Below are 46,622 nucleotides of genomic sequence, written 5' to 3'. Positions count from 1 at the left end.
TGATTCTGTTGATTCTTTTGTTATTGCTCAAATTCTTAGGTTCGGTGAGTTTTCTGTTTCTCATTTTTCTGATGAGGATACTTTTGCTTTAAGAAATCTTTCTAGGTTCAGGTTTGCTCTTGTTGATGAAGCTTCTGATTGGAAGAGAAAGCTTGTTTGTATTTTAGATCAGGTTTTCCCTGAGTATTCTTCGCTTTTTTCTAATATTTATGGTGTGGCTTCTAAGGAGCTTTTGAGTAAGTATCCTTTGCCTGAGGATATGATTTCTATTCCTGCTGATGAGCTTGCTAAGATGTTGTCTAAGTGTAGTAAGGGTCGCTTTGGTATTGATAAGGCTAAAGAAATTCAAGAGAAGGCTTCTAATTCTTTTGGTGTTAAGTTTGCTTTAAAGTCTTTTTCTTTTCAAATTAAACAGATTATTGCTCAAATTTCTTTTCTTGAAGATCAGATAGCTGATATTGAAGATGAAATTTCTTCTATGATTAATTCTTTATGCCCTGTTATTACTTCTATCACTGGTATTGGTGATGTCTTAGCGCTGCTATTTTCTCAGAAATCGGTGATGTTTCACGATTTGAGAGAGCTAATCAGTTAGTTGCTTATGCTGGTTTAGATGTTGCTGTTAAGCAATCTGGAAATTTTAATGCTACCGATACTAAGATTTCTAAACGTGGTTCTCCTTATCTTAGACGTGCTATTTGGCTTGCTGCTAGTGTTGCTGCCTTTAAAGATCCTGCTCTGTCTGTGTATTATCAAAAACTTAGACAAAGGGGTAAAGCTCATGGTACAGCTATTGGTGCAGTTGCTAGAAAACTTACTAACATTATTTTTGCTGTTTTGAGGGATAACAAAGCTTACATACCTAATATTTAATTGTTATTTAGTTTTCTAAGCCTAATTTTTAGGCTTGTTTGACGTGCCATAAATTACAAGATTAATTATTTTCTATTTTCTCTTGACATTTGATAGCTGGTCTGATTAGGTTAGATAAAAACTAATCAGGAGGAATTTTTATAACTTATATTTTTAAAATAGATTATTATTTTTTACTTATTTATAAAATTTTAATATAAAATTCAAAACGAAGTCAAACCCATCTCGAGCAGATAAACAACCGTCGGTTTCGGTTGTTTATCCCGATTTATCGTATGAAATGAGTCGAGAGATCTCTTCATTAATTTTGGATTTTGATTTATTCTTACATTGAGATTTCTATGATTGAAATTTATGTTAAGCTTAAATAATCTATGAGATCTCTCGACTCGGCTCGAGATGGGTTAATAAGATATTAAAATAATATCTAAAGAATTTATTTTATTTAATTTTTCACTATAAATTAGATCACTTAAAAAATTTTTACGCCCAATTTCCATCAACAAATACGTCAAATTCTTCCCCGTCTTTGTAGGCTTTTATTGATAAATCTTTTGCTCCTACCATAAAATCTTCGTGGATTAGGGAATCATTTAAGCCGATTTTGTGAAGGTCTTTATCTTCAACTTCTGTTCCACCTTTTACTGTTGTTGGGTAGGCCTTTCCAAGGGCGAAATGGCAGGATGCGTTTTCGTCAAATAGTGTGTTAAAAAACAAAATATTTGATTTTGAAATTGGAGATTCGTAAGGAACTAGGGCGATTTCTCCTAAATATTTTGCATTTTCATCTGATTCTAGCATTTCTTTTAGGGTATCATAGCCTTCTTCTGCTTTAAAATCTACAACTTTTCCATTTTCAAATGTAAATTCGAAATTGTTTATTATTACGCCATTATAAACAAGAGGTTTTACAGCAACTAGTCTTCCGTCAACTCCGTCAAATTGAGGTGAAGTAAAAACTTCTTCTGTTGGGATATTTGGCAAAAATAAATCGCCTTTTTCATTTTTTGATGAAGCTGACATCCAAATGTGATTTTTTGGCAATTTAACCCTCAAATCTGTTCCATTTTTTGATTTGTAATGAACCTCGTCAAATTGGTGAGAATTTAAAAATTCTGCCTTTTCATTTAATAAGTTTATATGGTCATTCCAATTTTTTTTGGTTTTTTCCCAATCTTCATCAACACGGCTCACGTCAAAAATTACTTCCCATAATTTATCTACTGCCTTTTCTTCATCAAGGTCTGGGAAAATTTTCTTTGCCCATTTTTTTGTTGGGTAGGCAATCACAAGCCATGAAACCATATCGTTCATGGTATATTTTACAAAATCTTTTAATTTCAAAGAATTTTCCCTAACAGCTTCTGCTATCTTTTTTTGGTCCAAATCTTTTAATAAGTCTGGGTCATCGCCAATTATTGAAATCCTATTTGATCTATGTTTTTCTAGTTGGTAGATATTTTTTTCAATAATATAATCAGGAACTTCGTTTAAAGTTTCTTGGTCCTCGTAGGTATATTTTAATTTTGTAAGCTCTTCATCTTTCCAATTAATACTTACAAGTCTTGCACCCTTCTCATAGGAATATTTTGCAATTAGTCTTGCAAGAGCTGGATCATCCAAGGATGAATTTATCAAAACATCTTCATTTTTTTGTACATTTACACCAAATTCAACTGCAAGTTTGGCATAATTTTCTAATTTATTTTTGTTTACTGTCATATTTCCCTCCGTTTTTTTCATTATACTATATTGTGATGGTATAATAAAATGTAGAAATGGAGGGAAAATATGGTAAAAAGAAACGAAGTTGATATAAAAGAAACATGGAGATTGGAAGATTTATTTGAAAGTGATGAGAAATTTTATGAAGAACTTGATAAAACAATAAAGGCAAGTGAAAATTTCAAAAAAACTTACAGTAAAATAGATTCTTCTGATAAATTATATAAGGCCTTAAAAGATTTGTCAGAAATTTATGGGGCCATGCATAGGCTTGGATCCTTTGCGGGAATTTCTACAGAAGTTGATGCCAACGATCCACACCCACAAAAAAGATATGCAAATTTTGGGTCAAAGGCAAGCGGTATCTATGCAAATTTAACTTTTTTTGATGGACTTTTGACAAAAATTGATGAAAAAATCATAAATGAAGTGAGAAAAAATCACAAAGATTATGATTATTTTCTAAAAAGAGCCTTGGAGAAAAAAGACCATATTTTGGACGATGCAGCAGAAGAAGTTATCTCAAAATTAGGACCAACTTTTGATGCACCTTACGGCGAATATGCGTCCTTACGTTATGGAGATATAAAAGTTGATGATATTAAAATTGATGGAAAGGAAATTCCTTTAAATCACAATACTTTTGAAGAATATTACGAAAGTGATAAAGATACAAAAATTAGAAGAGAAGCTTTCAAAAATTATCATAAGGCACTTGCTCGCTACGAATCAGGAAATGGGGCAATTTATAATACCCACATAAATAATGAAAAAATTCTCGCAAATTTAAGGGGATATGACTCAGTAATTGATATGCTTTTATCCTACCAAGATATTACAAGAGAAATTTACGATAATCATATCAATACAATCATGGAAAAACTTCCAAAACATATGAGAAAATATGCAAATATTTTGAAAAAAGTATATAAACTTGACCAAATGACCTATGCTGATTTAAAACTTTCAATTGATTCAGGTTTTTCAAAAGAAATTGAAATCGATCAGGCAAGAGATTATATAGTTGATGGCCTAAAAGTTTTGGGAGATGATTATGTAGAAATGCTCAAAAAAGCCTTCAGCGATAGGTGGATTGATTATGCGCAAAACGAGGGGAAAAGAACCGGAGCATTTTGCGATACACCTTACGGCTGCCATTCCTATATAATGACAACTTATAACAAGGACATGAGCCAAGTAATGACCCTTGCTCACGAATTGGGCCACGCTGGACATTTTGAAAATACAAATAAAAATCAAGATGCACTAAACACAGACGTTTCCATGTATTTTGTAGAAAGTCCATCAACAGCAAACGAAATAACTATGGAAAGATATTTACTAAAAAATGCCAAGGATGATAGGGAAAAATTGTGGGTACTTGATACAATGATTTCAAAAACCTACTACCACAATTTTGTAACCCATTTTCTAGAAGCAGCTTTCCAAAGAGAAGTTTATGAGAGAATAGACAAGGGAGAAAGCCTCACAGCAGGAGATTTCAAAGAAATTTTTAATAAAAAATTAAAAGAGTTTTGGGGAGATGATGTAAAACTTGTAGAAGGATCCGATTTGACTTGGATGCGCCAACCACATTATTACATGGGACTTTACCCATACACTTATTCAGCAGGACTTACGATAGGAACAAAAGTTTCTGAAAAAATAATAAATGGAGATGAAAAAGACATCAAAAATTGGAGAGAAGTTTTAACCCTAGGCTCAACTCTAAGCCCAATGGACCTTGCCAAAAAAGCTGGAGTAGATATGACAAATACAAAAGCCTTAGAAGAAACTATTGAATTTATAGGTCAAATAATTGACCAAATAGATGAGCTTTGTGAAAAGCTTGGGCTTTATGAATAAAAAATAGTAAAAACAAAAAAGTATCAAAAAACCAAAAGGAAGGAGCCAATCCTTCCTTTTTTTGTTGATTTTTGGGGTAGGAATAGAGTAAGAAAAAATGGAGGGATATTATGGGAAATAAAGACATAAATGATATTTTAAATGATAGTTTAACAAATTTTTCAGAGACTAAGCTTGATAAGAGAAATCCTTATAAAAAAATAAATTTAGAAGAAGTTTTCGATGAATTTTTTGAAAGCTTAGAAAAAAATGATTCTAATTTTTCTTGGGTAGACAAGCTAAATAGAATAGATAAAAATAAAAATGCAGAAGATAAGGATAAGGTTGCTAATATTCATTATGGCTTACCTTCTCATGTTCATGGAAATTACAAAGATGGCTCTATATATTTATGTTTATTTAATCCAAATGTTATAGGTATAACGGATAATAATTTGATTTATAAAAGTGAATCTTCAAAAAAGGAAAGTGCTAAAATATGCAGCTTAGAAGATTACTATACAAAACCACCACTATTAGAAGAAAAAAAAGATCCTATATATGATGAATTTTGGAGAATTATCAATTCTTATAAAGAATGGAAAAATGATGATAAAAAAAGAAAAATTAATATAGAAAAACTTAAAAATTTAATAATAAGTGATGAATCTACCTTAACAAAAGAATTGAAAAATCCTGAATTAGGTACATATTATATTGATAATTATTTTGATAAATTAATTAATAAATGTGCAAATAAATTAGAAGATACGGATAAAATTGTAAATATGGAATTGTGTCCATTTAGATCTAAAAACGCTAGCACAATAAGTAATGATATTCTAAAGTCAGAAGTAGGCTTATTTGCTTGTTATATCATATGGTATCGAATAGGAAAATATAAAAATAATAAGAATTCCAATAAACCTATCTTTATATTTAGAAGCTATAGCAATTGGGAAAAAAGATTAATCTATTCTTTATATGAATTAAACAATAAGAAGATAACACAGGAAGCCATTGGAGAATATATGACAACAATTAGAAATGAGTTTTTCTATCATTTTCCAAATCAAAGTGGAATGATAAGTTCAAAAAATTTAAGAAAATTTGTGAGTGAAGAAGAATTTGATCATTTAAAGAAAAATATAAAAAAGTCTGAAAATAAGTAAAATTTAAGGATTTAGCAATTAAATAAGATAAAAACAACCCCATCTCGAGTGGATAAACAACCGTTGATTCGGTTGTTTATCCCGATTTATCGTATGAAACGAGTCGAGAGATCTCATAAATTTAGCAAATCTAGAGAATATGCAATAATTTCTAATAAACTTCAATGGAGAAGTAAATTACTAGCGAAAATAATAAAGAGATCTCTCGACTGGGCTCGAGATGGGTTAATTTTTTGACTTAATTGTTTACTTCGAATGATTTTTAAAAATCTACAAGAAATTACTAAAAAAATATTAATTTTATGTTAGTTAAACATTATTAAATCATATAATAAAAAAAGAATTTACAATTTCTAAAAATTAAAATTTAACTTTAGCAGCTAAATAATAGCAGCATAAACCCATCTCGAGCGAAGTCGAGAGATCTCATTTATTATCTTAATCTTTAAATATAGCATATATTTAAAAAAAATCTTATCTTTTGGGTAAAAATATAAAAATGTTAAATTCGAAAGGAGTTTTATGAAGTATTTATCTAAAAGATTTACAGGAAAATATGGATTTTTTAAATTTATATTTTTACTTTTATTAATGTTTTTGGGACCTGTTCCTGCAAGTTATAGTATTTTAATTAGGGGAGTGGATAAGTCTGTTTTGTATATAATGACAGGGGCTTACCTTCTTGTAGCTTTTTTGTTTTTCCTAATTTTTTATAGGAGATTTAAATTTTCAGGTGGGTTTTTCCAAAATTTAATGATTCTTGTAGTCTCTATTCTTGCAATTTATGGACTTTCATTTTTGCTTGATTTAATTTTTGGATCAAATTTAACAAATCCTCAAAATCAAGAAACTATAGAGTCAATGTTGAGATTAAATTTTTCACCTGCCCTTATAGCTTATATAGTTTTTTTGGGACCCTTAGTTGAAGAGTACACTTTTAGGGAATATTTGCCTGGAGTTTTTAGGAAAATTTTTAAAAGACGTGACCAGGATGTGAAGGATATAATTACCCTTATTATGGCAAATATTTTGTTTTCTCTTGCTCACATGCCTACTGATATTTATAGCTTTTTGGTTTATTTTTCAATAGGTTTTGTCCTTGTATTGGTGAGATTTTTTACTAATAATTTAAAATTATCAGGCCTTGTTCATATTTTTTGGAATCTTTTATCAACTTTAATTTTATATTTTGCCCTATAAAAAAATCCCAAGTTTTAAACTTGGGATCTCTTTTATTCTTTTTTACTATCTACCTTATTAAATCCGTCATATTTTATCTTGTTTATAGCATCAGCCTCGTCAAGGTCTGAATAAGGGGAATGGATATTGTAATTTACAGCCCCATTATTTTCACTAATATCATCTACTTGATAAACTATAACAGTTTCTTTAGGCTCTAATTTTTCAACTTCATTATCATCATCGTCATAAGATTTGGATACTTTGTCATAAGTTACCTTATAAATATAGGCAAGTTGAAATTTATGACTTTTACCATTTTTGTCAACTCCATTATTAGAAATGGCATCTTTTGGTACCTTGTTTTCAAAAATTCCCACAAGTTCCATTTTAAGATTTTTTGTTTTGGTTGAAAATCCACTTCCATCAGAAATATATTGGTCAGAAATTTTCTTTTGAATAGCTCCTTCAAATTTATCTTTTGTATCTTGGCTAAGGTCCTTGTAAGAGTTTAAAAATTTATCCAAACCCTTAACCTTAAATTTCTTTTCGATTTTGTCATCGCTAAAGGAAACTTTGTATGGAGGAAGAGCAGTGTATTCAACAGTTGCAGTAACCACATCACCGTTTTTGATATTTTTTTCTTTGTCCAAAGTAATTTTTTGTGTGTAAGCTTCTTCTATATCTTTTTGTAAATATTTATTCTTAAATTGACTTAAGACTGGAGCGGCAGTAGTTGAGGCAGATGCCTTGGCATAGCCACTATATCCTTCAACATTAAATTTAAGATCAACAGCTGAAGTATCAAATTCAGCATCAGGTTTCAAAGCAAAAAATATTGATTTTGCAGCAAAAAACAAAATTATAGCTGCCAAAACTCCAAGACCAATAAAGACGTATTTCTTTTGATCTTTAGAAAGACTTATGCTAGATTCCCCATTTGGATTAGTAGACTTTTTAAAGTCATCAGACTTGTTTATTTTTTCGGTCTTCTTAAAATTATTATCTACATTTTCATTATCATCATGGGATAAATCTTCATTTTGAGAGTCAAAATTTATTTTTTCATGATCAAAATCTTTTTTTTCATCTTGAATATTTTTATCCCCATCATGCTCATCAGAATAATTTTTCTTAAAACCAGAAGAAAAATCATAGGCCCCGTGCCTAATTTCTCCACTATTAGAAGGTTTTTTCTCTTTTTTATCAAAAGATTCATTTAAAATATCATCCCTATTTAAAACACGAGTTTTATCAAAATCTTGGTCAGGATTTACCTTATTTTCAGAAAAATCTTCCTTCTTATCCTTAACTTCATTATCGGAATCTTCTTCTCTTAATTTCTTACTCAAGCCTTCACTAGCATTTGCCAAAGTTCTCTTTGCTTCTTTGTAAGAACCTTTAAAAGATTCTTTAACAGCTTCCAAATCCACATCATCTACATTTTCATATTTTTTCTTAGTAAGAGCCATTACTAAAAAATAAATAGAAGCTATGAAAGAAATTATAGCTAAAACAAGAAGAACACCAGCAAATTTTGCCCTTCCAGGACTAAAAGTAAAAATCAAATTTTGTATTTGCAAGCCAAGATTTTCAAACTTTTCTTCAATTCCACTCAAGGCATCAAAATTAGGATTCATAAAATTGATTCCCTTGAGAGTAGATTTAGCTAAATTTAAAAAGCTAACTAAAGGATGAATCAAAATATATGAAATAAGCATTAATCCACAAGATGCAGCAGAAAAAACATATTCATAAAGATTAGCCTTAAAAATAAAAATAGCCACAAGTAGCAAAATAAGATTTATAAAAAATAAAAATTTAATAAAGCCCAAATAGGAAATCATATCTTTAAAATTATTAATATATTTAAAGAAACCAAATCCCAAACTTTCTATAAATCCTTCAATATTATCGCCTGCAAGCTGTAAAGATTGGTATAAATCCGATAAAGATTTAACTTTAGCTAAAAACAAAGCAATTAAAATAACCAAAATACCTTGAATAGCAATTTGACCAATATAAAGAGCAAGCTTTCCCTGTTTCTTAGTCATAATTTTCTCCTTTTAAAAAATATTTTTTTAAAAATTATTCACATAATTTATACATAATATTATATCATAATCTGATAAAAATTTCTGGTATTTTTGTAGGAAAATATTTTAACAAAGTAAATGGAAAAATTAAAAATACAGGTCTTATTGTAAAATAATTTTATAAAATCTAAAAATAAAAAGTTATTTTTATCATTGGTAAATCAATAAAATATTTGAATAAAATTTCTTGCTATTGAATAGGTTTTTCTATATAATAGAAATGAGTGAGTTTATCACAACTTAAGGTGATAATATTTAAAAGTAAGGAGAAGTTATGAAAATAGCATCTATGGAATATAAAAATGGAATCTCTAACTTGCTCAACTCTAAATTTGATGAAAACGAAGTTGTTGTCAAAAAATATGAAAATTTTGAGGATATAATCCTAGAAGATGACCTGTCGGAATTTGATTTGATTTTGGTGGATATGACCCATACAAGGTGCATTGAACTTATCCAATACATAAAACAAACAACAAATATTCCAGTAATCTATCTTACAGATAGGTACAAAAAAAGTCCTTACGAGGCAAAAATTGACGATAAAGATTTTGTAATTCATTCTTATTCAAGGGATGAATTTGTTAAATTTACCCTAAAAAAAGTCGAAGAGATTAACAATTCCAAAATTATTTCCTTTGGATTTTGCTCAATTGAAGTAGACAATGGTATTTTTAGGATAGGAAATGACATATTAAACCTTACAAAATCAGAGATAAGTCTTTGCACTATCCTTATCAAAAAAATGAACAGGCCTGTTTCAAAAGAAATTATTGTAAAAGAAATGGCAAAAATGGGAATTGAAACAACAGATAGATCAGTTAGAGAACATGTTAGAAAAATCCGAAAAGAATTTAAAAAAGTAAAATTAGAACCAATAAAAACCATAAGGGGCCAAGGCTATTCTTGGGTTATGGAATCTTGTGATGTTGGGAAATAAAGTCAGCCTAGGCTGGCTTTTCTTGTTGAAAAAATATTTTTATGCTATTATATAAATATCTTCAGGGTGAGGTTAGATTCCTAACCGGCGGTAAAGTCCGCGAGTTTTTACTGAATGGGTGTAATTCCCATACCGACAGTTATAGTCTGGATGAGAGAAGATATTCTTTTTATGAGAAATTATTTAATCCCTGAAAGGGCATTTTTTTATGCCAAAATTTAGGAGGATATTATGAGTCATGATCAAAAAAAATTAAGAAATTTAGTAAAAGTTGGAATACTTTCAGCAATGAGTTTTATTTTAATGTTTGTACAATTTCCAATACCAGTTGCCCCACCCTTTATGAAAGTTGACCTTGCTGATGTACCAGCCCTTATCGGTGGATTTTCAATGGGACCTGTTTATGGAGTTTTGATCCAATTAATTAAAAATGTATTAAACCTAACAAAAACTTCAACAGGAGGAGTTGGAGAAATTTCTAACTTTATAGTTGGGGGATTATTCGTATTTATTTCAGCAAGCATTTATAAAAAAAATAAAACAAAGAAAAATGCAACCATAGCCATGGTTTGTGGTGTACTTGTTATGACACTTGCTGCAACATTTTCAAATGCCTTTGTAATTTTCCCCTTATACGGAAAGGCAATGGGAGTAGATATGAGTGCCTTTGTAGCAATGGCACATAAAACAAATGCATTGGTAAATTCATACTTTACCATGATGTTATTTGCAATAGTTCCATTTAATTTAATAAAGGGATTTCTTGAAGTTTTGGTAACAAAATTATTATACAAACACGTTTCTTCAATCTTACATGATAGAAGATAAAATTTTAAATTAAAACAGACTTTATGGTCTGTTTTTTTGATGTAATTTAAAATAAAGACAAATTATAAGCAGAATATAATAAGGAGATCTCTCCATGCGCTCCACTTCGTTGCGTTTAGTCGAGATGGGTAATTTTCTTATATGTGTAATAGCTAAAGTAGAATTTTTTAATAGATTTATTAAATATATTTAGAATAAATTGATATAGTATAAGTAAAATCAAAGAAATAGATTTTAAGAATAGGGATTAAGATAAAGAAAATTCTTTAGTAGTAAAATAAGAAAAACATAAACCCATCTCGAGCCTAGTCGAGAGATCTCATGCATTAAGTAAATCTATAAAAAAAGTATATATTAAAATAAAAACTTAGAAATTACAAGGAAAAAGTAAATTATAAGCAGAATATAATAAGAGATCTATCCATGCATTCCACTTCGTTAACACTAAAACATGTTTGCGTAGCAAATGAGTTTTAGTGTCGAGAGATCTCTGTATTAAATTTATCTCAAAATAAAATTTAAGCTTTAGCCAAAACAATAAAAGAGTTTTATTTATATAAACCACTTTCTTATCTCCAATCGATACAGGCAATTTTATTTAACAAATTTAATTGGAATTTTTTTATTTTAGCTTATAATATATTTTACAAAATGCCTTAAAATTAAACTTTTGTAGTATAATATATGATAAGGAGTTTTTATGATAATTAATTCTTTAAAAGAAATGGAAGATTTCGCTTTTGATTTTTCTAAAAAATTGAAAAAAGGCCAAGTCATAAATCTTATTGGTGATATGGGTAGTGGAAAGACAACATTTGTTTCATATATTTGTAAATATTTTGGAATTTCTAATACTTCATCGCCTACTTTTGCTATTGTAAATATTTATGATGGTAAAAAGCAAGGGGAAGATTTCCCAATATATCATCTAGACCTCTACAGGTTCGAAGATCCTGATGAGATTTTGGATATAGATTTTGAAACATATTTTTACCCGGAAAATGCCATCACATTTTTGGAATGGGCTGATAAGGTCGAGGATTATCTTCCGGATGATATGATTGAAGTAAATATAGAAAAGATAGACGAGAACACTAGGGATATTAGTGTTAAATTTTAGTTAGGAGATTTTAATGAGAGTTTTAGCTATTGATACATCTACCATGATTTCTACTGTAAGTATTTGCGAAGATGAAAAAATCATTGGGGATTTTAATGTAAATCAAGAAAAAACTCATTCTGAATCGCTTGTTCCAATGGTTGAATCTTTGTTAAAACTTTTGGGATTAAAGCTTTCTGATATTGATATTTTTGCAATTAGCCAAGGGCCAGGATCTTTTACAGGTCTTAGGATTGGAATGACAATTGCAAAGACCTTTGCCCAAGTTGATAATAAAAAACTTATTCCAGTTTCAACTTTAAAGGCTCTTGCCTTAAATTCTTCATCAAATACAGCAAAAGCTGCTATGCTTGATGCTAGGGGAAAAAGAGTCTATGGGGTAATGTATGATGAAAATATGAATGAAATTGTAAAGGAAGATTTATATAATATTGATGAATTTTCAAAACTTTGCAATGAAAAAAATATAGATTTTGATTTGGTTTCAGAAGTTAGTGAAAAATATGAGGATAAATTTGATAGGGCAAGAATTTTAGATTTTTCTTACAGGTCATGTATAGGTAAAAATTTATGCAAACTTGCACTTGAAAAAAAGGATGAAGATTTTGATCTTTACAAGCTTGTTCCAAATTATTTGAGAAAATCACAAGCGGAAAGGGACAGAGAAAAGAAAAATGATTAGAACAATGACCGTCGATGATACAGACAAGGTTTATAGGATTGAAACTAGCTCATTTTTTAGGCCCATGTCAAAAAAAGACCTTGTAAGTGATATTGAAAAAAATAAGCACAAGAGACATTTTGTTTATGAAAAAAACGGAGAAACTGTAGGCTTTTACATAATTTCAAAAATTTTGGATGAGGTAGAAATCTATACAATTGCAGTTGATGAATTATATAGGGGCCAAAAAATCGCCTCAAATATGCTAGAGCATTTGATAAATTTTTCGAAAGAGATGAAAGTTTCAAAAATTTGGCTAGAAGTTTCTACCAAAAATATGCCGGCTATTAATTTGTATGAAAAATTTGGCTTTGAAAAAATAAGACTTAGAAAAAATTATTATAGCCTAACAAATGAAGATGCTTTTATAATGTTAAAGGAATTGATATGAAAGATTTTTATACTATGGGAATTGAGACATCTTGCGATGATTCCTCAGTTTCTATTTTAAAAAATGATAGGGAAGTTTTAGTAAATTTGATATCATCACAAATTGATATACATAAAATGTTTGGAGGAGTTGTACCAGAAATTGCCTCAAGAAAACACCTTGAAGCAATAAATCCTCTAATAGAAAAAGCTTTGAATGATTGTAACTTAAAATACCAAGATATTGATTTGATTTCTGTAACCAAGGGGCCAGGACTTATTGGTTCTCTTTTGGTAGGAATCTCTGCAGCAAAGGCCCTTTCTTTGGCAGCAGATATTCCAATGATTGGAACAAACCACATGCAAGGTCATATTTGTGCAAATTATTTGTCAAATAAAGAGCTTGAACCACCATTTATATCTTTGGTTGTAAGTGGAGGTCATACTTATCTGGTAAAGGTAAATGGCTACACAGATTATGAGATAATCGGAACAACAAGAGATGATGCTGCGGGCGAATCTTACGATAAAATTGCAAGAAGCATAGGGCTTGGCTATCCTGGTGGACCAAAAATTGATAAACTTGCAAAAGAAGGAAATAAAGATGCAATAGATTTTCCAAGAATTATGCTTGAAAAAGATTCTTATGATTTTTCATTTTCTGGCCTTAAAACCTCAGTTTTAAATTATATTAATAAGCAAAATCAAAAAAATATAGAGATTAATAAGGCAGATTTGGCAGCAAGCTTCCAAGAAGCAGTTGTGGATGTCTTGGTAGAAAAATCTATGAGATTAATCGATGAATCTGGCCTAAAAACTTTGGCAGTTTCTGGAGGAGTTGCAGCAAATTCTAGATTAAAAGAAAGATTAAAAGAAGAATGTGACAAAAGAGGGGTCAAATTCTATAATCCAGATATAATTTTGTGCACAGACAATGCGGCTATGATTGCTATGGCAGGATATTTAAATTATAAGGATGGAAAAAGGTCAGATAATTATTTGAAAGTTTATCCGAATTTAGGACTTTAAATTAATATAATTTGATATAATAGACTTATGAGTAGAGAAAATATAAAAATTAAAAATTACAACAAAAAAAATAAAATATCCTACTTTCTTTACTTTTTGTCTGCAATAATTGTATTTGCTTTTGGCATATATTTTATAGAAAGTTTGGAGCTTATAGGAGGGTTCTTTTTGTTTTTGAGAGGACTTTTCCTAATAAAAATAAATAATAAAAGCATGGGATCTATTATGAGAAACGAAAAAAGAGGCCTTTCATTTTACCTATTGATGATTGCACTTTTTTCTTTAATAAATCCTGTGGGAATCCTTCCCTTTTTATATGAAATTAGAAAAAGAGATTGGGTAATTAGTGGAGGACTCGATGAAGAAAAAAAATAAATTAAGCCTTTTGGTCTTGGTCTTTCTTATCCTATTTTCATCTTGTGCCCAAAGAAGGATAGACTATCTTAACCAAAGAAAAGATATAATCCTATCAGAAAAAAAGCCCAAAGAAAAAAAGATAATAAAATTTAATCCAGACCAAATCGATGAATTTAAGTCAACAAATGATTATTTGACTTGGTATAAAAGCTTGGATGGGCCTTGCCAGTTGGTTTTTAAGGATAAAAAAGATCAAAAAGAATTAAGCCAAGAAGAAAGAGTAGAAGATTTCAATTATCTTTTCAACCAAATAAGGGATAATTATCCGTTTTTTGGCATACTAAAAAGGCAATATGGTATCGATTTTTTAGGAAATTATTCCAGATACCTAAACGAGGTAAAATTTTGCAAAAGCGACCAAGAATTTCAAAAAATTATGCAAAATATAATGGCTGACCTTCACAATGACCATGCAACCATAGCAGACGAAGAATATGTAAAAGAAACCTTAGAATATTATTCGCATTTTTGGAAAGACCCGTCCATGTACTATGAGTTTTTGACCATGAACAAGGAAAGTGTAAGGGATAGGTACAATATAAAGGGTGTTCAATCAAGCCAAATTGGAAAGGAAAAATCCAAAAAAAAATCAGGCCACAAAAAAACTTCTCTAGAAACACTAACAGAAGATAATGGGGAAAATTTACAAACAAAAATTATAAAACCGGGACTTGGCCTAGTTAGGGTCAATGAAATGCTTGCAGAATATGAATTATCTGATGATATGGAAAAGCTCGATGAATTTTTGGAAAATAATCCTAATTTAAAAGCTTTAATTATAGACATAAGGCAAAATTCTGGTGGAAATATTGAATATTGGCAAAATTATTTATTGCCAAGACTTATAGAAAAAAAAGTTTCTGTAGAAAACCATATGTTTTTTAGGGATGGAATGCGTACAAAAATGCTCTTACAAAGCGAAGATATTTCCTATGAAAATATAGAAAATGTCAACTTGGCAAATATGGACTTAAACCACAAGGAAGATTTGGAAAATTTTTCTTACTATAGCAAGGATGAAATAGAAATTTCTCCCCTAAAAGAAAATAAATTTAAGGGAAATTTATATTTATTGGTAGATGAGGGAGTATATTCGGCAGCAGAAGGACTTGCAAACTTTTGTAAAAATACAAAAATTGCAAAACTTGTAGGCCATAAAACAGGAGGAGATGGGATTACCCTTGGAGTAATAAATGATGTCCTTCCAAACTCGGGCCTTGTTTTTACCTACACAAACACCTTGGGCTATGCTCCAGACGGATCTATAAACGAAGAAGAAAAAACAAATGTAGATATAGTGACAGAAAGTTTGAATGAATCTATAGATACAATAAAAAAATTGGAAAAAATTGGAGAATAAGATGTACGGATCAATAGAATTTGGTGGAACAAAAATAAAATGTGCAAGTTTTGATGAAAATGGAAAAGTAATAGATGATTGTTGGATTGATACCAAAAATCCAGAAGACAATCTAGAAAAAATTGGAGACTTTTACAAAAAAAATCCAGTAGAAGCCCTAGGAGTTGGAGCCTTTGGACCAATAGACTTAAATGAAGAATCAAAAACATACGGCTATATCCAAAATACACCAAAAAAACTTTGGGTAAACTATGATTTATTAGGAAACTTAAAAAAACAAGTTTGCCAAAAAATAAAAATCGTAACAGACGTTGGACTCTCATTAATAGGAGAAGCTAACAAGGGAGCAGGCGAGAAATTAAATTCTAGTTTGTATTTAACAATAGGAACAGGAATTGGTGGGGCCTATATCCAAAATGGAAAATTATTAAACGGCTTTTCCCATCCAGAAATGGGCCACATAAATATAAAAAGAATGAAAGACGATGACTTCAAATCGACTTGTACCTATCACGAAGATTGCCTAGAAGGCCTTGCTTGTGGACCAAGCGTAAACAAAAGACTAGGACAAAATCCAAAAGACGCAGACATAAATGAAAAAGCCTTTAAAATAGCAGCAAATTATATAGCCCAAGCTATCTACACCTACACCTTGGTCCTAAGACCAGAAATAGTAATAATTGGTGGAGGATTAATAAATAAAGAAGGCTTTATCGAAATGATAAGAGAAGACTTCGATAAGATAAAAGGCGACTATATACCAGTAAAAGAAAGCTGTGAATATATAGTAAAGCCAAAACTAAAAAACGATTCAGCCCTAATAGGTGGGTACTTATTGGCAAAATCATTGTAAATAATTATTTTATAAATAAAAAAGTCACCAACCTTTTGTGAACAAAGTGAGTGAAGATATCTTATATTAAAATTAAATATTAAAAAAGTTATACTTTAGTAATAAATCAAATAAAACCCTCACCCATCTCGACCGAACAAAGTGAGTGGAGAGATCTCAAAGTTAAATTTATCAAAAAATAAAATTTAGCCTTTAGCAAAGACAATAAAAGAGATCTCTCCATGCGCTCTGCACGATAAATCGGGATAAACAACCGAACTCAACGGTTATTTATCTAGTCGAGATGGATTATTATTGTACTTATTTATTGGCTAAAGTTTAAATTATTAAAAATAAAAAAATCAAAATGTTAGATTAACTATAATAAAACTCAAGAATTCTTCAGTAAAAAAAATCAAAAGTAAATCCGTATATATCGAGTAAAGTAAGTGGAGCAATCCCATGAATAAAATTAATACAAAATAGAACCTAAACTTTAGTAACTAAAGTAAATATAATCAAACCCATCTCGAGCAGATAAATATGCCTTGATTTGGCATATTTATCCCTAAAACTAGTGCGAGAGCACGGAGAAATTTGCGTAGCAAATGAGTTTTAGTGTCGAGAGATCTCTGTATTAAATTTATCAAAAAATAAAATTTAGCCTTTAGCAAATAAAACAAAAGAGATCTCTCCATGCGCTCCGCTTAGTCGAGATGGGGAACTCATGTATTTATTTAATAGCTAAAGTTTAAATTGTTAAATATAAAAAATATTATTTAGTAATTAAATCAACCTCCATTGCATTTTTAGCCCCTTAGAGTATAATTTTTGACAAGAAGTAATATTACTTTTGTAAATCTAATAAAGTTGAACTTTTGTTTAATCCCGGACTTATTATCATATACCTTTTTCAGGTTCTTCTTTATTTTTGCCCAGCTTTTGCTGGGTTTTTTATTTTATTTTTTTAAATAGTATAATGTTAGTAGTAATTAGTAAGGGGGAAGATTTTGTTTTTTTATTCGTTTGGTCTAAATCACCATAAAGCAGGAATTGATATTCGTGAAAAAGTGCATTTCAAGGATTCTGATATTATTGATGCAAGTGAGATTTTGGAAAATGAAGGCTTTGATGAAGTTGTAATTCTTTCAACTTGTAATAGGTCAGAAATTTTTGCCTTGACCAGTGAGGACAAATTTTCGGATGAATTTTTTGTGAAATTTTTTGAAAATTATTTTTCTCTTGGCGGCCTTTCTTCTTTTATTTTTATAAAAAAAGATTTGGATGCCATTAACCATCTTTTTTCTTTAACTTGTGGTCTTGATTCTTTGATTGTGGGGGAAGATCAAATCCTAGGTCAGGCAAGCGATGCTTATGAAACAAGTCTTAGTCTTGGTTTTTGTAAAAAAATCTTATCAGAGGCCCTAAAAAGAGCCATCAATCTTTCAAAAAATATTAAATCAGATTCAAATATTTCCCACATACCACTTTCACTTCCTTATATAGCCGTAAAAAAAGCCCAAGAGTTTGATGATTTATCAAATAAAAAGGCTCTTGTGGTTGGTATTGGAAATATTGGGAAGCTTTGTATAGAAAATTTGATGGAAACGGGGGCTGATATTTATATTTCAAATTGGAATATGGATAAGTCCATAAAAATACAAAAGGAATACGAAAATATAAATATCATTTCTTATGAAAAAATTCAAGAAAACCTTGGAGATATGGATTTTGTTTTTTCAGCAACAGCCTCACCCCACCTTGTTTTGAAAAAGGAACATTTTAAAAATATAAATAAGGAAATAAATATTTTCGACCTTGCCCTTCCAAGAGATTGCGATCCTGAAATTTCCAAAATTTCTAATGTCAACCTTTTGGATATCGATTCTATCAAGGATATTTCAAGGAAAAACCTTGATAAAAGAAGAAAAATTTTACAGTCCTATAGGGTAGATATTGATAAAAAATCCAAGGAATTTTATAAGTGGATGAAGGAAGTTAAAATCGACTATATTTTAAAAGATTTGAATGACAGGTGTGATGATTTGGCTGATAAGACCATGGATTATATTTTTAGAAAGACTGATATGACAGGTTCTCAAAAAAAGAAGGTTGACAAGGCAGTTAGAAATGCCCTAAAAAAAATCGCTCGTGATCCTGTTTTGACTTTTAAGGAAAATCACGGGGAAGATTTTGAAAAAACTTTAAAAATTTTGACAAAGGTGTATAAAAAATGAGATATTTTCCAATTTCTATAGATTCAAAAGATAAGATTTGCCTCTTTCTTGGGGGAGGTAAGATAGCGAAAAGAAAAATAAAATCCCTCCTAAAGGGAGATTTTTCCTTCCTTATTTATGCCAAGGAAATAGATAAGGAAGTGATGGAGCTTTGTAAGGAAAATCCCCAAAGAATAAAGATTGTTGAAAAAGATATTGATGAAAATTTTGTTTTTCCACCCTGTGACTTTTTGTTTTTGGCAACGGGAAATAGGAATTTAAATAAGGTTTTGAGAAAAAAAGCCAAAAATTTGGGCCTTAGGACCTTGGACTTGTCCGATTCTTTGGGAAGTGATTTTTACTTGAGAAAAAACATTTCCAATGAATTTGTAGATATTTCCATATCAAGCAATGGTCAGGTTCCAATTTTTTCTTCCCTTATAGGAGATGATTTGGAAAAATATTTAGAAAGCCTTGATATGGATAAGATAAAATTGATGGTGGAAATTCGTGATAAATTAAGAAAAAATGGAATTTATAATAAGGCTCTTTTGTTAGACCTTTATAAGGAAGATAAACAATTTTTGAAAAAATATTTGGAGAAGATTTGATGATTAAAATAGGAAGTAGAGCTAGCAAACTTGCCTTGATCCAGGCAAATATGGTAAAGGATATTTTAGAAAAAGAAGGTCTTGAAGCCCAAATAGTAGAAATTTCTACCAAGGGCGACAGGATTAGGGATAGGAAAATTGACCAACTTAATTCCAAGGGGGTTTTTGTAAGAGAAATTGAAGAAAAACTTTTGGATAAAACAATTGATCTTGCAGTTCATTCTTTAAAAGATATGCCTTCACAAATTGATGATAGATTAATTTTCACCCCACCTTTAAAGGGGGAAGATCCTAGGGATTGTTTTGTTGGAAAAGATGTTTTTAAAAAAATGGATGATTTGAACAATGCCCTTGTTGGAACTGGATCAAATAGGAGAGTTTGCCAGGGGAAAAATTATTTTTCAAATATAAAATTTAAGGCAATCAGGGGAAATGTTGAAACGAGGATAAAAAAAATTCAAAGTGAAAATCTTGATGGGGTTATCCTCGCAAAATCTGGCCTAATAAGGGCAGGTCTTGATGGAGAAATCAACTTTGACCTAGACCCTCACATTTTTACCCCATCACCTTGCCAGGGGATTTTGGGCATAGAAATTAGAAAAGAAGATAAAAATTTATTTGAAATTTTTAAGAAAAATTCAGATGAGAAAACTCTTTTTAGAATGGAAACAGAAAGGGCCTTTCAAAAGGAATTGGGAGCAGATTGTTCAACTCCTATGGGAATTTTTACAGAAATTGACCATGATAAAATTACCCTAACGGGGTCTATGGCCTTTGACAAGGATGATAAGATAAATTACCAAAAAGTTTCAGGAAATATTTCTGAAAGAATTTCTCTAGCTCAAAAATTGGCAAAAAACTTAAAGAAAAAATCCTACAAAAAAATAATCCTTGCAGGAGCAGGAATTGGTTCAAAAAATAATATAACTCTTGCAGTAAAAAAAGCCCTCGATGAGGCTGATGTAATAATTTACGATAGACTTTTAAACCAAGAAATTCTTGACCCATACAGAAATAAGGACTTGTATTATGTGGGAAAATCTATGGGAGACCATGTTTTAAGCCAAGATGACATAAATAAATTAATGGTTGATAAGGCAAAAACTGGTAAAAAAGTTGTTAGATTAAAAGGAGGAGATCCTTATGTTTTTGGAAGAGGATCTGAGGAGGCACTTTTTATAAAAGAAAATGACTTGGAATTTGAAACCTTGCCAGGCCTTACATCGGGAATAGTTTGCCTAAACACAGCAGGAATTCCAGCAAGCCACAGAAATATGGCAACATCAATTTCCTTTATCACAGGCCATAGGTCAGAAAATCAAAATGAAGATTTCAAAAAATATGCCAAACTTCCAGGAACCCTAGTTTTTTATATGGGCCTTAAAAATCTTCCAAATATTATAAAAGATTTGATAGCTGGGGGCATAGAAAAAGATAAAAAAATTGCCATAATTTCAAATGGGTCAAGTCCTAAACAAAAAGTTTATACTTCAACTGTAGAAAAAGTTTTGGAAGAAATAGACCTAGAAAAAATCGAAAGACCTGCCATAATTGTAGTTTCTGATACGGTTGGACTTAGGGAATATTTAAACTATTTTGAAAGTAAAAATTTTGGAAAAAAAATAGCCCTCACCCGTGATTATGAATCAACAATAAAGGATAAGGAAAAATTAGAGCACTTGGGCTTTGATGTAAAAATTGTTCCAACAATAAAAATCTTAGAAAAAAATACCGACTTACTAGAAGAAAAGTTCAAGGATTTCTCCTATGATTATTTGGTATTTACATCCAAAAATGCTGTAAAAATATTTTTCGATAAATTAATAGAAAAGCATGATATAAGAGATATAGGAAAAGTTAAAATCGCAGCAATAGGAGAAAAAACCAAAAAAGAAATAGAAAAATATAATTTGAAAGTCGATATTGTCCCAAGAAATTTTGTAGGTGAAAATCTACTTGACCAAATGGCAAAATATGTCAAAAAAGATGATAAAATATTTTTCCCTCACTCAAATTTATCAAGGAAAAAAATCATAGAAGGTCTTGGCAAGATGGGAGAATTGGATGAAATTGAAATTTATGACAATATAAGGGCAGAAAAAGAAGATATTGACCTTGATTTTGATGGGGTGATTTTCACTTCATCATCTTGCGTAAATAATTTTGTAGAAATTTATGGCAAAGAGTCACTAAAAAATACAAAAATTTTCTCAATAGGTCAAATTACCAGTAAAACAATAAAAAATCATGGACTAGAAGTGTACAAAGAATCCAAAAAACAAAGCGTAGATTCTTTGATAGAAAGGATAGTAGAAGATTATGAGAATGAGAAGAATTAGAGAAAACAAAGTTTTAAGACAAATGACAAAAGAAACTAGCCTTGAAATTTCTGATTTTATTTACCCACTTTTTGTTGTAGAAGGGGAAGGTATAAAAAAAGAAATTCCTTCAATGCCAGATTGCTACCATTTTTCCTTGGATAAATTAGAAGATGAGATAAATGAGATTGTAGATTTAGGAATAAAAGCAGTAATTTTATTTGGAATCCCAAATAAAAAAGACGACCACGGATCTGAAGCTTATGCAGAAGATGGAATTATCCAAAAAGCTGTTAGAAAAATAAAAGAAATAAATAAAGACTTGTTGGTAATAACAGATGTTTGTATGTGCGAATACACAGACCACGGTCATTGTGGAATTTTAGACCACGAAGGACACGTTTTAAATGACGAAACTGTTTCCTATATTGCAAAAATTGCCCTATCCCACGCCAAGGTAGGAGCAGATATAATTGCCCCATCAGACATGATGGATTTTAGGATAAAGGCAATTAGAAAAATTCTTGATGAAAATAATTTTAAAAATATTCCGATAATGGCTTATTCTGCAAAATACGCATCAAATTTCTATGGACCATTTAGGGATGCAGCCGACTCTGCCCCATCATTTGGAGATAGAAAATCCTACCAAATGGATTACCATAATTCAAACGAGGCCATGAGAGAAATTGACCTTGACCTTGAAGAAGATGCTGACTTTATAATTGTAAAACCAGCCCTATCATTTTTGGATATAATCCAAAGAACAAAAGATAATTTTAACACAAATATTGTTGCCTACAATGTTAGTGGAGAATATTCTATGGTAAAAAATGCCATAAAAATGGGCCTTGTAAATGAAGAAATAATTTATGAAATTTTAATTTCAATAAAAAGAGCCGGAGCAAAATTAATAATTACTTACCATGCAAAAGAAATGGCAAAAAAATTGAGAGGAGAGAAATAATGAGTCTTTTTGATCAAGCAAAAAAATATATACCAGGTGGAGTAAACTCACCAGTTAGAGCCTTTGGGGCAGTCGGTGGCAACCCACTTTTTGCAAAATATGGGAAAGGATCAACCATAGTTGATGAAAACGATGATGCCTATATAGATTTTATTTCCTCATGGGGACCAATGATTTTGGGCCATGGTAAAAAAGAATTAATAGAAAAAGCAAAGGGATACTTGGAAGAAGGACTTACCTTTGGCCTTCCTACAAAAGTAGAAATCGAAATGGCAAAATTTTTGGCAGAGGCCTTCGATACAGACATGATAAGAATGGTAAATTCTGGAACAGAAGCCACCATGTCAGCCATAAGATGTGCAAGAGGGTTTACAAAAAAAGATAAAATAATAAAATTTGAAGGATGTTATCACGGCCACTCTGATGGACTATTGGTAAAATCAGGATCAGGAGCCTTGACCTTTAACGTAGCAACATCTGCAGGAGTTCCAAAAGAAGTAATAAAAGATACCCTAGTTTGTAAATATAACGACATAGAATCAGTCAAAAAAACCCTAGCAGAAAACGAAGGCCAAGTAGCTGCAGTAATTCTTGAACCAATAGCAGGAAACATGGGAGTAGTCCCTATAGATTTAGAATTTGTAAAAGAGCTTAGAAAAATAACTAAAGAAAAAAATATAGTATTAATATTTGACGAAGTAATCACAGCCTTCAGATTAAAATTTGGATCAATTTCTACAGAATTTGGAGTAAAACCAGATATGTTTTGCTTTGGAAAAATTGTAGGAGGGGGAATGCCAGTAGGAGGATTTGGTGGAAGACGAGAAATAATGGAAGTCTTATCACCAATTGGTCCAGTTTACCAAGCAGGAACTCTATCAGGATCTCCATTTATAATGAAAATGGGACTAGACGTTTTGACAATATTAAAAGAAAATCCAGATATCTATCAAAGACTTGAAAAATATGCAAAAATGCTAGAAGAAGGCTTCAAAGATAACTTAAAACAAACAGGAGTAGATGGATTTGTAACAAGGTATAAATCAATGATGTCAATATTTTTTGGAGAATTTGACCAAATAAGATCATACGATGACGTCCAAAAAGCAGACCTTGAAGCATATTCAAAATATTTCAATTACATGAAAGAGAAAAAAATCCTCCTACCACCAGCCCAATTTGAAGCAATGTTCATGTCCGATGCCTTGGATGATGATATAATAAACTACACAATAGAACAAAATAAAAAAGCCCTAGAATATATTAAAAAAACAAAATAAGATAAAAAAAGCCCATCTTAAAAATAAAAATCAAGATGGGTTATTTTTTTATATACTTAAAGACTAAAGTTGATATTTAAAGAAATTTATAGAATATAAGAAAAGAGATCTCTCGACTATGCTCGAGATGGGTAATTGGGATAATTATTTAATAGCTAAAGTTGGCCTTAGTAAAATAATTAGAAAAAAAATAAATTAAATACAAAAAAATATACTTTAGTAAAAAAGTAAATATCAGCCAATCCCATCTCGACCGACTGAAAGGAGTGGAGAGATCTCTGTATTAAACTAATATGAAAATAAAATTTAACCTTTAGCAAAGAAAAAAAAAGAGATCTCTCGACTATGCTCGAGATGTGTTATTGGTATAATTATTTAATAGCTAAAGTTTGACTTATTAAAATAATTAGAAAAAATTAATTAAGTACAATAAAAATTATACTTTAGTAAAAAAAGTAAATATCAGCAACCCAATCTCGATTAGGCTTGTGATGAGTAATTTTAGTAAATCCTTTAGCAATAAAGTTAATATAATCAAGTACCATCTCGACCTTGTGGAGAGATCTCATGAATTAAATTAATATAAAACAAAACTCAACCTTTAGTCAATCCTACCTAACATTTCTAAGCATCTTATACATAGGGTCAAATTCGTCGTAATAAATTTTTTCCTTATCAAAGGCTTCCATTACTTTTTTTGTCAAAAATTTCTTGTCTATTATCAACTCAAAGGTATTTTCCCTAAACCACTCATCTGTCATGGAAAAATATCCATCTTTGCCGTCATCTTCGCCCCAGGAGTTTTCTATTTTCCAAAATTTTACCTCTTTACCTTTTTTATCAAATCCTGTAAGATTCATGGCATGACATGCTGTAGAATATCTAGAATTTATTCTTTCTTCCTTGGTCATTTTTGGGAAATTCGTAAAAGTTTGGTCAAAATTAAATATATTTTCATCCAAAACTCCACTTTCTCTGTCTTCATTTATATCAACATCACAGGCAAACCACATAGTTTCATTATTTTTTATAGATTTTTGGGCAAATTTACTCATGGTATCCATATCCACATTGATTCCAACAAGATCATCAAGATCAACTGCATTTTTTGCCACCTTATCAACCAAAATCCTATTGTAAGGGTGTCTTGGGTCATTTAATAACTTAACTTTTCCATCAAAAAAATCACCCACATACTTATCAAAAAATGCCTTTGGTGTCATATTTTCTTCAATATGATACTTATCATCCTTGTCATAATATTTAAAATCAAAATTCTCTACAGGTTTTCCTATAGATTTTGCAAAAATATTATAGGCATAAGAAAGGCCTTCTTTTCTCAAATTTTCTATTTCCTTCTCATCATCAGTCGCCCTAATTTCCATGGCAATTTTTTTGAGGGCATTTTCCAAAACATAAAACATAAATTGAGATTGGTCAGTATGGTAAAGCTCGCCCATGGCATTTTTTGGGACAATCCCATATTTTTTGATCAAATAATAGAAAAATTCAAAATATCCCCCATCTTCAGGAGTAGAATAAAAAACATCCTCAACTTTTCTATCCCTAATATCTAAATTTTTTGTATCAATTACCCTTTGCAAAAACAAATTTGCCTTTTCCATATTGTCATAAAAATATAAAAAAGACTCGGAAAGCTCAAACTTTTCCATATTAAGTTTTTTGGCAATATGCATCCTAACCATATTAAGCCCTGCAAACATCCAACATCTACCAGTTTTTTTTTGGTTGGTAACATCCTTAGTCTCAACTTCATTAGAAAAAATAAAATCGTGCCTATTAATAATATTTCTATCAAGGGAGGCCTCCCTTATTCCCATATTAGAAATGGCATTTTCAATCACCTTATTTTTTTGGTCTTTATCATAAATTTTTTCCAATTGGTCAAAAATTTTCTTATCTAAATTCATAAAATCACCTCTTTAAATCATTAACTATACTTTATCGGTTTTTTCCACAAATAAAAGGAAAAAATTTCTAAAGAATTTTCACAAAAATTTTAAATAAATTACAAAAGTATCATAAAACTGTTGATTTTCAAGGAATAATACCTATAATTTATTGACAAAAGTTACAGATTAGTATATCCTTATCTAAGAATTAAGTATAAATTGTGTATAAAAGGAGAATTTTTTAAAATCATGACAAAAAATCTAATATCTAAAATTTCAATATTTTTATCTTCTATAATATACATCCTTTTCTTTTATTTTTTAAATAAATATAATATTTTGCCAAAAAAAATGAGATTTATCATTTTGGGACTAATCCTTTTAGCTATAATAGGATTTTCCTTCTTAATATTTAAGAAAAAGAATGCAAACAAGGCTGTAAAGGCAATATTTATAGTAGGATTGGTATTAATAAGCGTATGTGAAGGATTATTTATGTCCTACGCAAACAAATCCATAACAACTGTAGAAAAAATCAACCAAAAAAATGATTTAAACAAAACACAAATGTCCTTTGTAGCATTGAAAGATTCAAATATCAATTCAATAAATGACATAAAAGAAATCCAAGTTGCCATTGCAAGAAAAATGGATGAAAAAAACATTGATCAGACTTTAGAAAAATATAAAAAAGAAAATGAAGAAATAAACGCTAAAGATTTTGGAGATTATTTAAAAGCAGGAGAGGCCCTAATAAACGAAAATGCCCAAGTCATGCTTTTAAATGAAAGTTTCAGACAAATGCTTGACGAATCTATAGAAGGATTTTCTGATAAAACAAAGGTATTAAAATCATATTCTGTAAAAGGAAATGAAAAACTAAAGGAAAACAACAAGGTAGAAAAAGACCAAAGCTTTAACGTATATATTTCAGGAATAGATACCTATGGGGCACTTTCAAACGTATCAAGATCAGATGTAAACTTGATAGTAAGTGTAAATCCAAAAAAAGGAAAAATATTAATAACAACAATTCCAAGAGATACCTACGTAAACCTAGCAGGCCTTGGCAAAAACGCCAACGACAAACTAACCCACGCAGGACTCTTTGGAGTAGACACATCAATAAAAACCCTAGAAAATTTCCTGGATGTGGATATTGATTATTATGCTAAGGTTAATTTTACAACTCTAGTAGAGCTTATTAATGAGCTTGGAGGAATAACAGTAGACAATCCTGTAGCCTTTGACTCAACACATGGAAACTATCATTTTCCACAAGGAAAAGTAGAAATGGATGGGGATATGGCTTTATCATTTTCTAGAGAAAGATACAACCTAGCCCATGGAGATTTTGATAGGGGAAAAAATCATACCAGAGTCTTGATAGGAATAATTAAAAAAATATTGAGCCCTGACATGTTATTAAACTTTAACAGTATTTCTGATATAGTATTAAAATCTGTTAATACAAATGTCTCATACAACAAGATGATAGAGCTTGTAAATGAACAATTAGACGATGGAACTAAGTGGAAAATAAAAACTCAAGCATTGACAGGAACAGGAAGTATGGATCTAAACTCATACCTAATGCCAGATGCAAATCTTTATATGATGATACCAAATGAAGATTCAGTAAAAGAAGTCCACGAAAAGATAGAAAATAACAACAAATAGGAAATAAATAGCAGGTCAAACTGCTATTTAATTTCTAAATAAAAGAATGGAGGCTAAATGTATAGGAAAAATTCTGAAGGCTGGATAAAATATCTAGACTTTATCTTCCTTGACATGGTCTGTTTGCAATTAGCCTATATACTAGCTTATGGAATAAGTGGTTATGGCTTTAATCCTTACAATACAATAACTTACAAAAATATGGCACTAATACTAGAATTAATAGACTTAGTGGTTATTTTAATTTATGGAACAATGAATGACCTATACAATAGGGGTTATTATGTAGAATTTGCCGTAACCTTCAAACATGGCTTGTTTGTAGGTGCGTGCCAAATTCTCTACTTATTTTTAATGCAAGAAGGCCAAAATTTTTCAAGATTAACACTTTTATTAACAATAGTTATTTATATAGTCATAAGCTATTTTGCAAGAATTTGTTTAAAAAAATATATAGGAAAAAATTCAAACGATAAGAAAAAAGAAAGATTATTACTAGTAAGCACTGAAGAGCAAGTGAAAAATCTTGTCAAAAATATAGAAAAAAATAAATATAGCAAATATAAACTCATAGGCCTAGTAATAATAGACAAAGAATTAGTAGGTAAAAAAATAGAAAGTATACCAGTTGTCTCTGATAAAAAATCTATAGCTAATTATGTTTGCAAAGAATGGATAGATGAGGTTTTTATAGTTTTAGATGAAAATTATGAATACCCAAAAGAGCTGATAGATGATTTAAATGAAACAGGAGTAACAGTTCACTATAATATAAAAAATATAGTTCAAGAGCCAGGCAAAAAACAAATAGTAGAAAGACTAGGCGATTTTGTCGTAATAACAACAAGTGTAAACACTGTATCATCAAGACAAGTTATGATAAAAAGAGCAATGGATATAGTATTTGGCCTAATAGGTTGCATATTCACAGCTATAATAAGCATATTTATCGGACCTATAATATATTTTTCATCACCAGGTCCAATATTTTTTGCCCAAAAACGTGTAGGGCGAAATGGAAAAATATTTAAAATGTACAAATTTAGAAGTATGTACATGGACGCAGAAGAAAAAAAATTAGAACTAATGAAAAACAACCAATACGGTGATGGAAAAATGTTCAAACTAGACTTTGATCCAAGAATTATAGGAAACAAAATCTTAGAAGATGGCAGCAAAAAAAAGGGAATAGGAGACTTTATAAGAAAAACAAGCCTAGACGAATTTCCTCAATTTTTTAATGTCCTAAAAGGAGATATGTCAATAGTAGGAACAAGACCTCCACTAATATCAGAAACAGCTTTATACGAACCTCACCACAGAGTAAGACTTGCAATAAAACCAGGAATAACAGGAATGTGGCAAGTGAGTGGAAGAAGCAATATAACAGATTTTGAAGAAGTAGTAAAACTTGACAGGGAATATATAGAAAATTGGAACATAGGATTAGACTTTAAAATTCTTTTAAAAACATTTTTGGTTGTGTTTAAAAAAGATGGGTCAATGTAAAAAAAAGGAGGAAGATTTTGAAGGGAATAATTTTAGCTGGAGGATCTGGGACAAGACTATATCCACTTACAACTGTTACATCAAAACAGTTATTGCCAGTTTATGATAAGCCAATGATATATTATCCAATGTCTGTGCTTATGAATGCAGGAATAAGAGATATATTAATAATTTCAACTCCTGAAGATACACCAAGATTTGAAGAACTCTTAGGAGATGGACATTCGTTTGGAGTAAATCTTGAATATGCTGTTCAACCAAGTCCTGATGGACTTGCCCAAGCTTTCATAATTGGAGAAAAATTCATTGGAAATGATAGTGTTGCTATGGTTTTGGGAGATAATATTTTTGCAGGACATGGACTTAAAGATAGATTAAGTGAAGCTGTAAAAAATGCAGAAGAAGGCCTAGGAGCTACAGTATTTGGATACTATGTTGATGATCCAGAAAGGTTTGGAATAGTAGAATTCGATGAAGATGGAAAAGCAATATCAATCGAAGAAAAACCTCAAAAACCGAAAAGCAATTACTGTGTTACAGGGCTTTATTTTTACGATAATAATGTAGTAGATTATGCAAAAAATTTAAAACCAAGTGACAGGGGAGAACTCGAAATAACCGACCTAAACAAAATCTATTTAGAAAAAAATAAATTAAATGTAGAACTTTTAGGTCAAGGATTCACCTGGCTTGACACCGGAACCCACGAATCATTGGTAGAAGCTACAAATTTTGTAAAAACAATAGAAAATCATCAACACAGAAAAATAGCATGCCTAGAAGAAATAGCCTATTTAAATGGATGGATTTCAAAAGATCAAGTCTTAAAAGTCTATGAAATTTTGAAAAAAAATCAATACGGACAATATTTAAAAGATGTTATAGATGGAAAATACAAGGATCAATTACATTAAAGTGAGGTGAAAATGAAAATAATAGTAACAGGTGGAGCAGGATTTATTGGAAGTAACTTTGTCTTTTATATGTTAGAAAAACATCCTGACTATAAAATAATATGTTTAGATAAATTAACTTACGCAGGAAACCTATCAACCTTAGAACCAGTAATGGATAATGAAAATTTTACTTTCTATAAGATGGATATTTGTGATAGAGATGCCATATATAAATTATTTGAAGAAGAAAAACCAGATATTATTGTAAACTTTGCAGCAGAAAGCCATGTAGACAGGTCGATAGAAGATCCAGAAATATTTTTAGATACAAATATTAAGGGAACCACAGTGTTAATGGATGCTTGCAACAAATATGGAATAAAAAGATTTCACCAAGTAAGTACTGACGAAGTTTATGGTGATTTGCCACTAGATAGACCAGATTTACTTTTTACAGAACAAACACCAATTCAAACAAGCTCTCCTTACAGCTCATCAAAGGCAAGTGCAGACTTATTAGTACAAGCCTATCATAGAACATATGGCCTACCAATGACAATCAGTCGTTGTTCAAATAACTACGGACCATATCAATTTCCAGAAAAATTAATTCCTTTAATGATAGCAAATGCCCTTGCAGAAAAACCACTACCAGTATATGGACAAGGACTTAATGTGCGTGATTGGCTATACGTAGATGATCATTGCTCAGCTATAGATAAAATAATTCATGACGGAAAAGACGGTGCAGTTTACAATGTTGGCGGACACAACGAAATGACAAATATTGATATAGTAAAACTTATCTGTAAAGAGCTTGGAAAATCAGAAGATTTAATCACATACGTAACAGATAGAAAGGGTCATGATATGCGTTATGCAATAGATCCTACAAAAATTCATAATGACCTTGGTTGGTTGCCAGAAACAAAATTTGCAGATGGAATCAAAAAGACAATAAGATGGTATTTAGATAATAAAAAATGGTGGGAAGAAATAATTTCTGGAGAATATCAAAACTATTACAAAAAAATGTACGAAAATAGATAATGGAGAAATACAAATGAAAGTATTTGTAACAGGAGTGGCAGGACAGCTTGGTCATGATGTAATGAATGAGCTTTACAAAAGAGGACACCAAGCAATTGGATCAGATATTTCAGAAAAATATTCAGGAATAAATGATGATAGTCCACTTGTGAATATGCCATACGTATCACTAGATATAACTGATGAAAAAAAAGTAGAAAAAGTTTTAACAGAAATAAAACCAGATGCCATAGTTCATTGTGCAGCTTGGACAGCAGTCGATCTTGCAGAAGAAAAAGAAAATATAGAAAAAGTTAGAAAAATAAATTCCTATGGAACAGAAAACATAGCGAAAATATGCAAAAAAATAGATGCAAAAATGCTTTATTTATCAACAGACTATATTTTTGACGGACAAGGAGAAACTCCTTGGAAGGCTGATTGCAAAGAATATAAACCATTAAATGTATATGGACAAACAAAACTTGAAGGCGAAGAATTTGTAAGAAAATACCTAGAAAAATTTTTCATAGTTAGAATTGCCTGGGTTTTTGGAGTAAACGGAAATAATTTTATAAAAACAATGCTAAAACTTGCAAAGATACATGACAATTTAAAAGTTGTTTCAGATCAAATAGGAACACCAACCTACACTTATGATTTAGCAAGATTGTTAGTAGATATGATAGAAACTGAAAAATATGGAACCTATAATGCTACAAACGAGGGTGGATATATTTCTTGGTATGATTTTGCTTGTGAAATATTCAAACAAGCAGGATGTGAAATCAAAGTAGATCCAGTATCAACAAAAGAATATGGACAATCAAAAGCAAAAAGACCCTACAATAGCAGACTCGATAAATCAAAATTAACAAAAGAAGGTTTTAAGCTACTTCCAACATGGCAAGATGCACTAGAAAGATATTTAAAACTAATATAATATTAAAAGGATAGAAAATGGGACAAATCAAAGTAAGCAAACTTCCAATAGAAGGATTATATATAATAGAACCAACAGTTCATGGAGATGACAGGGGATATTTTATGGAAACCTATAATCAAAATGATATGAAAGAAGCAGGTTTAGATATGAATTTTGTACAAGATAATCAAAGTATGAGTACAAAAGGAGTTCTAAGAGGCTTACACTTTCAAAAGGAATTTCCCCAAGGAAAACTTGTAAGAGTAATAAAAGGAAGAGTATTTGACGTAGCAGTAGACTTAAGAAAAGATAGCAAAACCTACGGAAAATGGTATGGAGTAGAGCTTACAGAAGAAAATAAAAAACAATTTTATATATCAGAAGGATTTGCCCATGGATTTTTGGTATTAAGCGATGTGGCAGAATTTTGTTACAAAGTAACAGACTTTTACCACCCGGGGGACGAAGGCGGCCTTGCTTGGAATGATCCAAAAATAGGAATAAAATGGCCTGAGCTTATAGGAAAATACAAAAATTCAGCATCAGCAGAAGGTTATAAATTAGAAGATGGAAGCAAATTAATACTTTCAGACAAAGACCAAAAGTGGTTGGGAATAGAAGATACATTTAAGTTTTAGTAAGGAATAGATAAAGAATATGGATGAAAAAAGAAAAGTACAAAACGTATTTTTAGTAGGGGCAAAAAGTTTGGGAGCCTACGGAGGATATGAAACATTTGTATATAAGCTAACAGAATATCATCAAAACAATGAAAAAATTAAATATCACATAGCTTGTAAAGCAAATGGAGAAGGCTATATGGACGAAAGTAAACTCGATGGAGTAAAAAAAATATCCGAAAATGAGTTTGAGTTCAATAATGCAAGGTGCTTCAAAATCCATATTCCACAAATAGGACCTGCACAAGCAATTTATTATGATGTTAAAGCTTTAAAAGAATGCATAAAATATATAAAAGAAAAAAGAATAGAAAATCCAATTGTTTATATAATGGCTTGCAGAATAGGTCCATTTGCAAAACATTTCTACAAAAAAATCCACAAACTAGGTGGCAAAGTTTACCTAAATCCAGATGGTCATGAATGGATGAGAGCAAAGTGGTCAGCACCAATAAGAAAATATTGGAAGATATCAGAATCAATGATGGTTAAGTGGTCTGACCTTGTTATTTGTGATTCTATAAATATAGAAAAATATATACACGATTCTTATGATGGAAAAGGAATAAATGGAAAAAATCCAAAAACAACTTATATAGCATACGGGGCAGATCTTACTTCTAGTAAATTAAAAGATGATGATCCAAAATTTTTAAATTGGTATGCTGATAAAGGCTTATCAAAAAAAGATTATTATTTAGTTGTAGGACGATTTGTACCAGAAAATTCATTTGAAATAATGATTCGTGAATTTATGAAAAGCAAAAGCAAAAGAGATTTTGCTTTAATAACAAATGTAAATGATAAATTTTTAAATGAGTTAGAAGAAAAATTACATTTCAAAAAAGATCCAAGAATAAAATTTGTAGGAACAGTATACGATCAAGAATTATTAAAAAAAATCAGAGAAAATGCCTACGCATATTTCCATGGACATACAGTTGGAGGAACAAACCCAAGCTTAATAGAAGCTCTAGGCAGTACAGATTTAAATTTGCTAGTCGATGTAGGATTTAACAAAGAAGTAGCAGAAGATGCAGCTTTGTATTGGAGCAGAAAAGATGGAGATCTTGCAAATCTAATAAATAAAGCCGACAAATTAAGAGATGATGAAATAGTTGAGCTTGGAGAAAAAGCAAGAAAAAGAGTTAGACAAGCTTATACTTGGGAAATAATAAGTTCAAAATATGAAGAAGCATTTTTGAAATGATTAGTTGAATTAGTGGGAGAAATAAGTTGAGAATTTTACATTATTTTTTAGGATTTCCTCCATATAGAAGCGGAGGCTTAACTAAATACGCTTTTGATTTGGCTAAGTCGCAAGCTGAAGATGGCCATTTTGTTATGGCTATGTGGCCTGGAGAAATAAAGAAATATTCAGATAATCCTGAAATAAAAAAGAGAAAAAAAATAAAAGGGATTTTAAACTTCGAACTTATTAATCCTTTACCTGTACCGTTAGATGAGGGAATTAAAGAATTTTCAGCCTTTACCAAGTCATGTGATATAGAAATTTATAAATCATTTTTAAAAAAAGAAAATCCTGAAGTTATTCATATACATACATTGATGGGCATTCATAAAGAATTTATAAAGGCTGCAAATCAATTGGGAATAAGGACGGTACTTACGTCTCATGATTATTTTGGAATTTGTCCAAAAGTTACTCTTTTTAGAAATGGGAAGTGTTGCGATAATGATAATGAATGTAGAAATTGTATTCAATGTAATGAGTCAGCATTGTCGTTAAAAAAAATAAAAATCCTTCAGTCGCCTATCTATAGATTTATAAAGAATATATATATTGTGAAAAAACTAAGAAAATCACATAGGAATAAATTTTTTAATGAAGAAAGTTTCCCATCAATGCCTGACGTAGATATTGAAAAGATATCTGAAAAATATAGAAATTTAAGAAGATATTATGTTGATATGCTTGAATCAATTGATTTTATACATTTCAATTCGACATTAGCTGAAGAAATATATAGAAGATATATAAGTCCTAAAGATAGCAAAGTTATATCTATTGTTCATCAGGGAATAAAAAAACAAGTTATAAAAAAAGTTCATACAGGAAAAAAAGTGATTTTATATTTGGCACCAACAAAACCTTATAAAGGATGGGATGTATTAAAAAAAGCATGCAATCAATTGTGGGAAGAGAATGAAAATATACAATTACGTGTATTTAGTCCAGTTCAAAAAATAGAAGACTACATGATAGTAAAAGAAGAAGGATTTAATCACGATGAATTAGGTCAAATTATGAGTAAGGCTGATATGCTTGTAGCACCAAGTATTTGGTACGAAACATTCGGTTTTACTGTTATTGAAGCTTTGAGTTTTGGAGTTCCTGTCATTGTAAGTGACCATGTTGGAGCTAAAGATGTAATAGGTAATAACGGATTTGTAGTTCAAGCTGGCAATGTAGATGAATTAAAAAATGCAATTAAAAATATGGATAAGAAAGTTAATATAAAGCTAAAGATTTGGAGAGAGTTCTTGAATGAAAATTATAGAATCTATAAAAATTCAAAATAGATTGAAATAATCTCTAATGTCATAATGAAAGGTTATACAGTGAAGGATAAAATTAGTGTTATAGTGCCAATTTATAAAGTTGAAAAATATTTAGATAGATGCGTTAAAAGTTTAATCAATCAGACGTATAAAAATGTAGAAATTATTTTGGTGGATGACGGAAGTCCTGATAACTGTCCTGAGATGTGCGATGATTATGCTATTAAGGACTCTAGAATTAAAGTGATACATAAAGAAAATGGTGGGTTATCAGATGCCAGAAATGTTGGAATAGAAAAGTCAACAGGTTCATATATAGCTTTTGTAGATTCTGATGATTGGGTTAAAAAAATTTTTATTGAAGAATTATACAATAATATAAAAAAAGAAAATGCCGATATTTCTATAATAGGTTATACCTTAATATGGGACAGCGGGAAAAAAATTACTTATGGCGATAATAATGATTATTTTGTATATAATCAGGAAGATGCTATAAAAGAATTACTTAAACAAAAAAAATTTCAGTGTATGGTTTGCCAGAAAATGTACAAAAGAGAAATCTTTAATGAGATTAAATTTCCTGTAGGGGAAATATATGAAGATGTTGCAGTTAGTTTGCCTACATTTTTAAAGGCAAATAAAGTTGTATTTTCAGGGAAACCAATGTACTTCTATTATCAAAGAGAGGATAGCATAGTAAATGAAAAATTTAATGAAAATAAACTATTCTTTTTAGATTGTTGTAAAGAAATAATAGATTATTCAAATAATCATAATAAAATTTTTGATAAAGAGGCATATAACTTTTATTTGAGAGCTTTATTGATGCTTGTATTACAATTATATTCTGATGTTAGAACACGAAATTCAGAAATATGTAAACAATTAGAAAAAGAAGTTAGAAAAAATAAAAAACACATATTTGTTAATCCGTATATAGATTTTAAAAAAAGAATTGCTTTATTTATGATTTTAGTAAGGTTTCCTAGAAGATTACTATATAAAGTTTGGAGGTTAAAACAAGGTGAATAGTAGTATTAAAATTAATAATAAAATTTTTGAAAAAATAATATTTATAGAACTTATATTTGTTTTGTTTGAACGATTTTTAATACAAAATCTCAAAACTCCTGACTACATAATATATTTTATTGATATTTTAAACATTTTTTTATTTTTCGGGTTGATAAAAAATAAAAAAAATATAGAATTTAGAGGATTAATAGTTTTGTATACAATTCTATTATTGTTTTCTTCAATTACTGGGATACTGAACTTCTCTACATGGGGTGGGAATTTAGCTACACTTAGTATAGAGTTCAGAAACTTTGTTAGATTTCCAATATTTTTTCTATCATGTGCTTTATTTTTAGATTCTGAATCTATAAGAAAAATATATAAGATTTTCATGGTTTTCTTTTTTGTTAATTTAATTTTTATTATATATCAATATCTGACCTTTCATCCACCTGGAGTTTGGACTAGAGGCGATATGCTAAATGGATTGTTCGGCACAGAGGTGGGAGGAAATACGTTTGTAAATGTAAGTTTTTTAGTAGTAATAGTATATGCTTTAACACAATGGTCTCAAAATAAATTTAAAACAAATAGGTTTATGGTTTTAGTCGGTTTCACATTGTTCATATCTGCAATTATAGAACTAAAGGCTTTTTTTGTAGAGTTTGCCATGTTATATATTTGGTATTTTATTGCAAATAAAAAAACATATAAAGAATTTCTAATTAATATATTTTTAATATTTTTTATAATTTTTATTTCATTTATAGGACTGCAGATAATGTATAAAGAATATCCTTGGTTCTATGATTCCATGTCTTTCCAAGGCATTAAAGATCAACTGTTCGGAAGTGGTTATACTGGAAGTGGAGATTTAAATAGATTTACAGGGATTTTTACAGTGTGTTCTAAATTATTTGATGGAGATATTTCAAAAACCATTTTTGGTTTAGGATTAGGTAATGCTTCTTCAAAATCAATATTAGGAAGCTATCCAATGTTCTTTAATAAATTTTACTATACTCACTATGATTGGTTTTCTTCAACATATATAACTGTACAAGCTGGAATATTCGGTATTTTTATTTATTTAATAACATTTTTTTATTTATTTTTAAAGAAAAAAATAAATAAGGATTATACTTTAAATTCTCAAATAATGTGCATATTGGCATTGTTTTTAGTATTTTACGGTGAGGCTCTTAAAACGGATGCTGGATATTTAATTTACTTTGCAATTTCTAGTGGTTTTATAAGAATTGGAGGAAATAATGAACAATAATATAGAGGTTACAGTTGTTTGTACAGCTTATAATCATGAAAAATTTATAAGAGAATGTCTTGACAGTTTATTAAATCAAAATACAAATTTCAATTATGAAGTTCTGGTAAATGATGATGCTTCAACTGATAGTACTGCTGATATATTAAAAGAATATGTATCTAGGTATCCCGATAAGTTAAGAGTATATTTTCAAGAAAAAAATTTATTTTCTCAAGGAATAAGGATAGTAGATGATGTTTTACTTCCTAATGCAAAAGGCAAATATATTGCCATATGTGAAGGAGATGATAAATGGCTTGATAATAATAAATTACAATTACAATATGATTTAATGGAAAAAAATAAAGATTGTGTTATGTGTACTCATAATACTCTAATTAAGGATGTAAATAATAAAAGAAAGAATACTTACTTTAATAATTGGAGGAATTTACATGTACTAAATGACTTCGATGTTTTCATGTCTTGGAAAGTACATACATCTTCTTATTTTATAAGAAAAGAATTGGTAAAATTAGATTCACGCTTAAGAGGGTATTGGTTTGGAGATTTTGTAAGATTAACTTTTCTTTATAGTAAAGGGAAGATAATATCCATTCCTAAAGTTATGTCTCAGTACAACATAGGAATTAGCACAGGATCATTGGATAGTTTTAATAAAAGTTCTGAAGAAAAGAAAAAAAAAGGAATATTAGATAGAAGCAAATACTTAAGAGATTTTAATAAATTTAGTAATTACAGATTTAATAACATCATAAATAAGAGAATTTTATTAACAGAGCTAGAAGCATCAAGTATTAATGAATTTGAAGTACTACAATGTTCCAAGAATAAGAAAGAACTAATAAGTGCTGTAAAATCTATAAGTAATAAAAAAGAATATAAAAGATATACAAAGTCATTATCTATTAAGGGCAAAATCAAAAATTTAATTAAATATAAGGGATATTTTATGTATCCTATTTGGGTAAAACTATGGCAATAGTAAATGTGATGAAAAATTTTTTATGGAGATTTGCAGAAAGATCTGGAGCACAAATTGTAACTTTTATAGTATCGATAATTTTAGCAAGATTACTTTCACCGAAAGATTACGGTACAATAGCTCTTGTAACAGTTTTTTTAGCAATCATGCAAGTTTTTGTTGATAGTGGACTGGGTTCAGCCTTAATTCAAAAGAAAAATGCAGATGACTTAGATTTTTCATCTGTCTTCATATTTAATTTTATAGTATGTATAATACTTTATATTTTAATGTTTTTTGCTGCTCCCCTAATTGCAAAATTTTATGATGATAAGAATTTGGTTGCTATTATCAGGGTGATAAGTATCACAATCCTAATATCTGGAGTAAAAGGAATACAGCAAGCATATGTATCAAGGAATATGTTGTTTAAAAAATTTTTCTTTTCAACGATAGGTGGTACTGTATTTTCAGCGTTTTTGGGAATATTTATGGCGTATAAAGGTTTTGGTGTATGGGCGATTGTCGCTCAACAACTTTCTAATACTGCTATAGATACTTTAATACTTTGGATTACAGTAGAATGGAGACCGAAATTTATTTTTTCATGGAAAAGATTAAAGTCTTTATTAAGTTTTGGTTGGAAATTATTAATTTCTGCTCTATTAGATACAACTTATAATAATCTTAGAAATTTAATTATAGGAAAATTATATTCTCCTGCTGATTTGGCATTTTACAACCAAGGAGATAAGTTTCCTAAAGTTATAATAACAAATATTAATGCTTCCATAGATAGTGTTCTTTTACCAACTATGTCAAGGGAGCAAGATAATAAAGATAAAGTAAAAAGTATGACAAGAAGAGCTATAAAGACAAGCACATATTTAATGGCTCCAATGATGATGGGTTTAGCATTTTGTTCTGATAATATAGTTAGACTGGTACTAACAGAAAAATGGATAGAATGTGTTCCTTATTTAAGAATTTTTTGCATTACTTATATGTTTTGGCCTTTGCATACTGCAAATCTTAATGCTATCAATTCTTTGGGTAGAAGTGATTGGTTTTTAAGGTTAGAAATTATAAAAAAAATAATGGGACTTACTGTGCTTTTATTGACAATGTGGCACGGCGTAATGGTTATGGCATATAGTCTACTTTTGACTAGCGTTTTAAGTCAAATTATCAATTCTTGGCCTAATAGAAAGTTAATTAATTATAGTTATATTGAGCAACTACAGGATATATTACCTTCGATATTGATTTCTGTTTTTATGGGGATTTGTGTCAGTTTAGTAAATATATTTAAATTACCTATATTAATTAAATTAATTATTCAAATAATATTAGGAGTATTGATTTATATTTCTATGTCAGAGTTTTTAAAACTAGAATCATATAAATATATTAAAAATATTGCTAAGTCATTAATCAAACGTTAGTACTTTATAAGAAGGGAAATGGAATGAAAAAAATATTATTATTAGGTGGGTCAAATCAGCAAATAATAGCAATAGAAAAAGCAAAGGAAATGGGTATATATACAATTTTATGTGATTACCTACCAGATAATCCAGGTCAATACGTTGCAGACAAATTTTATTTGGAGAGCACAACTGATAAGGATGCTATTTTAAAAATATCACGTGATGAAAATATTGATGGAATAATTGCATATGCATCAGATCCTGCTGCTCCAACTGCTGCATATGTTGCAGAAAAACTATCTTTACCAGGAAACCCATATAAATCTGTAGATATCCTATGCAATAAAGGTAAATTCCGAGAGTTCCTAAAGGCAAATGGTTTTAATGTTCCAATGTCAAAATCATTTGCTTCTAAAAAAGAAGTTTTTGACAATATTAATGACTTCAAATTTCCTATTATTGTAAAACCAGTGGATTCATCTGGAAGTAAAGGTGTAACTGTATTAAAATCAGAAAAGAATTTAGAAACAGCTTTAAAGTCAGCTTTTTCTTATTCAAGGTCTAAAAAAATAATTATTGAAGATTTTATAGAAGGTAAATATAGCGTCATAGGTGGTGATATATTTATAAGAAATGGGGAAATAGATATCTGGGGACTCATGTCTAGCCAAAGGGATACTGGTGTAAACGAGCTAGTGCCAGTCGGAGAAAGCTTTCCTTTAAATTTAGAAGAATCTTTATTAAATGAAATAAAATATACGTTGAGTTTATTAGTAAAAAAATTACATATTGAAAATGGGCCAATGAATGTTGAGTTGATGGTCGATAAAAAAGATAAAGTTTATTTAATAGATATAGGCCCAAGAAGTGGGGGATGTATGATTCCTGAACTAATAAGCGATATTTATAATGTTGATATTGCAAAGATGAGTATTGAATCATCTATGGGATTTGAATCTGAATTTAAACCGACTAAATCAAATGAGTATTTTGCAATTTATTATTTACATAGTAGTAAATCTGGTATTTTAAAAAATATTAAATTTGATCAAGTATTAGAAAAATATGTATATAGAAAATGTATATATAAGAAACAAAATGATGAAGTTGAATTTTTTAAAGATGCATCGAAATGTCTAGGTATTATATTTTTGAAATTTCCAAATTATGCTGAAATGTCAAAAATCCTTAATACTATTGAAAATTTGATAAGAATTGATTTGATTTAGCTCAATTTATATTACTATAAATGTTTTTATAGTTTTCATGAAACTTTTAAAAATATTATTTAAGAAATGAGGAACAAATGAAAGATAATATATTGGTTACAAGATCATCTCTTCCAGAGTTAGATGAATATATAGAAGAAATTAAGTCTATTTGGGATAGCCATTGGCTTACGAATATGGGACCAAAGCATAAAGAATTTCAATCAAAATTAGAGTCATGTTTAGGTGTCGAAAATATTGAATTATTTACTAATGGACATATGGCCATAGAATTGTCCCTGCAGGCTTTAAATTTACAAGGAGAGGTTATTACCACACCATTTACTTTTGCATCTACAACTCATGCAATAGTAAGAAACGGTTTGACACCTGTTTTTTGTGATATTGACCCTGAGACATACTGTATTGATGTTAGTAAAATCGAAAAACTTATTACAAATAAAACATGTGCCATTATGCCTGTACATGTATATGGAAACATATGTGATGTTGAAGAAATTGAGCGAATAGCAAAAAAATATGAATTAAAAGTAATTTATGATGCTGCACATACTTTTGGAGAAACTTACAAAGAAAGAGGGATAGGTTCTTTCGGAGATGTTTCTTGTTTTAGCTTTCATGCTACTAAGGTTTTTAATAGTATAGAAGGTGGAGCAGCTTGCTTTAAAAATAAAGACTTAGGAAATAAATTATATAATTTAAAAAACTTTGGTATACAAGGACCTGAAAGTGTTGTTTCAATAGGTGCTAATGCTAAAATGAATGAATTTTGTGCTGCTATGGGAATTTGTAATTTAAAACATTTAAGCGAAGATATAGAAAAAAGAAGACTAGTTGTTGAGAGATATAGAGAAAGATTGGATAATATTGATGGATTAAAGTTAAATTGCATCCAAAAAAATGTTGAGAGTAATTATGCTTATTTCCCTATAGTGATTGATAATGAGCTTTTTGGATCAAGCAGAGCTGAAGTGTTTGATAGATTGGCAATGAATGGAATCAGTGCTAGAAAATATTTCTACCCACTTACTAATTCATTTGAATGTTTTCACAAAAAATATAATGTTTATGATACTCCTATAGCGTTAGATATTAGCAAAAAAGTATTAACTTTGCCTTTATATTCAGATTTAGCATTAAAGGATGTCGATAGAATTTGCGATATTATATTAGGCTGTAGAAAGAACTAGGAATTAAAAATTTTTAAATTTTCAAATAAATGCTAGGAGTTATAAATGAAGAAAATAGTTGTTTTTGGATCAACGGGTAAAATTGGCATTTACTTAATAGATTACTTAAGAAATATGTTAAATGAAAAAGAATATGAACTTATTGCGGTAGGAAGAAAAAATATTAATTATTTTAAGGAAAATAATATAAAATATATAAATATGGATATTATAAATAAATCTGACTTCAGTTTTCTTCCAGACAATGATATTTATGGAGTTATTAATTTAACAGGTATTTTGCCTGCAAGATTAAAGGAATATGATCCATACAAATACTTAGATACAAATATTTATGGCTCATTAAATATATTAGAATATGCTAGAAAATGTAAGGCTGATAGAATTCTATATGCTCAGACTTGGTCAGTTCAAGGTGGTTATTGGGGAAACTCAGAAGTTTTGTCACCTAAAATGTCAAAGAGTTTAATTTATAAAGGAGATCATGCATTTTATTGCATAACAAAGAATATGATAGAGGATACGATGGAATTTTATAAGCAAGAGTATGGCTTGAAAAATTTTGTTTTTAGACTACCAAATGTATATATGTATAACCCTCAAACTTCATTTTATTTAGATGGAATTGAAAAAAAAGTTGCATATCGATATATGATTGAAAGAGCAATAAGAGGTGAGGAAATAGAGTTGTGGGGAAATCCAAGAGCATTTAAAGATATTCTTTATATTAAAGATTTATGCCAGTTATTTTATAAGGCGTTAATATGTAATCAAGATGGTGGGACATACAATGCTGGTACAGGAATAAAGACTACTTTGCAGGAGCAAATAGAAGGAATGATAGAAGTTTTTTCTCCTAAAAATAATAAATCAAAAATTGTGTATAAGCCAGATAAAGATAGTTTTGTAAGTTTTGTTATGGACATTGAAAATGCGAAGGAAGAATTAGGTTATGAACCTGAATATTCTTACAAGAAATATTTGGAAGACTATAAAAAAGAGAGAGAACTAAAAAGATTTGATTACATTTGGAAGAAGAATTAAACTATTTTATAAATGGAATTTGTAAATTAAACATGTTTAAACTATTTCTTTTTAATTCTATGAAAAGTATAAAAAAAATTTAATGATAGTTAGTATAAACTTTGAACATGTATATTAGATTTAAATTATTAAGTTTTAAATTTTAGAATTTAACTTATTAAAAAACTAAGAATAATATGCTTTAATAAGTGAAGATAATTTTAATCCTAAATTTGATGGAATATCAATAAATAGAATAAGAACTATACAAATAGTTTATAGAAAATAAAACTATTTAATAGAAATTAAGTATGGACTGATTAAATTAATAAACCATTGAATTTAACAAAATTTTATTATAAACTAAGAGTTAGAGAATTTTTATTTCTAAATAATTTAAAAATAATTTTATATAAAGGAGAAAATAAATGGATGAAAGAGAAATTGATTTATTGGAATTGGCTAAGAAGTTAAGACAGCATCTTTTTTCAATTCTTTGTTTGGCTGTTATTTTTGCAGCTCTTTCTTATGCAGCTTCTGTTTTTGTTATTACACCAAAGTATGAAGCTACTACTACTATGATTGTAAGTAATTCTAAAAATGAAGACCCTAATCAAAAGGGCGATGTTGATATTAATCAAATCAATGCTAATAGGGCTTTGGTTTCTACTTATTCTGAGATTGTTAAGAGTAAGGGGGTAGCTGATAAAGTTATTGCTGATTTGAAACTTGATATGGATTATGGGGAGTTTTCTCAAAAGGTTTCTATTGAGCCTGTTAAGGATACTCAAATTATTTCTGTTAAGGTTGTTGATACTGTTCCTGAAAGGGCTATGGATATTGCCAATTCAACTTCTATGGTTTTTAAGGATTCTATTACAAAGATTATGAAGGTTGATAATGTTCAAATTCTTGACAAGGCAAATCTACCTGAAAAACCTTCTTCTCCTAATATAAAGAAAAACACCCTTGTAGGTTTTGTTTTAGGTTTTATTTTGGGCGTTGGTATTTATTTGTTTAAGGAATTAAGTGATACTACTTTCAAGACTACTGATGATATCCAAGAGGCTTTTGATATTCCTGTTCTTGGAATGGTTCCTGATAAGAGTAAAGGAGAGTAAGATGGCAAAAAAACGCGGTTATTATAATACTACATCTGTTTTTGATGAGGCTATTCGTTCTGTTAGGACTAATATTCAATTTTCTGATATTGATAATAAAAAAAGAGTTATTGCTATGACTTCTTCTAAGCCAAGCGAGGGTAAGACTACTGTTTTGTATTCTATTGCCAAATCTTTTGCAGAAAATGGAAATTCTGTTGTGCTTTTGGATTTTGATTTAAGAATGCCAAAGGTTGGAAAGGTTGCAGGAATTGAAACTAATATGGGTCTTACTAATGTTATTACTGGAAAGGTTGAGCTTGATAGGGCTTTGATAAAAGACCAATACGAAGATAATCTTTTTGTTCTTCTTTCAGGTCCGGTTCCTCCAAATCCTGCAGAAATTTTGGCTTCTAATCATGTTAAAGAATTGATTGAGGAACTTTCAAAAAGGTTTGATTATGTATTTTTGGATACTCCTCCAGTAGGATTATTTACTGATGCATCAATTGTTTCTACTTATTGTGATGGGGTAATTTTTGCAATCAAATCTAATGATACTAAAAAAGAAGAAGTTTCTCATGCTCTTGAAAATCTTAACAAGGTTAAAGGAAAAGTTTTGGGGGCTGTTCTTACTTTTGCAGACCTTAGCGAATCTACTTACAAGGGTTATTATTAATGATTGATATTCACAACCATATAATTTATGGGGTGGATGATGGGTCGAGATCCTTTGATGAATCAATGAAGATGGTCGAGCTTTTTATAGAAAATGGTTTTAAGGAAATTATTGCCACAAGCCATTATGATCCATCAAGGTATATGGTAAAAAAGGAAGATATTTTGGAAAAATCTTCTATTTTAAATGAGGAGATTAAAAAAAGAAATCTAGATTTTAAAATTTACCCAGGACATGAAATCCACGTTGAGCCAAATACTTTGGATAAAATTCACAAGAAAGAATTGTTGACTTTGAATAATTCAAGATATGTTTTGTTGGAACTTTCTTTTGTCAACAAGCCACTTTTTTTGAAAGATTTGATTTATAATCTTTCTCTAGAAGGCTATATCCCAATAATTGCCCATGTAGAAAGATATCCTTATGTGGAAAAAAATATTTCATATTTATATGAATTTATAAAGATGGGGGCTCTTATCCAAATAAATTATTCATCCATGAAATCCCACCACCATACTACAAAAAAATTATTGGAAAAAAATATGGTTCATTTTATAGGGACAGACTCTCACCAATCTGAATGGAGAAGTCCAAATATTGCAGATGAGAAAAATGAGATTATTGAAATAATTGGTCAGGAAAAATTTGAAAAATTGACCCAAATTAATCCTAAAAAAGTTTTAGATGATGAGTTTATTCCAAGTGGATATGATGAAATTGTAAGAGAAGAAGAAAAAGTGGAAAAGAAAAGTAAGAAAAGAAGTTTATTTAATTTTTGGAGAAAAAAATGAAGATAAAATATATATTATGCTCTTTTGCTCTACTTCTTGCCCTAAGTTCATGTGATAAAAAGCAAGAGAAATATGAAAAAAGAGATGTGCAAATTGATACAGTTTTTGATAGCTCTTCAAATAATATTTCAAATGAAGTTGAAGAAAAAGATGCTTCAAATGTAAAAGAAAATGCAAAGAGTAATACAGAAAGTAAAGATTTGAGAACAAAAAGCACAATCAATCTAAGAAGAGGCCCAAGTACAAACGAAGATAACATAATAGCCTCAATACCAGGAAATTCTCAAGTAAAATTATTATCAGAAGAAGAAGACGAAAATGGAGAAATGTGGTCAAGAATTTTCTACGGAGGCCAAGAAGGTTATGTAAAAAGTGACCTTTTAGAAAAATAAATCAATTTCATAAATTTATAAGCTATTAGCAAGAAATTTGCTGATAGCTTTTTTTATGAGAAATTTTTGAGGTAATTTTGGCTGGGGGTTGCTAAGGATTTATTTAATGACAAGACGAAGTAAATCAGAGATCTCTCGACAAGCTCGAGATGGGTTTTACTTTTGTGCCTTTTTTTATTACTAAAGAAAGTTAAAATCTTTATAAAAAATTATTTTACTTAATATATAAATAAAATTTATATTTTAGATTAAATTATCAAAGATATAATTAAATCAATTCTTTAGTAAAAAACTAAATAAATATACTACCCATCTCGAGCGAAGTCGAGAGATCTCATTAATTTGATTTATATTGAAATAATCTTTGTTCCTTGGGTTTATATATTGATTTAAATTCAAGGATTTATTTAATAATAAGACAAAGTAAATCAGAGATCTCTCGGCACTAAAACTCATTTACTTCGTA

39 protein-coding genes, 1 pseudogene and 1 riboswitch are annotated in these 46,622 nt (G+C 29.6%); of the genes and pseudogenes, 37 read left to right on the top strand and 3 right to left on the bottom strand.

Annotated features, from left to right (window positions below; genetic code table 11):
• Positions 1-873 (top strand): annotated as a pseudogene (locus CJ192_RS06230) (IS110 family RNA-guided transposase); the annotation flags it as partial.
• A gap of 483 nt (positions 874-1,356) precedes the next feature.
• Here CJ192_RS06230 and CJ192_RS06225 read toward each other — a convergent pair.
• Complete coding sequence (locus CJ192_RS06225) at positions 1,357-2,595, bottom strand: aminopeptidase (RefSeq protein WP_102198161.1); 1,239 nt, start codon at positions 2,593-2,595, stop codon at positions 1,357-1,359.
• A 69-nt stretch (positions 2,596-2,664) separates the two neighbouring features.
• Here CJ192_RS06225 and pepF point away from each other — a divergent pair, with 69 nt between their 5' ends.
• From pepF to CJ192_RS06210, 3 genes are all read left to right on the top strand, one after another.
• Entirely contained in the window at positions 2,665-4,464 is a 1,800-nt protein-coding gene (pepF, locus tag CJ192_RS06220; protein ID WP_102198160.1) for an oligoendopeptidase F, read from the top strand.
• 110 nt (positions 4,465-4,574) lie between these two features.
• Positions 4,575-5,615: a hypothetical protein gene (locus tag CJ192_RS06215; protein WP_102198159.1), complete on the top strand. Its 1,041-nt coding sequence runs from the start codon at positions 4,575-4,577 to the stop codon at positions 5,613-5,615.
• Between the two features lie 522 nt (positions 5,616-6,137).
• Positions 6,138-6,815, top strand: a complete 678-nt coding sequence (locus CJ192_RS06210) for a CPBP family intramembrane glutamic endopeptidase (RefSeq protein WP_102198158.1) — start codon at positions 6,138-6,140, stop codon at positions 6,813-6,815.
• Between the two features lie 32 nt (positions 6,816-6,847).
• Here CJ192_RS06210 and CJ192_RS06205 read toward each other — a convergent pair whose 3' ends face one another.
• Complete coding sequence (locus tag CJ192_RS06205; RefSeq protein ID WP_102198157.1) at positions 6,848-8,848, bottom strand: hypothetical protein; 2,001 nt, start codon at positions 8,846-8,848, stop codon at positions 6,848-6,850.
• A gap of 316 nt (positions 8,849-9,164) precedes the next feature.
• Here CJ192_RS06205 and CJ192_RS06200 point away from each other — a divergent pair, with 316 nt between their 5' ends.
• The 14 genes from CJ192_RS06200 to hemL all read left to right on the top strand — a co-directional run bounded on the left by CJ192_RS06200 (position 9,165) and on the right by hemL (position 23,898).
• A complete protein-coding gene (locus CJ192_RS06200) occupies positions 9,165-9,830 on the top strand; it encodes a winged helix-turn-helix domain-containing protein (protein ID WP_004816271.1) in 666 nt (221 codons plus the stop codon).
• Between the two features lie 53 nt (positions 9,831-9,883).
• Positions 9,884-9,996: riboswitch (FMN riboswitch) on the top strand.
• Between the two features lie 65 nt (positions 9,997-10,061).
• Positions 10,062-10,658 carry an ECF transporter S component gene (locus CJ192_RS06195; protein ID WP_102198156.1) on the top strand — a complete coding sequence of 199 codons (597 nt, stop codon included), beginning with the start codon at positions 10,062-10,064 and terminating at the stop codon, positions 10,656-10,658.
• A 700-nt stretch (positions 10,659-11,358) separates the two neighbouring features.
• A complete protein-coding gene (gene tsaE / locus CJ192_RS06190; RefSeq protein WP_102198155.1) occupies positions 11,359-11,778 on the top strand; it encodes a tRNA (adenosine(37)-N6)-threonylcarbamoyltransferase complex ATPase subunit type 1 TsaE in 420 nt (139 codons plus the stop codon).
• A 13-nt stretch (positions 11,779-11,791) separates the two neighbouring features.
• Entirely contained in the window at positions 11,792-12,460 is a 669-nt protein-coding gene (tsaB, locus tag CJ192_RS06185) for a tRNA (adenosine(37)-N6)-threonylcarbamoyltransferase complex dimerization subunit type 1 TsaB (protein ID WP_102198154.1), read from the top strand.
• Complete coding sequence (gene rimI, locus CJ192_RS06180) at positions 12,453-12,890, top strand: ribosomal protein S18-alanine N-acetyltransferase (RefSeq protein WP_102198153.1); 438 nt, start codon at positions 12,453-12,455, stop codon at positions 12,888-12,890. The genes tsaB and rimI overlap by 8 nt, the downstream gene beginning before the upstream one ends.
• The gene (gene tsaD / locus CJ192_RS06175; RefSeq protein ID WP_102198152.1) at positions 12,887-13,897 is read left to right on the top strand and encodes a tRNA (adenosine(37)-N6)-threonylcarbamoyltransferase complex transferase subunit TsaD; all 1,011 of its coding nucleotides are present in this window, start codon (positions 12,887-12,889) and stop codon (positions 13,895-13,897) included. Before rimI ends, tsaD begins: the two co-directional genes overlap by 4 nt.
• A gap of 168 nt (positions 13,898-14,065) precedes the next feature.
• Positions 14,066-14,272, top strand: coding sequence for a hypothetical protein (locus CJ192_RS09475; protein WP_004816280.1), 207 nt, complete (start codon positions 14,066-14,068; stop codon positions 14,270-14,272).
• Entirely contained in the window at positions 14,256-15,674 is a 1,419-nt protein-coding gene (locus CJ192_RS06165; protein ID WP_102198150.1) for a S41 family peptidase, read from the top strand. Before CJ192_RS09475 ends, CJ192_RS06165 begins: the two co-directional genes overlap by 17 nt.
• A 1-nt stretch (position 15,675) precedes the next feature.
• Positions 15,676-16,527, top strand: coding sequence for an ROK family protein (locus CJ192_RS06160; RefSeq protein ID WP_102198149.1), 852 nt, complete (start codon positions 15,676-15,678; stop codon positions 16,525-16,527).
• Between the two features lie 989 nt (positions 16,528-17,516).
• Positions 17,517-18,743, top strand: coding sequence for a glutamyl-tRNA reductase (gene hemA / locus CJ192_RS06155; protein WP_102198148.1), 1,227 nt, complete (start codon positions 17,517-17,519; stop codon positions 18,741-18,743).
• Positions 18,740-19,333, top strand: a complete 594-nt coding sequence (locus tag CJ192_RS06150) for a precorrin-2 dehydrogenase/sirohydrochlorin ferrochelatase family protein (protein WP_102198147.1) — start codon at positions 18,740-18,742, stop codon at positions 19,331-19,333. Before hemA ends, CJ192_RS06150 begins: the two co-directional genes overlap by 4 nt.
• Positions 19,333-21,672, top strand: coding sequence for a hydroxymethylbilane synthase (gene hemC / locus CJ192_RS06145; protein WP_102198146.1), 2,340 nt, complete (start codon positions 19,333-19,335; stop codon positions 21,670-21,672). Before CJ192_RS06150 ends, hemC begins: the two co-directional genes overlap by 1 nt.
• Entirely contained in the window at positions 21,653-22,618 is a 966-nt protein-coding gene (gene hemB, locus CJ192_RS06140; protein WP_102198145.1) for a porphobilinogen synthase, read from the top strand. Before hemC ends, hemB begins: the two co-directional genes overlap by 20 nt.
• Positions 22,618-23,898 (top strand): glutamate-1-semialdehyde 2,1-aminomutase, encoded by a 1,281-nt coding sequence (gene hemL, locus CJ192_RS06135; protein ID WP_102198144.1) that lies wholly within the window; start codon positions 22,618-22,620, stop codon positions 23,896-23,898. Before hemB ends, hemL begins: the two co-directional genes overlap by 1 nt.
• Positions 23,899-24,509: 611 nt before the next feature.
• Here hemL and CJ192_RS06130 read toward each other — a convergent pair.
• Positions 24,510-25,829, bottom strand: a complete 1,320-nt coding sequence (locus CJ192_RS06130) for a C1 family peptidase (RefSeq protein WP_102198143.1) — start codon at positions 25,827-25,829, stop codon at positions 24,510-24,512.
• A gap of 231 nt (positions 25,830-26,060) precedes the next feature.
• On the opposite strand from CJ192_RS06130, the gene CJ192_RS06125 reads away from it, so the two are divergent.
• The 19 genes from CJ192_RS06125 to CJ192_RS06035 all read left to right on the top strand — a co-directional run bounded on the left by CJ192_RS06125 (position 26,061) and on the right by CJ192_RS06035 (position 46,156).
• The gene (locus CJ192_RS06125; protein WP_180960892.1) at positions 26,061-27,491 is read left to right on the top strand and encodes an LCP family protein; all 1,431 of its coding nucleotides are present in this window, start codon (positions 26,061-26,063) and stop codon (positions 27,489-27,491) included.
• Between the two features lie 57 nt (positions 27,492-27,548).
• Entirely contained in the window at positions 27,549-29,000 is a 1,452-nt protein-coding gene (locus CJ192_RS06120) for a sugar transferase (protein WP_102198142.1), read from the top strand.
• A 17-nt stretch (positions 29,001-29,017) separates the two neighbouring features.
• Positions 29,018-29,914: a glucose-1-phosphate thymidylyltransferase RfbA gene (rfbA, locus tag CJ192_RS06115; protein ID WP_102198141.1), complete on the top strand. Its 897-nt coding sequence runs from the start codon at positions 29,018-29,020 to the stop codon at positions 29,912-29,914.
• A 12-nt stretch (positions 29,915-29,926) separates the two neighbouring features.
• Positions 29,927-30,946, top strand: a complete 1,020-nt coding sequence (rfbB, locus tag CJ192_RS06110; RefSeq protein WP_102198140.1) for a dTDP-glucose 4,6-dehydratase — start codon at positions 29,927-29,929, stop codon at positions 30,944-30,946.
• A gap of 13 nt (positions 30,947-30,959) precedes the next feature.
• Positions 30,960-31,868 (top strand): dTDP-4-dehydrorhamnose reductase, encoded by a 909-nt coding sequence (gene rfbD / locus CJ192_RS06105; RefSeq protein WP_102198139.1) that lies wholly within the window; start codon positions 30,960-30,962, stop codon positions 31,866-31,868.
• Positions 31,869-31,885: 17 nt separating this feature from the next.
• On the top strand, positions 31,886-32,488 hold the full coding sequence (gene rfbC / locus CJ192_RS06100; RefSeq protein ID WP_102198138.1) for a dTDP-4-dehydrorhamnose 3,5-epimerase: 603 nt from the start codon (positions 31,886-31,888) through the stop codon (positions 32,486-32,488).
• A 19-nt stretch (positions 32,489-32,507) separates the two neighbouring features.
• The gene (gene cps2T, locus CJ192_RS06095; protein WP_102198137.1) at positions 32,508-33,740 is read left to right on the top strand and encodes a beta 1-4 rhamnosyltransferase Cps2T; all 1,233 of its coding nucleotides are present in this window, start codon (positions 32,508-32,510) and stop codon (positions 33,738-33,740) included.
• 26 nt (positions 33,741-33,766) lie between these two features.
• Complete coding sequence (locus CJ192_RS06090) at positions 33,767-35,074, top strand: glycosyltransferase (RefSeq protein WP_102198136.1); 1,308 nt, start codon at positions 33,767-33,769, stop codon at positions 35,072-35,074.
• 39 nt (positions 35,075-35,113) lie between these two features.
• Positions 35,114-36,088: a glycosyltransferase family 2 protein gene (locus CJ192_RS06085; RefSeq protein WP_180960891.1), complete on the top strand. Its 975-nt coding sequence runs from the start codon at positions 35,114-35,116 to the stop codon at positions 36,086-36,088.
• Entirely contained in the window at positions 36,081-37,355 is a 1,275-nt protein-coding gene (locus CJ192_RS06080) for a hypothetical protein (RefSeq protein ID WP_102198134.1), read from the top strand. Before CJ192_RS06085 ends, CJ192_RS06080 begins: the two co-directional genes overlap by 8 nt.
• On the top strand, positions 37,345-38,343 hold the full coding sequence (locus tag CJ192_RS06075) for a glycosyltransferase family 2 protein (protein WP_102198133.1): 999 nt from the start codon (positions 37,345-37,347) through the stop codon (positions 38,341-38,343). The genes CJ192_RS06080 and CJ192_RS06075 overlap by 11 nt, the downstream gene beginning before the upstream one ends.
• The gene (locus CJ192_RS06070) at positions 38,334-39,767 is read left to right on the top strand and encodes a lipopolysaccharide biosynthesis protein (RefSeq protein ID WP_102198132.1); all 1,434 of its coding nucleotides are present in this window, start codon (positions 38,334-38,336) and stop codon (positions 39,765-39,767) included. Before CJ192_RS06075 ends, CJ192_RS06070 begins: the two co-directional genes overlap by 10 nt.
• A 23-nt stretch (positions 39,768-39,790) precedes the next feature.
• On the top strand, positions 39,791-40,981 hold the full coding sequence (locus CJ192_RS06065) for an ATP-grasp domain-containing protein (protein ID WP_102198131.1): 1,191 nt from the start codon (positions 39,791-39,793) through the stop codon (positions 40,979-40,981).
• Between the two features lie 77 nt (positions 40,982-41,058).
• The gene (locus CJ192_RS06060) at positions 41,059-42,171 is read left to right on the top strand and encodes a DegT/DnrJ/EryC1/StrS family aminotransferase (RefSeq protein ID WP_102198130.1); all 1,113 of its coding nucleotides are present in this window, start codon (positions 41,059-41,061) and stop codon (positions 42,169-42,171) included.
• 45 nt (positions 42,172-42,216) lie between these two features.
• Positions 42,217-43,215, top strand: a complete 999-nt coding sequence (locus CJ192_RS06055; protein ID WP_102198129.1) for an NAD-dependent epimerase/dehydratase family protein — start codon at positions 42,217-42,219, stop codon at positions 43,213-43,215.
• Positions 43,216-43,622: 407 nt separating this feature from the next.
• Positions 43,623-44,315: a YveK family protein gene (locus CJ192_RS06050; protein ID WP_102198128.1), complete on the top strand. Its 693-nt coding sequence runs from the start codon at positions 43,623-43,625 to the stop codon at positions 44,313-44,315.
• Position 44,316: 1 nt separating this feature from the next.
• Entirely contained in the window at positions 44,317-44,973 is a 657-nt protein-coding gene (locus CJ192_RS06045) for a CpsD/CapB family tyrosine-protein kinase (RefSeq protein ID WP_102198127.1), read from the top strand.
• The gene (locus CJ192_RS09385) at positions 44,973-45,764 is read left to right on the top strand and encodes a tyrosine-protein phosphatase (RefSeq protein ID WP_219721371.1); all 792 of its coding nucleotides are present in this window, start codon (positions 44,973-44,975) and stop codon (positions 45,762-45,764) included. Before CJ192_RS06045 ends, CJ192_RS09385 begins: the two co-directional genes overlap by 1 nt.
• Positions 45,761-46,156, top strand: a complete 396-nt coding sequence (locus tag CJ192_RS06035; RefSeq protein WP_102198126.1) for an SH3 domain-containing protein — start codon at positions 45,761-45,763, stop codon at positions 46,154-46,156. Before CJ192_RS09385 ends, CJ192_RS06035 begins: the two co-directional genes overlap by 4 nt.
• Positions 46,157-46,622: the final 466 nt, after the last annotated feature.

This window comes from Anaerococcus hydrogenalis (assembly GCF_002871895.1).
GTDB classification, from domain to species: Bacteria; Bacillota; Clostridia; order Tissierellales; family Peptoniphilaceae; genus Anaerococcus; species Anaerococcus hydrogenalis.
Note: the sequence above shows the minus strand (reverse complement) of the source record. Positions and strands in the feature narration are given on the sequence as shown.

Excerpts from the sequence above, each read along its gene's own strand:
- cps2T (WP_102198137.1), top strand. The coding sequence starts at position 32,508 with ATGGATGAAAAAAGAAAAGTACAAAACGTATTTTTAGTAGGGGCAAAA.
- CJ192_RS09385 (WP_219721371.1), top strand. The coding sequence starts at position 44,973 with ATGATTGATATTCACAACCATATAATTTATGGGGTGGATGATGGGTCG.
- hemB (WP_102198145.1), top strand. The coding sequence starts at position 21,653 with ATGAGAATGAGAAGAATTAGAGAAAACAAAGTTTTAAGACAAATGACA.
- CJ192_RS06045 (WP_102198127.1), top strand. The coding sequence starts at position 44,317 with ATGGCAAAAAAACGCGGTTATTATAATACTACATCTGTTTTTGATGAG.
- CJ192_RS06065 (WP_102198131.1), top strand. The coding sequence starts at position 39,791 with ATGAAAAAAATATTATTATTAGGTGGGTCAAATCAGCAAATAATAGCA.
- rfbD (WP_102198139.1), top strand. The coding sequence starts at position 30,960 with ATGAAAGTATTTGTAACAGGAGTGGCAGGACAGCTTGGTCATGATGTA.
- CJ192_RS06165 (WP_102198150.1), top strand. The coding sequence starts at position 14,256 with ATGAAGAAAAAAAATAAATTAAGCCTTTTGGTCTTGGTCTTTCTTATC.
- CJ192_RS06120 (WP_102198142.1), top strand. The coding sequence starts at position 27,549 with ATGTATAGGAAAAATTCTGAAGGCTGGATAAAATATCTAGACTTTATC.
- CJ192_RS06195 (WP_102198156.1), top strand. The coding sequence starts at position 10,062 with ATGAGTCATGATCAAAAAAAATTAAGAAATTTAGTAAAAGTTGGAATA.
- tsaB (WP_102198154.1), top strand. The coding sequence starts at position 11,792 with ATGAGAGTTTTAGCTATTGATACATCTACCATGATTTCTACTGTAAGT.
- tsaD (WP_102198152.1), top strand. The coding sequence starts at position 12,887 with ATGAAAGATTTTTATACTATGGGAATTGAGACATCTTGCGATGATTCC.
- CJ192_RS06200 (WP_004816271.1), top strand. The coding sequence starts at position 9,165 with ATGAAAATAGCATCTATGGAATATAAAAATGGAATCTCTAACTTGCTC.
- tsaE (WP_102198155.1), top strand. The coding sequence starts at position 11,359 with ATGATAATTAATTCTTTAAAAGAAATGGAAGATTTCGCTTTTGATTTT.
- CJ192_RS06150 (WP_102198147.1), top strand. The coding sequence starts at position 18,740 with ATGAGATATTTTCCAATTTCTATAGATTCAAAAGATAAGATTTGCCTC.
- CJ192_RS06205 (WP_102198157.1), bottom strand. The coding sequence starts at position 8,848 with ATGACTAAGAAACAGGGAAAGCTTGCTCTTTATATTGGTCAAATTGCT.
- rimI (WP_102198153.1), top strand. The coding sequence starts at position 12,453 with ATGATTAGAACAATGACCGTCGATGATACAGACAAGGTTTATAGGATT.
- rfbB (WP_102198140.1), top strand. The coding sequence starts at position 29,927 with ATGAAAATAATAGTAACAGGTGGAGCAGGATTTATTGGAAGTAACTTT.
- CJ192_RS06075 (WP_102198133.1), top strand. The coding sequence starts at position 37,345 with ATGAACAATAATATAGAGGTTACAGTTGTTTGTACAGCTTATAATCAT.
- CJ192_RS06225 (WP_102198161.1), bottom strand. The coding sequence starts at position 2,595 with ATGACAGTAAACAAAAATAAATTAGAAAATTATGCCAAACTTGCAGTT.
- pepF (WP_102198160.1), top strand. The coding sequence starts at position 2,665 with ATGGTAAAAAGAAACGAAGTTGATATAAAAGAAACATGGAGATTGGAA.
- CJ192_RS06055 (WP_102198129.1), top strand. The coding sequence starts at position 42,217 with ATGAAGAAAATAGTTGTTTTTGGATCAACGGGTAAAATTGGCATTTAC.
- CJ192_RS06160 (WP_102198149.1), top strand. The coding sequence starts at position 15,676 with ATGTACGGATCAATAGAATTTGGTGGAACAAAAATAAAATGTGCAAGT.
- hemC (WP_102198146.1), top strand. The coding sequence starts at position 19,333 with ATGATTAAAATAGGAAGTAGAGCTAGCAAACTTGCCTTGATCCAGGCA.
- CJ192_RS06210 (WP_102198158.1), top strand. The coding sequence starts at position 6,138 with ATGAAGTATTTATCTAAAAGATTTACAGGAAAATATGGATTTTTTAAA.
- CJ192_RS06130 (WP_102198143.1), bottom strand. The coding sequence starts at position 25,829 with ATGAATTTAGATAAGAAAATTTTTGACCAATTGGAAAAAATTTATGAT.
- CJ192_RS06125 (WP_180960892.1), top strand. The coding sequence starts at position 26,061 with ATGACAAAAAATCTAATATCTAAAATTTCAATATTTTTATCTTCTATA.
- hemL (WP_102198144.1), top strand. The coding sequence starts at position 22,618 with ATGAGTCTTTTTGATCAAGCAAAAAAATATATACCAGGTGGAGTAAAC.
- CJ192_RS06070 (WP_102198132.1), top strand. The coding sequence starts at position 38,334 with ATGGCAATAGTAAATGTGATGAAAAATTTTTTATGGAGATTTGCAGAA.
- CJ192_RS06050 (WP_102198128.1), top strand. The coding sequence starts at position 43,623 with ATGGATGAAAGAGAAATTGATTTATTGGAATTGGCTAAGAAGTTAAGA.
- CJ192_RS06060 (WP_102198130.1), top strand. The coding sequence starts at position 41,059 with ATGAAAGATAATATATTGGTTACAAGATCATCTCTTCCAGAGTTAGAT.
- CJ192_RS06035 (WP_102198126.1), top strand. The coding sequence starts at position 45,761 with ATGAAGATAAAATATATATTATGCTCTTTTGCTCTACTTCTTGCCCTA.
- rfbC (WP_102198138.1), top strand. The coding sequence starts at position 31,886 with ATGGGACAAATCAAAGTAAGCAAACTTCCAATAGAAGGATTATATATA.
- CJ192_RS06215 (WP_102198159.1), top strand. The coding sequence starts at position 4,575 with ATGGGAAATAAAGACATAAATGATATTTTAAATGATAGTTTAACAAAT.